Below are 51149 nucleotides of genomic sequence, written 5' to 3' on the forward strand. Positions count from 1 at the left end.
TCTCCCACGGTCCGTACTGGCTAGAGTCGGAATCGAGCTTTTAGTCCCGCCCACCCCTTCAAGTCTAAACATACAAGCGAGCTTGCTCGCGATGACGGCAGCACATCCAGCATGGATGCTGACTGACCCACCGCTATCGCGAGCAAGCTCGCTCCCACAGGAGGGCGTGCCGTGCCTGAAAGATTGAAGGCAGGCACAGCGCCTGGACAGTTTTTGTGGCGAACGTGAACCCTGGATTGTCTAGAACAAGCTTTGCACCTGTTCCAGCACCGCGCGGTTCATCTGGCCGGTGTGGGTGTGCAGGCTCACATAGCTTTGCAGCATGTCGAGCTTGGTATTGAGCAGGTCCCGGCGGGCCTGGAACAGCCGCTGCTGCGCATCAAGAATATCCACCGTGGAACGCACGCCACCCTGGAAGCCTTTTTCCGTCGACGCCAGTGCCCGCTGGTTGGACTCTACCGCCCGTTGCATGGCCTTGCTCTTGGTGAACCCGGCGACGACACCCAGGTAATCAGCCTCGATGTCCTCGGCCAGTTGCTGGCGCTGCACGTCGTAGTCGGACTGGGCACCCGCCAGTTGTGCTTCGGCCTTGGCCACCGAGGCGCGTACCGCCCCGCCGCGATACAGCGGAATGTCCAACTGCACGCCCACGTAATAGGTGTCCTGGCGCGGGTCGAGTTCCTGGTATTGACGGGTTTCCCGGCGGGTCAATTGAGTGGTCAACGACAGGGTTGGGTAATGCCCGGCGCGCTGACTGTCGGCCTGGGCTTCGGCGACTTTCACCGCCGCCAGCCGGGCGGCCAGCTCGGGGCTGGCCTGGCGGGCAATCGCCGTCCAGTACGGCAAGTCCTGCTCCGGCGGGATCGGGCTACCGGCGGCCAGTTCTTCGCGCATCGGCTGGATGTCATCGATGGGCACGCTGGCCCGCCCGGACAACGCTCGCAAGGCGGCCACGCGGCGCGCCTGGGCTTCAGCCTCCTGGGCTTGCACCAGGTCGAGCCGCGCCTGAGCCTCATCGATATCGGTAATCGCGCCCTGGCCACCCTCGTACAGTTTTTTGCTCTGGATGACCAAGCCATGGATGGCCGCCTTTTGCTGCTGGATCAGCTTGATCTCGTTCTCGGCCCGGGCGACGTCGAAATACCCCTTTGCCACCCGGTCATACAAGGTCTGGCCGGCCACGTCGAACACCTGGATACCCAGTTGCCCACGCGCCTTGCCTTCCTGGTACGCCGCCCAGCGGGCCTTGTCGTAGAGCGGCTGTTGCGCCGCCAGGGTGACGTTGTTCGCCTGGTAATCGTTGCTGTTGACGTAAGTGCTGTCGTCACCGCCGTCGGTTCGTCCACCGTAGCCGTAGCGCGAGGTCAGCGACACTTGCGGATAGAGGCCACCACGGCCGATGTCCTCTTCGTGGCGCGAAGCTTCAAAAGCATGGGCCGCCGACTGCACGGTCGGATCGTTGAGGCGCGAGGCATCGTAGGCGGCGGTGAGGCTCAGGCCCCCCTCGGCAGCCCATAGCGGATCGATCACCGCCCAACCGGTATACAGGCCCAGCAACACACGACAACGGTAGCGACAACGGTCGACCATGCTCATTCCTCCTTGAAGGCTGCCAGCAAGCGTTCGCGCAAAGGCTTCATCAGGTAATTCATCAAGGTGCGTTCGCCCGTCACCACCGTGACATCGGCGAGCATGCCGGGGCGCACCAGCAGGCCGGCGCTCTGCAACGCGACGACGGTATCGGCGGGAATCTCGACCTTGGCGGAGAAGTACGGTTGGTGCGTCTGCTCATTGATCAACTGATCCGCCGACACCGTCGTCACTGTGCCGGTGACCGTCGGTGTATCCACCCGTTGCAAGGCCGTGAAATGCACATGTACCGGCAGGCCTGGGCGCAGTTTGTTGGCCATCAGCGGCTCGAAACGAGCGGTGATCGCCATCGGCGCATCCAGCGGCACCACCTGCATCAGGGTCTGGCCGGCCTGCGCAACGCCGCCAACCGTATGAATGCTCACGTCCATGACCTGCCCGGCCACGGGCGCGCGGATCGCACCGTTGTCGACTTCAAACTGCAAGGCCCGGATCTGATCGGCATAACCGGCCGCCTCGGCCGAGACTTCGCTGAGCTGGGTTTCGGCATCGCGGCGGAACTCCTGCTGCGCCTGCAAGGCCTTGAGCCGGCTTTCGTTGATCGCCTGCCGGGTCCTGCCGACATCGCCCACCCCAGAAGCGATCTGCCCCGCCAACTGGGCCGCGTTGCGCTCGGCCTCGAACAGTTTGTTGCGCGGCACGTAGCCTTCCCGGGCCAGGTCACGCAGGCCTTCAAGCTCTTGCTGCTGGAAGCGCATCTGCGCGTCGTAGTTGCGCTTGACGCCTTCGTAGCCCAGCAGTTGCTGCTGCAATGCCGCGGCTTCGTGCTCGATGATCTGCAAGCGGCTGCCCAGCTCCGCACGGCGGGTGATGAACAACTGGCTCTGCAACGCCATGGCCGCCTTGACCCGTGGCTCGTCGGCACGCGCCAGCAGCTCCGCGGGCCATTGGATTTCGGCGCTGCCCAGGCGCTCGGCAATCAAGCGCGCCTCGACGCTGCGATCATTGAGCAGCTTGCCCAGGGTCACGTCCAGTTGCGACTGCGCCTGCACCGTGTTGAGTTGCACGAGCAATTGCCCCTGGGTAACGCGGTCGCCATCGCTGACCAGCAGCTTTTCCACCACCCCGCCGACCAGCGACTGCACCGCCTTGCGCTCCCCCGCCACCACCACGGTGCCGCTGCCCACCACGCCCTGGTCGAGTGGCGCCAGGCAAGCCCAAAGCAGGAAAGCACCCAGCGTCAGGACCAGGAACCCCACACCATAACGCGCCGCACGCCCGGCATCGGTCCTGGCGCTGGGCAGCGCCAGGGTGTTGCGCACGCTCAGCCCCTGCTCGCTGTAAGCGTGTGCCTCCGGGATCAGATCACGCATCTTTGCCAGCCTCCCTGACCGTGGCCGGTCGCGGCCCCGGCATCAATGCCTTGAGCACCCGGTCCCGAGGGCCGAACGCCTGTTGAGTCCCGTCCTTGAGCACCAGGATGTGATCGACCACCGCCAGCACACTGGGCCGGTGAGTGATCAACACCACGGTGCTGCCGGCCGCCTTGAGTGCACTAATCGCCTGGACCAGCGCCAACTCGCCGGCGTCATCGAGATTGGAGTTGGGCTCATCGAGCACGATCAGCGACGGCCGCCCATAGAGCGCGCGAGCCAGGCCCAGGCGTTGTTTTTGCCCACCGGATAAACCAAGTCCGCCGGGGCCCAGCGGCGTGTCGTAGCCCTTGGGAAACCTCAGGATCATTTCGTGGATGCCGGCATGCCGTCCGGCGGCGATGATTTTGTCGGCGTCCTGCTCACCGAAACGGGCGATGTTGTCGGCGACCGTGCCGTCGAATAACTCGATGTCCTGGGGCAAGTAGCCAAGGTGCGGCCCCAGGGCGTCGTGGGACCACTGGCTGATCTCGGCATCGTCCAGGCGCACCGACCCGCCCATGGCCGGCCAGACCCCGACCAGGGCCCGGGCCAGCGTCGATTTGCCACTGGCGCTGGGCCCGACCACGGCCAGCACGTCGCCCTTGGCGAGGCTGAAATTGATCCCGCGCAGGATCGGCTGCGAAGCACCCGGCGGGCCGACATACAACTGTTCCAGGCGCACCGCGCCGCTGGGCGGTGGCAACGGCATGCGCAGGCGTTCACGCGGGTGCTGGGCCAGCAATTGGCTCAGGCGCTGATAGCTCTGGCGCCCGGCGTTGAATTGCTTCCACGAGCCGATGGCGATTTCCACGGGCGCCAGGGCTCGCCCGAGCAGCAGCGACATCGCAATCATCATGCCCGCCGACAGTTGGCCTTCGAGCACCAGCAAGGCCCCCAGCCCCAAGGCCAGGGACTGCCCGGAGATCCGCACGAAACGCGTCGCCGAAGTGATGCGCGCGCCGCGGTCGCTGGCGTGGGCCTGGGCGGCAATGATGCGTTGCTGCAACAGGCTCCAGCGCTGGCGCAACGGCCCGAGCATGCCCAGGGCCTGGATGACTTCAGCGTTGTGCAGCGTGCTGTTGACATAGATCGACGACTGCACCCCCAAGCGATTGGCTTCGCCCAGGCGCGTGCGCGTGGCCAGTTCGCCCCACAGCGCCAAGCCGATCAGCACCAGGGCGAGCACCAGCGTCAGCACGCCGAACCAAGGATGAAAGATGAACGCCACCAACAGGAAGATCGGCAGCCAGGGGGCGTCGAGCAATGCGATCAGGCCCTGCCCAGTGATCAACTGGCGCAACGTCGCCAGGTCGCTGAGCACCTGCGCCGGGTTGGCGTTGTGTTCGCGCAGGCTGCGGGCGAAAGCCGCGTCGAAGACCCGCTCGCCCAAGGCATCGTCGAGCCCCGCGCTCATACGGATCATCACCTCACCGCGCACCCACTCGATCAAGGCACTGAACATGAACAGTCCCAGGGCCATCAAGGTGAGCATGAACAAGGTGGTTTCGTTGCGGCTGGTCAGGACCCGGTCGTAGACCTGCATCATGTACAGCGACGGCACCAGCACCAGCAGATTGATCACGCCACTGAACAACGCCAGCGCCCAGAACACCCGGCGGTAGCTCAGTAAGGCAGCATCGATGTCATGACGCGGATCGAGTAGAAACCCCATGGGAAATCGCCTGCAAAAGAAATTGTCGGTCTAGGACGCAATCCATCGCGAGGCTCTTTTCATCGAGAGAGCTCGAGAAAAAACTATCTAGCTGATGTGCCGATACCAGGGACGATCCTCATCCCTACAGGCGCCAATTACTGACAACGCGACCGCCGGTTAGTGCCGGTTCGCAAGGTTGGATTTGCAAGTGGGTGACAGGCGGAAGGGCCGCGCTTCAAGACTGAGGTTTTTGCGTCTTGAATGGGCTGAAAAGGCGGTTTTGTTGACGCCAGTAACGTGGCGTCAACAGGGCAAAAACGTGAGGCTAGCCGAGGGAAGCCACACGCTCAGGCTGGGGCGAATGCCGCGACGTCGCCAGACCGATGAAGGAAATGACCAGTGCCAGGCCCAAGGTCGTGCTGACCTCGCTGCGATGCTCGGGGGTGATCATCATGACCGCCAGCGCCGCCGAGATGAACACGATGACCAACCAGGTCAGCCAAGGGAACAGCCACATGCGAAAAGGCAGCTCGATGTTCTGCCGTTGCATCATTCGGCGCATGCGCAGTTGCGAGATGGCGATCACCAGGTACACCAGCAAGGCGATGGCGCCGGAGCTGGCGAGCAGGAACTGGAACAGGCCGGCGGGCATGAAATAGCTGAATAAAGTGACACCCGCGCCCAACACGGTGCTGGCAATCACCGCCGACCGTGGCACGCCGGCCGAGGACGTGACCTTCAAGGCCTTTGGCGCATCGCCACGGCGCCCCAGGGAATACAACATCCGCGAGGCGATGTAGATCGAAGAATTCATGCAACTGGCCACGGCGATCAGCACCACCACGTCCACCAGGAATTTGGCGTGGGGAATGTTCATCAGTTCCAGGGCCCGCTGGTAGGAACCGACTGAAGCCAGGAGCGGATCGTTCCAAGGCACCACGGAAATGACCACGAAGATCGACAGCAGGTAGAACACACCGATACGCCAGATCACCGAACGGGTGGCCTTGGCGATGTTCTGCGCAGGGTTATCGGATTCGGCGGCGGCGATCGTCACCGCCTCCGTACCGATGAAGCTGAACATGATGGTGATGAACGCACCCACCACCGCCGACAGGCCGTTGGGGGCGAACCCGCCATGCTCCTCCATCAACCGACTCAGGCCACTGGCTTCACGCTCGGGAATCCAGCCCATCAGCACCGCGAAACCCAGGGAGATGAAGCCGATGATCGCCACGACCTTGGCCATGGCGAACCAGAACTCGAACTCACCGTATTTCGACACGCTGAACAGATTCGTCACGGCCAGCAGCACGATCGACACCGAGGCAAACAGCCAGGCATCGACGGCGGGAAACCATTGGTTGAGTACATGACCGGCGGCCAACGCTTCGATGGGAATCACCAGCACCCAGAACCACCAGTAGAGCCAACCGATGGTGAAGCCTGCCCAGCGCCCGATGGCCTGATCGGCATAGGTGGAGAAGGAGCCGGTGTCCGGATTGGCGACCGCCATCTCACCCAGCATGCGCATGACCAGGACCACCAACAGCCCGGAAAACAGATAGGCCAGCATGACGGCCGGGCCGGCGGCGGCAATGGCGTGGCCCGATCCCACGAACAGACCCGCGCCGATGATTCCGGCGATGGACAGCATGGTGACGTGACGAGGCTTGAAGCCCTGTGCCAGATGGCCGTTCGAGTCCTTGAAGCTGGGGCTGGTCATTTTCTTATTCTCTTGTGATCGAACATTGAGACGCGCGCAGGGACAGTCGGTGTTGCTGGTTTCCCGCCCCTCCTGGAAGCGGCACCGGTTGGCTGTGTTGATCCACCTTGGGCGAACGTGCGCACTCGCGGTGAAAAGTCGCGCCACGTTACCCGCCTTCCCTCTCGAGTCAGTTACCTGAACGCGCCATCTCTGTGCCTGATTTCACCACGCGGAGACATGGCGTTTTGCCTCTTGCCAGGCGTCTGGACCGTGGCATTCAGCTAAGTCGCCGAAGAGCGGCAACGAAATAAACCCTTTAAAAACTTTACTGGGTTAAGTATTTTGCATGCCTATGCCCGGCCTGTCGCGAACCGCAAACCCACAGGATTGGTGTGCCAAGGCCTTCAACCTCTTCCTTACGACAAGGACCCTCCCGTGAGCGGACTGCGTGAACGTCAAAAAGCCGAACGCCGGCAAGCCATCAGCAAGGCGGCGGTCGAACTGTTCGAGCGCCAGGGTTTCCAGAACACCACCATCGAACAGATCGCCAGCCAGGCCGGCGTATCGGCTCCCACGGTGTTCAAGTACTTCGGCAACAAGCAGGAGATCATCCTGGAAATCCTGCACGACGCCGACCAGCGTGCGCTCACGGACACCCGCAGCCGGATGCCTGAAATCGAGGACCCGGTCCAAGCGCTGTGTTATCTGGAGCGGCTGTTGACCGGTTACGCGCTGGAGGTCATGCACCCGAGCCTGTGGCGCGAGTTGCTGCCGCTGATCCTGTTCGGTGGCGATAACGGGCTGCCCGAGGGGTATCGCGCCATGAACGATGCGCTCAGGGCCGAAATCAGTGGGCTGATCAGGGAATTGCAACAGGCCGGCAAATTACGCGCCGACCTGGACGTCGACCTCGCCGCGTTCCTGTTGAACGACTATTCGCACTTACAGCTGTTCAGGCTGGTCAACCAGGAACAACCGGATATCGAGGCACACTCCACCCAGGTCCGGCGGATCACCGAATTGCTCTTCCTGGGCATGCGCGCCTGAGGGCATCACCCACCGATACGGACCCGGCGCCGCAGCGCCGGGTCGCGCTGATCAGTGATGGGTCTTGATGCCGATCCAGGTGCGGGTGCGGATCCGCTCCACGGCGGCCGGCACCGGCTCCAGGGCGAACAGGGTCTTGCGTGCCTCGTCCGGCACATACATGGCGGGGTTGTTGCGAATGTCGGCATTGACCAACGCCGTGGCGTCCTTGTTCGGGTTGGGGTAACCGATCTTGTTGCTGATTCGTGCGATGACATCCGGACGCAAGATGTAATTGATGAACGCATAGGCTTCCTTGGCATGAGGGGCGTTGGCGGGGACCATCATCACGTCCGACCACATCGGCGCACCTTCCTTGGGCAGCGCCATCTCCACCTTGACCCCCTTCCCTGCGTCTTCGGCCAGTCGCTTGGCCAGGGCCACCCCTCCGGACCAACCCACCCCTACGCAGATCTCACCGTTGGCCAGGTCCATGCCATAGCGTGACGAATTGAAGTAGGTGATGTAAGGCCGGACCTTGAGCATGGCCGCCTGCGCCTTTGCGTAGTCCTCACGTTTCTGGCTGTTGGGGTCCAGCCCTTCGTAGTGCAAGGCAATGGGCACGATCTCGTTGGCGGCGTCCAGCAGACCGACGCCACAACTGGCCAGCTTGGCCATGTTCTCTTCCTTGAAAAGGATGTCCCAGGTGTTCATCTGCACATCGGCACCCAATACCTGGCGCACCTTGTCGACGTTGTAGCCGATCAGGGTCGTGCCCCACAGGTACGGCGCTGCATAGCGGTTGCCCGGATCGCCCACCGCCTCCAGGGACTTCATGAACTCGGGGTCCAGGTGCTGCCAGTTCGGCAACTGGCTGCGGTCCAGGGGTTCGACGGCGCCGGCGGCAATCAGGTGACTGACGTTGGTGCTGCTCGGGTAGACCACGTCATACCCGGAGTTGCCGGTCAGCAGCTTGGACTCCAATGTCTCGACACTGTCGAAGACGTCATAGATGGGACGGATGCCGGTTTCCTCTTCGAAACTCTTGAGGATTTCAGGCGGCAGGTACTCGATCCAGTTGTAGATCCGCACTGTCCGCTCTTCGGCCAGGCTCGCGCCACTGACCAGCATCGAAACGACAGCGCCCAGCAAGGTGTTGCGCAAAAGCATGTTCATGATCAAACACTCCAGCGCGGCCGCGAAGGCTCGCGGCACTTAATAGCGGTAGGTGAAGTAGAGTTCCAGCGCGCTGAATTTCCGGTCGTCGCCAAAGACCTGTTTGGCCGCCGCCATGGGCTTGACCCAATTATACGACAGCGAGGTGGACAACGATTTCGACGGCGCCCAATCCAGGAAGACGACACTCTCGTCGGCAAAACGCCGGTCGCTGACGGCGGTGCCCATGTAGTTTTTTTCGTCGAGCCAGAACTGGTAGTGGATCGCACCGAGGGTGAGGGTTTCATTGAGGTGGGTCTTGAGGGAGAACTGCTGGACGTTTTCGTTGCTGTTGAACATCAAGTAGTTGCCGACGACATCGCCGATCAGCCAGGTGCTCCAGTCGACGAAGCCCTTGCTCAACGGATCCCAGGCTTTCTGTCGGTTGTCGGTGAGGTTGTCGTCGCCGGAAAAACTCGCATAACGGTAGCCAATCACCGGGGTCAACGGCAGCGTGCCGAAGGTGTAGTCCGCCTGGCCGTACCAGGCATTGGCGTCGTAGTCCACGCCTTCGCCGCTCCCCCTTTCCAGGGCATATTCGGCATTGAGGGTCAGGTCCGGGATAGCCGGAAGCCTGGCGTTCAAGGCCCTGACGTTATACACCAACATGCCATCGCGGCGACGCGGCAAGGTACTGCCCTTGGGCCCCATGGCCTTGACCTTCAATGCGGTGGCGCCCAGCGTCACCTGGTCGTCGAGGTTGTAGTCCAGGTTCACGCCGCTCATGCGAAAGTCCCCCAGGTCGCTGTCCGTCCCCAGGCTGAAGCCTTGGACTTTCAATGCGTCATGGTCCCAGGCGACCACCGCCGAATCCTTGAAGGCGGTGCGCGGGGCGAGCCAATAGGCGCCGTCGTTCAACTGGTCGAGGTTGCCATCCATCACGATGAAACCGTTGCCGATCATGTAATTCTGGCGACCGCCCGTGACCGTCCACTCCCCGGCGCGGAAACCGCCATAGAACTCTTCGGTCGACACCTTGCCGTCGGAACGGCGGGTGAAGCCACCGGCATCGCCATCACCGAAGGTGGTCGCCCCGACCAGGGAGCCGCCGGCCAGCAGGCTGAAATCCGGCTGCACGGCATACTCCAACTTGACGCCCGGCTTGACGTAGAACTCCTGCCAGTCGATTTTCGTGCCGCGATTCTTGCCGCTGCGCATGTCCACCACGCCGCCGCCAAAGTTGACGTTGCGGGTGGACAGGACCGCGCCACCGGCCGTTAAGTTGACCTCGCCCTTGAGGTTGCCCTCCTCGAAGGAGTAGCCCGCCCAGGCAGCCTGGGCGGTCAGGGGTAACCCGAGCACGAGGAACGTTCGGGACAAACGCATCATGGAAACCATATGGAGCTCCTGTTGATTATTGTTGTTACAGGGCAGTGAATGGCGGCGCAAACCCGCGCCAACACCTGGCTGGGCCGGGTGAGCGGAACGAAACTCTTGTGTTTATCGGATGAAGTCAGGGCGTCAGTTGCGCCGCGATGGCACGCAGCATGCGCACGCTGTCGCCGTCGAAGGGGCTGACGGCTTCGTCCAGGGACGACTGCTTGACGATCACCACGCCGGACGGTTTGTCGATGAACAGGTATTGGCCATGGATGCCACCGGCCATGAGCGCCTGGCTGTGGTCGTTGAAGACATACCACTGGCTGCGGTAGGACGCGCCAGGGGTCCAGCTCGAAAAGTCGGCGCAGGCGGCATAGATGGCGGGGTCGGCTCCAGCGGCGATACCGGCGAGCGCCTCGGCCGAGAGCAGTTGTCGCCCCTGCTGGCGGCCATCGTTGGCCAGCAGGCGGCCGAAGCGCGCCATGTCACGCAAGGTCGCACTGAACCCGGCACCGGCCACGCTGCGGCCCCAGGGATCCGCCAGAAAGTAGCCATCACGTTCACAGCCCAACTGGCTCCAGACCTCCTGCAGCAACTGATGACAGGCCTTGCCAGACGCCCGCTCCATGACCCAGGCCAGCGCCTCGGTGGTGGCCGTCACGTAATGGAAAAAACCGCCGTGGTTGCCGCGCTTTCTCAATGACGGCAAGTACTGGTACAGGGATTCGAACGTCGTGTACTGCGCTGGCGCCGGCTGGAAACCGCAGGCGTAGCCGTATTGGGAACTCTCTGAATCCGGGTCCTCGTAGACCTCGCTGTAATCGACGGCCACGGCCATGTCGAACAGCTGGCGCACGGTCGCATCGCCGAACGCGCTGCCCGTCAGTTCCGGTACGTAATGGGCGGCCGTCAGCGTCGGATCCAGCAAGCCTTCGCAGACCAGTTGCTCGCCCAGGGCACCGATCAGCGACTTGGTCACCGAAAACATGATGTGCCGGTCCTGGGGGCACTGGCCGTTGAAGTAGCGCTCGAACAGCACGGTGTCGCCCTTGAGGACCAGGAACCCATCGGTCTGGCTGGCGATCAGGTGGTCGATCACGCTGATGCTCAAGCCACACTCGCTGTCGAAGTGCAGCTCATCCAGTGGCTGGAGCGCCTGCTTGAACGCGCTGACCGGTCCGGTGCCGGCCCGCACATCGATGGAAGGACGCAAGCGCGCCAGGTTGCGAAAGCCCCATTGGTTGTACGGCGGGCTCATCCAGTTGTGCCAGGTGACGCGGCGCTGGGGTTCGGCGGGGAAGCCTTGCATGAACGAAGGCGCCAGGCGTGCGTCGGAGGGCGATTCGTGAGTCTCGACGTAGAGACTGGCCAGTGAAGGCACGGTGTTCTGATTCATTGGGTTGCCCCTGCGAAATGACTCTGCGTGAAAGCAGATGCAGGAGAATAATTACTCGATGTAATTTTTTAGTCAATAAAACTTTTTACCGACATTCCTTGATGATCTGGATCCCGTGACCACCATGCTTGTGGAAGCAGGCTTGGTCCTTACCGTCGGCCCAGTCCTAAGCAAATAACTTAAAGTTATTTATTATCATTTTTTTAGATCATTTAGATTAAGCCTTAAGCCCAAAGGCTTCCCGCGGTGATGCCATCAAGGAACGTTGGCACTCACCCACCTTCCGTCACGGCAATCTCATTAGCGGGCCACCGTCATGCAGCTTCTTACGCTACCTCCCTCCCCCGGCCTGGCCACCTCGATTCGTGCCACGGCCCAGGTCTTCGAAGACCCCACCTCCCGCGCCTTGCTGGAACACCTGCAACAAGTAGCGCCCAGTGATGCCAGCGTATTGATCATCGGCCAGACCGGCACCGGCAAGGAACTGGTGGCGCGCCACGTGCACAACCTCAGCGCCCGTCGCCACAAGCCGTTCGTTGCGGTCAACTGCGGGGCGTTTTCCGAGACCCTGGTGGAGGCCGAGTTGTTCGGCCATGAAAAAGGCGCCTTTACCGGTGCGTTGACGGCCAAGGCCGGCTGGTTCGAGGAAGCCGATGGCGGCACCCTGTTCCTCGATGAAATCGGTGATTTGCCGCTGCCGATCCAGGTCAAGTTGCTCCGGGTATTGCAGGAGCGCGAAGTGGTTCGACTCGGTTCGCGCAAGAGCATCAAGATCGATGTGCGTGTATTGGCGGCCACCAACGTACAGCTGGAAAAGGCCATCAATGCCGGGCACTTTCGCGAAGACCTCTATTACCGCCTGAACGTGGTCAGTCTGGCGCTCAAGCCGCTGCGCGAACGTCCCGGCGACATCCTGCCGCTGATACGCCACTTCATCGCGCAGTACAGCCACAGGCTCGGTCACGGCGAGGTGACGCTGGATGCTCAGGCGCAACGCAAGTTGCTCGACTATTCCTGGCCGGGGAACATCCGCGAACTGGAAAACGTCATCCATCACACGCTGCTGATTTGCCGCAACAAAGTCATTGGTGTGCAGGACCTGCACCTGTCGAACTTTCGTATCGAGCGCCAGGACACCCCACCGCCAACAGCCCCTCAAAGTGCGGAGGCGCTCTTGCAGAAAGCCTTCGAGAAACTGCTCGAGCAGGAGCATGGCGATGTGTATGAAAAGGTCGAGGCCGAGTTGTTACGCACCGCCTACCGATACGCCAATTGCAATCAGGTCCATACCGCCAGCCTGCTGGGCCTGAGTCGCAACGTCACCCGCACGTTGTTGATCAGGATTGGCGAACTGGTGGTCAACAAACGCCGTCCCACGCTCAGTACGCGGGACGGCCAGGTGGTCAATCTTTCAACCTGAGCCCACACCTGCTTGCCCCCTCTGAGCTGTGTAGGAGCTGTCGAGCGAAGCGAGGCTGCGATCTTCCCCCAGACAATTGAATCTCAAACGAAAGATCAAAAGATCGCAGGCTTCGCCAGCTCCTACAGCCGAACGGGAACAAGCTCCGCTCGACAGCCCCTCGTCCGCGCGCCCAGGTAGAAGTCCTGGAGATCGCTGCGGGCCGCCAGTTCTTCGGCGCTGCCTTCGCTGACCACCCGACCGCTTTCCAACACATAGCCATGGTGGGCGTAACGCAGGGCGACATTGATGTTCTGCTCGGCGATCAAGAAGCTCACACCATCGCGCTGATTGAGTTGCCGGACGATCTCGAAGATTTCCTCGACGATCTGCGGCGCCAGGCCCATCGACGGTTCGTCCAGCAAGACCAGTTGCGGCCTGGCCATCAGCGCGCGGCCTATGGCGATCATCTGTTGCTCGCCGCCCGAGGTGTAGCCGGCCAGGCTTTTGCGCCGCAGTTTCAGGCGAGGGAAATGGCCATAGACCAATTCCAGGCCAGCCAGCAACTGGCGCCGCGGCACCTGGCGCGCCAGGGCACCGGCCAGAAGGTTTTCCTCCACGGTCAACTGGGCAAAGCAATGCCGACCTTCCAGCACTTGCACCAGGCCGCTCGTCGCCAAGGTGTGAGGGGCGCTGCGGGTCACGTCTTGCCCCTGGTAGACGATCCGCCCCCGTACCACCTCGCCCCGCTCGGCGCGCACCAGGTTGGAGGCCGCCTTCAGCGTGGTGCTTTTACCCGCGCCGTTGGCGCCCAGCAGCACCACGACCTGCCCTTTTTTCACCTCCAGCGACACACTGCGCACCGCCAGGATGGTCTGTTCGTAGAGCACTTCAATATCGTCGATCTGCAGGATCGGCACATTAGTCGCCATGCTGTTTCGCCTTTTCAGACAGCGACCGGACGCGTGCGCCCGGTTGCCGCGATGCCTCAGGATTCCTTGCTGCAATCACGCGGGGTAATGCCTTTTTCCCGGGCGTACTGGTGCGAAGACGCTTCGATGATCGGCCGCAACAGGGCGCGGTCGGCCTGCACCCAGTCACTGATCAGCTTCCACTGGGTACCGTCCCATTGCTGGAAGCGCACCGCACCACCGCCTTCATGGTCCGAGCAGGACAACTGCAACGGCTGCACCAGGCCCAACGCCCCCAGTTCCTTGAGCCGGGCGTCGTCGAGCTTGAGGTTCTCGAACCCCCAACGCACCTGCTCACCCGTCAGGGGTTGCTTGCCGAATTTCTGCTGGGCAATGCGCAGCGCTTCTACGTTGAGGATGCCGTTGACCACGCCGAGGTTGTAGTACACGGTGCCGAACCGCTTGGGGTCGGCCAGGTCGCCATGGCCGGCGTCGACCACTTGCTGCTTGATGCCCTGCAACACCGGGAAATCAGTACCTGAAGGGTGCGTGGTGATGGCGATGAAGCCCTTGGCCGCGGCACCGGCCGGCGCGGCGTCATCTTCGGAGTTGCTCCAGATGTTGCCGATGATGTGGTCGGCCGGGAAACCGACTTTCTGCGCGGTTTTCAGCGCCACCGGGTTCATCACCCCCCAACCGCGCAGGATCACCCAATCGGGTTTTTCCCGGCGGATATTCAGCCATTGCGACTGCTGCTCGTTGCCTGGGTGCGGCACCTCCAGCAAGGTCAGCGCCAAACCGTATTTGTCGGCCAGGGTTTGCAAGACTTCATTGGTTTCCTTGCCATAGGGCGAACCGTGATACAGGGTGACGATCTTCAAGCCCTTGAGCTTGTCCAACCCGCCGGCGCGCTGGCCGATGTAATTGATGATCGCCGAGACCTCGGAATACGGGTTCAACTGCAACGGGAAAACGTAGGGGAACACGCTGCCATCGGTGGAATCCGTACGCCCATGGTTGATGGTGATCAGCGGCAGTTTGTCGGCTGTCGAGCGCTCCAGCGTGGCGTAGGCGATGCCCACCGACAGCGGATTGGTGGCAGCCGCCGGCGTGCCGTTCAAGCCTTTCTTCAGGCGCTCGTAGCACTCCACGCCTTTCTCGACCACGTATTCGGTCTCGCACTCGCTCCAGGTCAGCTTGACGCCGTTCACGCCGCCATTGGCGTTGACGTACTTGAGATAATCGATGAAGCCGCCGAAAAAGCCGGTGCCGCCGGCGGCATAAGGGCCGACGCGGTAGCTTTGCAGCGGGAAGTATTGCTCGTTGTCCGCCTGGACGGTGAACGCCGCGACGGTGAGGCTCAGGGCCAGTGCCAGGCTGCTGGCGAATGATCGTTTGAACATCGAATTTTCCTTGTTATGAAGCCATGGATAAGCCAACAAAATGGAACTGCAAACCCGCGTTGTGCGGTTCGCTCAGTAGCGCAACGGCCACAGCCGTGCGCGCTGGCGAAATCTCTGCCAGAGGCGCGCAAGGCCCTCTGGCTCCTTGATCAGGAACAGGATGATCAGGGCGCCGAATATCATCTTCTGCAGGTTCTCCACCTGGCCGGCGTCCACCAGCCCGCCGGGCAGCAGCGACACCAGGTTCGAAAGCAACACCGGAAACAGCACGATGAAAGCCGCGCCGAGGAAGTTGCCCAGCAGGCTGCCGAGGCCGCCGATAATGATGATGAACAGGATCTGGAACGAGCGGTTCAGATCGAAGCCGTGGGGCTCCACGGTGCCCAGGTAAGCGAAGGCCCACAGGGCACCGGCCACTCCGAGGAAAAACCCACTGATGGCGAACGCCAGCAGCTTGGTCTTCGCCAGGGGAATACCGATGATCGCAGCGGCGGTGTCCATGTCGCGCACCGCCATCCAGTTGCGCCCCAACTCGCTGCGCACCAGGTTCTTGCCCAGCCAGAACAGCGCTACCACCACACTCAGGGTCAACAGATAGCGGCCGGCCGGCGCGTCGAGGTTCACCCCGAAGACTTCCAGGCGCGGCGCACTGATCACGCCCGAGGCGCTGTTGTTGGAAAACCAGCTGAACCGGGTCAACGCCCAGGTCACGAAGAACTGCGCCGCCAGGGTCGAGACCAGCAGGTAGAAGCCTTTGATGCGCAGGCTCGGCAGGCCGAACAGCACCGCCACCAGCGCCGCCGTCAACCCGCCCAGGGCGATACTGGCCAACAACGGCAAGCCGGCGACCCGTATTTCAAGGTTGTAGGTGGCGAAGGCTCCCACCGCCATGAACGCCGCCGAACCGAGGGACAGTTGCCCGGCATAACCGGTGAGCAAATTGAGCCCCAACCCGGCCAGGGACAGCACCAGGAACGGAATCAGGATCGCGCTGAACCAGTAGTCATTGCCCAGCCAGGGCACCACGACGAAGGCGAACAGCAGCAAGGCGGCCAGCCCGTGACGGTCCTGGCGCAGGGCGAAGACCCGGCGGTCCTGGGCATAGCGGGTGTTGAACTGGCCTGCTTCTCGATAAAACATGAGTGTTCTCCCTAAACCCGTTCGATGGCCCGTTCGCCAAACAACCCCGCCGGACGCACCAGCAGAAACAACAGCGCCAGCACGTAGGGGAACCAGTTCTCGATGCCACTGCCGATGAAGGGCCCGAGGTAAACCTCCGCCAGCTTCTCCGAAGCCCCGATGATCAGGCCACCGACAATCGCCCCGCTGATGGAGGTGAACCCACCGATGATCAGCACCGGCAAGGCCTTGAGCACCACCAGCGAGAGCGAGAACTGCACGCCCAGGCGAGCGCCCCAGAGCAGGCCGGCGACCAGCCCGACAAACCCCGCCACTGCCCACACCACCACCCAGACCCGCTGCAAACGAATGCCCACGGCCAACGCCGCCAGCGGGTCATCGGCCACCGCCCGCAACGACAATCCGAGCCGGGTCTTGTTGAACAGCCAGGACAACAGCAGCACCAGGAACGCCGCGGTCATTGCGGCAAAAATGTCGAACTGCGACAACAACATCCCACCCAACTCCAGCGGCTCATCGCTGATACCCAGTTCCAGGCCATGCACCTGGGCGCCCCACAGTGCCTGGGCGAAACCTTCGATGACGTAGGACAGCCCGAGGGTGGCCATGAACAGCGTGATCGGCGAACGGTTGACCAAGGGCCGCAGCACCACCCGCTCCACCGCCACCGCGATCAGCACCATGGCCGCCAGGCTGAAGACGAACGCCAGCCAGAACGGCACACCGCGCTCCACCAGGCTGACGAAGGTCAGCGCCGAGAACAGCACCATCGCACCCTGGGCAAAATTGAACACCCCGGAGGCCTTGTAGATCAGCACGAAACCGATGGCCACCAAGGCGTACATCACCCCCGCCAGCAACCCGCCAATCAATACTTCAAAGAAAAATTCCATCGCCGCTCCTATTCTGCGGACGCAACTTGCCTGCCCTCCCTGGCGGGAAGGCGTCGAATATCCGGTATCAGTGGCGAGTGCCCAGGTAGGCCGAAATGACCTCGGGGTTCTGCCGTACATCTTCAGGTGAGCCGTCGCCGATCTTGCGACCGTAATCGAGCACCACCACGTGGTCGCTGATGTCCATGACCACGCCGATATCGTGCTCGATCAACACCACCGTCGTGCCCAGCTCACGGTTGATGTCGACGATAAAGCGGCTCATCTGCTGCTTCTCGTCGGCGTTCATTCCGGCCATGGGCTCGTCCAGCAGCAACAGCCGAGGCTCCGCCGCCAGCGCGCGGGCCAGCTCCACCCGTTTCTGCAAGCCATAGGGCAGCGTGCCCACCAGGACGTCGCGCCAAGGCTGCAAATGCAGGAACGCGATGACACGCTCGGCCGCTTCGCGCTGACGGTCATCCTCGGCCCGGGCGCGACCGATGCGCAGCGCCTGTTCGATCCAGGTACTGCGGCGCTTGAGGTTGCGTCCGGTGAGCACGTTGTCGAGCACGCTCATGCCCTTGAACAGCGCGATGTTCTGGAATGTCCGGGCAATGCCGCGGACCGCCACGTCGTGGGGGCGCATCCGGCGCCGCTCCTGTCGATCAAAACGGATGTGCCCGTCCTGGGCCTGGTACACGCCGCTGATGACGTTCAGCAGCGAACTCTTGCCGGCGCCGTTGGGGCCGATCAAGGCGCAGATCTCACCGGCGGCGACGCGAAAGCTGATGTCCGTGACGGCTTTGACGCCTTTGAATGACAGCGAAATATGCTCCAGCTCCAGCAAATGCGTGATGGCCGTCTGGGTCATGGGGCGTCTCCTCTCAGGCCAGTTGCGACTGGAGACCCGTCCAGTCATCGGTGGTGTGCTGCACCAGGTTCGGCGGCGCTTGCCAGTGGGCCCCGTCGTCCCACTGGCGAACCGCGATCCCCAATGCCTGGAAAAATGCCTGGGTTTCGGGCGCCAAGGCATCGCCCACCAGCAGCGGCGCGCGGGTCCGGGAAAACCCCAACACGTCGCGCAACGGCCGGCGAACCAGCCAGTCCCCCAGGTGCCGTTGCAACAGCCCCGGCTGCGCTGCCAATGCCCAGTCCACCAGCCCGCGCGACCAACCGCCCGGTTCCGGCAAACGTTCCAGCGCATAGCGGTGCAAACGCTCGTAGGTTTCCCGCGTCCCGGCCACCAGCGTCGGGCCCAGCTCGCGACGGTCGCGATCACGGGTCGCCAGGTTCTCAGGGAAGTTCAGGCGAAAACCGGCCATCAGCCAGGGCGCCAGCAGATAGCGAGCTTGCCCGCCCGAGGCGAACGCCCGTGCGGCCAATGCCTCTTCCTGCCGGCCCAGCCCTTCGCGCGCCAACAACCGCTGCCCCTCATGCAACAGTTCGGCGTGGCTGACGCGTTGCTCCTCCATCGCCCGTCCACTTCCGCGATAAAAAATAAAGGCCGTCTGCAGCACTTGCCCTTGCGGGGCCAGGTCAACGATTGACCGCTCGGCAGCCAACGCGGCGTAATCCAGCGCTTGCGCAAATGGCGCCGAATCCGACAGGCCACGCTTATCGAGGTAGACCCACACCCCCACGGCCACCTGCGCCGCACGCAGACGCAGCATTTCTTCCACGCCTTCGACCAGGACGAAATCCGGCTGCAGCGTGGCGAGCCGTTGCACTTGTTCGGCCGCCGTCTCCAGCGGGTCGAACAGACTCGCCACGCCGCCCAGCCATTGCGCGGCCAAGGCGGCGAGCAACGCCTGCGGCCTGGGTCGACTGATGATCGTCAGGGTCGCGCCCGCCGCAAAACCGCGGGCTTGCAGGGCACTGGCGAAACGGCGCACCTCATCGGCTACGTGCGCCCAGGTCCGCTCCTGCCAGACACCCAGGTGCTTGTGGCGCAGCGCGACGTCCGTGCCATGCTCCAGCGCCTGGCGCTGCAACCACTGGGGCAAGCTGGCCGGGACCGCGTCGAGGGTGTCGGTGAACGTGCCCATGCTGCCTCCCGCGCCTAAGCGACCGCCGCTGTTTTGGCTGCCACTTTGCGCTGCTCAAGCTCACGCACCAGCGGCAGGACCTTACGACCGAAATACTCGACTTCTTCCTGGAAGTGCAGGAAACCGGCGAGCACCAGATCCACGCCTACCGCCTTGAGCGCGACGATGCGTTCGGCGATCTGCTGCGGCGTGCCGATCAGGTTGGTCTTGAAGCCATCGTTGTATTGCACCAGGTCCTCGAAGCTGGACTTGGCCCAGTTGCCCTCGCCTTCCGGGCTGGACTTGCCGGCCTGCTTCGCCGCATCGCCAAAGGCATTGACGGCCTCGGGATCGGCCTGGTCGATGATCTGGGCGAGGACCGCACGCGCCTCTTCTTCCGTGTCGCGGGCAATGACAAAGGCGTTAACGCCGACCTTGACCTTGTGGTTGTTGGCCGCGGCTTTCGCCTGGAGGTCATCGATCTGCGCCTTGACGCCTTCCACGGTATTGCCGTTGGTGAAGTACCAGTCCGATACCCGGGCGGCCATGTCCCGAGCCGCACGTGAGCTGCCGCCCTGGAAGATCTCCGGGTGCTGCTGCAGTGGCTTTGGCTTGAGGGTGTAGTCGTGGAAGCGGTAGAAATCACCGCGCAAGGTGAAATTGTCGGTGGTCCAGATGCCCTTGAGCGCGGTGATGAACTCTTCGGAACGGCGATAGCGCTCATCGTGCTCCAGCCACGGCTCGCCAATGGCGGTGAACTCGCCCTTGAACCAGCCCGACACGATGTTGACCGCCACACGGCCGCCCGTCAGGTGGTCGATGGTTGCGATCTGCTTGGCCAACACCGAGGGCGTCCACGGCCCCGGCAACACTGCGGCGATGACTTTCAGGCGCGTGGTGGCGGCCAGCAAGGCATGACTGAACGCGACGGACTCGTGCTGGTATTCAGCCCCATAGCCGGCGGTAAAGCGCACTTGCGACAGGGCGTAGTCGAAGCCGGCCGCTTCAGCGATCTGGGCCAGCTTGCGGTTGTAGTCGATGCCCCAGTCGGTGCGTTGTTCGATTTTGCTGACCACCAGACCGCCACTGACGTTGGGCACCCAGTAGGCAAATTTGATCGTGTCCTGGCTCATTGCATGTACTCCACGGCTCGTTTTGAAAGGAAAAAAGGATCAGGCAGCACTGGCGTCACGCCGGGCACTCGGGACCAGACTCAGCAACGCCGACTCGACGGCGCGCTCGATACGCTCCAGCACCTGCGCACTGGAGATCCGGTATTGGCTGAAATCGGTTTCGCTGGCATAGACCCCCACTGGCAGGCTGAGGGCCTGGAAGAAGCCGAACAGGGGCCGCAACTGGTGATCGATCATCAAGGCATGGCGATCCGAGCCGCCTGTCGCGGCCAACAGCACCGGTACGTTCTTGAGGGCTTCGTGATGAACGAAATCGAACAGGTGCTTGAACAGGCCGGTGTACGAGGCTCGGTACACCGGGCTGGCGGCGATCAACAGATCCGCCGATTCAATGGCATGCAGATCCTCCTGCACAGCAGCTGGCAACGCCTCGCGACGCAACACCCCAGCGAACTGTGGACCGACCTTGGCCAATTCGATCAAGCGCACCTCGATCGGCAGTTGCTGCCCGAGCCGGTCCACCAACGCCTGGAGCAGTGCCAGGGTGCGTGACGGGTGCTGCACGCTGCCTGACACCGCCACCACTTTGAATTGCTTGCTCATCGCTTACCCCATGCCTGGAGACGCCACCTCAGCGTCTGCACAAGGTGTAGAGCAGCAACCGTGCCAGTTGAATATTTCCTTATTAATCAAATAGTTAAACTAACAACCCAATCACTGCACTGTCGCCCGACGGACAAGCTGTTGTTCCACTGTTGCCTGGCGAACACCTGGCCCGTCGATGTCCGTTGCGGCAACTGTTGCCCGGCACACAGTTGCGCAACAGATTGTCCGCGGCCAGGACAGCCCTTTCGCTGATGAACGCCGTATGGACCCAGCATTTACGGGCGTTGGGCCTCGGGCATGGACTGTGCAATGGCTTTTGGCACCGGCAGATTTTTCCCCTGCCCACCGACTCGCCACCCATAAGGAATATCAACATGACCGCACAGCAACACCACCTGCCGCCGATCCTTTCCACAGGCACCGACTATGAGCCCCTGGCCGAACGCTTCCGGCCGATCTTTGCACGCATCCAGGCCGGCGCCCTGGAGCGTGAGCAGACACGCAGCCTGCCCTTTGAACAGGTGAAGTGGCTGAAGGAAGCCGGCTTTGGCGCCGTCCGCGTACCGGTCGAATATGGCGGCGCCGGGGCCTCACTGCCGCAGCTGTTGCAATTGCTGATCGAACTGGCTGAAGCCGACTCCAACCTGCCCCAGGCCTTGCGCGGGCACTTCGCATTCGTCGAGGACCGCCTCAACGCCCACGCCAGTAGCCCACAGGGCACCTGGTTCAAGCGCTTTGTCGAGGGGGAGTTGGTGGGCAATGCCTGGACGGAAGTCGGCGCGGTGAAAATCGGCGAAGTCGTCACCCGGGTTTCCCGCCAGGGTGATCAATGGGTCGTCAACGGCACCAAGTACTACAGCACCGGCAGTATCTTCGCCGACTGGATCGACGTGTATGCCCAGCGCGACGACAACGGCGCCGACGTGATTGCCGCCGTCCGTGTGCACCAGCCGGGCGTCAAGCAAAGCGATGACTGGGACGGCTTCGGCCAGCGCACCACCGGCAGCGGGACGTCGCTGTTCGAGAATGCATTGGTCGAGGCGGAAAACCTCATCGACTTCTCTACCCGTTTCAAATACCAGACCGCGTTTTATCAACTGGTGTTGCTGGCCGTGCTGACCGGCGCCGGCCGCGCGGCGGTTCATGACATCACCGAGCAAGTGCGTAAACGCACGCGGGTCTTCAGCACCGGCAATGCCAGCGAAGTGAGCCAGGACGTGCAGGTGCAGCAAGTGGTCGGCAGGGCATCGGCCCAGGTCTATGCCGCCGAAGCCACCACCCTGCGCGCCGCGAGCGCCTCCCAGCGTGCCTACGAAAGCCGCTTCAGCCAGGACGCCGAGACCGAGCACACCGCCAACATCGCCGCCGAACTGGAGTCGGCCCAGGCCCAGGTGGTGATTTCCGACTTGGTGCTGCGCGCCACCAGCGACCTGTTCAATGCCCTCGGTGCTTCGGCCACCAGTACCAGCAAGGCCCTCGACCGTCACTGGCGCAATGCCCGCACCGCGGCCTCGCATAATCCATTGATCTACAAGGAGCGCATTATTGGTGATTGGGAAATCAACGGTACGGAACCACCGTATGTCTGGCAGATTGGCGGGGGCTCGAAGCAGCTTTGAGCAGGCTTGCTCGCGATAGCGGCGGTTCAGCTACATGGATGTCGGGCTGGCGGGCCTCATCGCGAGCAAGCTCGCTCCCACAGGGGGTCTGGGTTGAACATGGGGTTCGTGTCCACTAGAGATCGAGTGTGGGAGCGAGCTGGCTCGCGATGGCGGTGGTTCAGCTGCATGGATGTTGGGCTGGCGGGCCTCATCGCGAGCAGGCTCGCTCCCACAGGGGGTCTGGGTTGAACATGGGGTTCGTGTCCACTGGAGATCGAGTGTGGGAGCGAGCTTGCTCGCGATGGCGGTGGTGCAGTTGCATGGATGCCTGTTCCTTACGCCACACGTTCGACTTAGTGAGATGCCAATTGCCTACCTCTCCACAAAGCCGATAGGAACTCATCCCAGACGATCAAAACACTGGCATCATGCCTTTTTCCTTGCACTCATGGAGTGACTGTGACGAATCTAAGTGCCGCCCCTGAGTTTGCACCCGCCGCCACTTTATCGCCCTACCGCTTCTTTCCCCGACTCGGGATGTTGGTGCTGGCCACTGTGGTCGTCTTCCTGGCCGCGATGCCCGAGGTCCTTTTCGTGCCTGCGGACATGCAGGCCTATCTGATGTTCACGACCACCTCGGGGCTCACCGCGCTCGTCCTCCTCGGCCTCTTCGCCCTGCAATACCGTGCCGATTCGCGCCCGCAGTGGCGCGGTCATGCCATTGGCAAACCCCTGCGGTGGGGGGCGATCGGCATTGTCGGGACCTACCTGCTTTTCGGCGTCGCCGTCTTCGTGCTCGGGTTGCCCCGTGAGGTGTTCATGGCCGAGCTTCTGGACGGGCTCAATCGTTGGCAGGCCACGATCAAGATTGCCTCGCTGATCGTGCTGCCGCCCATCGCCGAAGAGCTGTTTTTCCGCCATTACATGTTCCGGCTGTTTCCCTACGAGAACAGCCGTGCCTGGACATGGATCGCGATCATCGTGACGTCGGCCGTCTTCGCCGGCATGCACATCCAATACGGAAATTGGATGACGATCGTGCTGATCTTCGCCTGTGGAGGCGTGTTCGCCGTCGCCAGGGTGGCCAGCGGTGGCCTGCTGGTGCCGGTGCTCCTGCATTCGCTGACCGAGATCGTCGCACTGAGCGCTGACCGGTCTTTCTCGCTGATGGGGCTTTACGGGTGAGCCAGCAATCCAGGCCAGCGGCCATGAACCCCCACGCAGCATGCCTCGCGCTGCTTGCCTTGACGCTCCCCTTCCTGTGCGAGCCCGTCCAGGCCTCGACGTGGCAGATCTGCCAGATGGAGCTGCGGATCGTCGAGGTCCTGAAACAACCCTACCCGCAACTTCAGGCGCAGGTCGTGAAAGTCAGGTCCAAATCCGCCTCGGTGGAGTGTCCCGCGCAAGGCTCACTGTTGACCTTCACCCCGGAAACCCCGGACTACCAAGCCACGCTCCCCCGCCGGCAATGGCCCGGCAAAGGGCAGTCGGTACGGGTGGACTACCGCTACCTGGATGGTGTCTGTAAAGGCGACGGTAACTCGTATGCGTGTCGTATCAAGCACTACCCCCTGATGGGTCGGTAGTCGGGCAGCCGGAGAAGGCGGCATTTCTCGAATCAGTGAAGTCACTGATGGCCTCATCGCGAGCAAGCTCGCTCCCACAAAAGGGACTTGCGCAACGCCCTGTGGGAGCGAGCTTGCTCGCGATGACGTCGGCACATCCAACCTCGATGCAACTCAAGCCAGCAGCGCACTGATCCACCGAACCTGCCGTGCAATGTCCTGCAGCTTCTCTTCGGGCACGGCTTGCCGTGCCTTGGCGAAGCTGGCGAGGGTCTTTTGTTTCTGACGCAGCAGGCGTTGCCACTTGGCCAGGAAGGTCGGGGTTCGCGCTTGCATCTGCAGCGGGCCGAAGTACAGCTCCTCGGCGGTATACGTCACTGGCCCGGCGCGCTCGGCGACGATGATCTCGTAGTAGAAGCGGTTTTCCCGCAGCACTTCCTCGCAAAGGATGCGGTAGTCGTTTTCCATCAGCCATTGGCGCAGCGGTTGTTCGCCGCCGTTGGGTTGCAGAATCAGCCGCTCGTGCCCGCTCAGCCGTGCTTTGCCGCTGTCCAGGATGTCACGGATCGTCTCGCCGCCCATGCCGCAGACGCTGATCGCCGTAATCCCGTCTTCCGGCTCGATTGCCGCCAGGCCATTGGCCAGGCGCACGCTGACCAGCTGCTCCAGGCCATTCTCGCCCACGGTGCGTTCGGCGGCGCGCAAGGGTGTCAACGCCACCTCGCCGGCCACCGCCGTCGCAATGACGCCACGGCGCAACAAGGCCACCGGCAGGTACGCGTGATCCGAGCCTATATCGGCCAGGTGCGCCCCCGCCGGCATATGCGCCGCCACGCGCTCCAGGCGCATGGACAATGTCTGTTCGTTCAACTGCAGTTCCCTGGGTTAATCGTAGAACGGCTCGACCGCCGTCCGACTGCCGACAAAGAAGCTGTCCGCGACCAACCGCAGTGGCTGCAGGTCCATGTCGCTGGCCTTGTCGTTGATCAGTTGCTGAAAATGTCGATACACCGCCGCGTACTCGCCCTCCTCGGAGACGGCCTGGCGCACGCCGTCGATGCTCAACAGCGCACCGCCGTTGTCCAGGCGCAGGACGCCTTCGGCGCAGCGAATCTCGATGCTCCAGAGCTCGTCATGGCCATGGTCGAAATCGAACTCCGCCCGGATATCGAGGTGGCGCGCGTCGGCCATCTTGATGCTGGCGGCAATCGGCGACTGGCAGTTGTCCGGCACGCGCAACTCGGCGGCCTCCACGAACAACGGCAGCGCCAACAGATGAGTCGCAATCGACAACGCGTTGATGCCGGGATCGAAGACTCCCAGGCCGCCGGGTTGCCAGATCCACGCCTGGCCGGGGTGCCACTTGCGCACGTCTTCTTTCCAATCGATCTGCACACTGCGCAAGGTGCGACTGGCCAGCCAGTCACGGGCGGCTGCGATGCCAGGGGCGTAACGGGAATGCCAGGCGAACAGGCCGCTGACACCTTGCTCGCGAACCTGCTCCACCAAGGCCATGGCTTCACCCAACGTGGCGCACGGCGGCTTTTCCACCAGAACGTGTTTACCGGCCGCCAGCGCCTGTTGCACCAGGGCGAATCGACCTTGCGGCGGCGTGCAAAACGCAATCGCATCGACATGCGGGCCGTTTTCGAGCAACTCGCCCAGGGATCGGAAGTTCTCCACCCCGGCGCAGGGCTGTCCTTGCGTGGCGACCGCCACCAGTTGGAACGCGGGGTTGGCGTGGATGGCTGGAACGTGTTGATCCTGGGCAATCTTGCCGTAGCCCACCAGGCCGAGACGAATCGGTTGCATCGATGACTCCTGATTTTTTGTACTTGTGATCGGCCAGCAAACTAGACGCAAATCGCCTGGCGGACAATGGGGGGCGCGCAGTATCTACCCGATTGCCCTGCCCTGCGCCGCAAAGGCATCAGCTACGCCGCTGCTCACGGACACCCGTCACGACGTTGGTCACCCGGCCGTAGAAGGGCTCCAGCCGCTCACGTGGCGCATCGTGCTCCACCACCAGGGCGGCGACCTCCTCACAAGAAACCACCTGATAATGCGCAACGCTGGACAGCTTTTCATTGGTCACCGCGGTAATCACTTGCCCACTCGCCGCCACCACTGCGCGCTTGAACTCTGCATCCTCCAGGCCGAATGCCGTGACCCCGTTGTCTGGATCGATGGCACAGGCCCCCAGAAAACACACGTCAAAACTGAACTGGCGCAATTGCTCCACCGCCGTCAGCCCGATCACACCACCGGCGATGGGATTCAAGCGCCCCCCCAAGAGAATGACTTCGGCACGGGGCAGTTTCATCAGCTGAACCGCAATCAACGGCGAATTGGTGGAGAGGGTCAACTGAAGGCTCGGATCGATGGCGCCAGCAATCGCCAGGTTGGTCGACCCGGCATCGATGAACACGTGCTGGCCCGCGCGCAGCAATGCAGCGGCCGCTTGGCCAAGGCTGCCCTTGCGTACCGGGTCCTTACGCACGCGTACATCCAGCGACCCTTCGGCAGCCGGCACAAGTATCGCGCCGCCATAAACACGCTTGCATAACCCCGCCGCTGCCAATACCCCCAGGTCACGCCGGATCGAGTGTTCGGACACATTGAATTCACTGGCCAGGTCAGCCGCGATCACCCGGCCATACCGGGCGAGACGCTGGCTGATCAATTGCTGGCGTTCGCCGGGGAACGCTTCGTGGGGAGAAGTCATGACGTACAACCTGCATAAACGAGCACTAATGATCAAAAACGAGCAAATAGTGCCGGTTATGCAGCGAAGCGTCAAACCCGCTCATCCCAGCGAGCGCCTGCACGACAAACGGTCAAGCGCTCCCTGGAACATTGGTGCCCATGCCCAATGGCAGGAAGGGTCGAATCTCCTCGATCTCCCCGGCACTGAGGCGCAACTGCGCGCCGGCGATCAGCCCATCGACCTGCCCGCGGCGACGGGCTCCGACGATGGCGCCGGTCACCACCGGCTTGCGCAGCACCCAGGCGATGGCGACTGCCGCCGCACTGACCCCGTGCCGTTCGCCGATACCCGCCAAGACCTCGACCAACGCCAGGTTCGCGCTCAAGCGAGGCTCCTGGAAGTCGGCGCTTCGCGCCTTGCGCCAATCGTCGTCGGGCAATTGGGCGATGCGTCCGCGCGTCATGCTGCCGGAAAGCAGCCCCGATTGAAGAGTGGAATAGGCCAAGACACCCATTCCCGCCTGCTCGCAAAATGGCAGGACATCTTGCTCGATGTCCCGCATCAAGGCGGAATAAGGCGGCTGGAGTGAAACGACCTCGGTCACCGCCTGGGCCCGTTTGAGTTGCGCGACATCGAAATTGGAGACGCCGATGGCGCGAATTTTCCCCTGGTCGCGGGCGGTGGCCAACGCCGCAAGCGCGTTCTCGAGCCCTTCGCTGCTGCCGTCGGCAGGAAAGGCCGGCCAGTGAATCTGATAAAGGTCGATGGTTTCGACTTGCAGTCGGCGCAAGCTTGCCTCGACCTCGGAGAGCAACGATCGAGGCGCCAGCGAGTGTGAGATCGCCTTGGTGACCGGGTCCCAGACCAGACTGCCCTTGGTGAACACCAACGGGCGCTGCGAAGCTGGCAGCCGGCGCAACAGCTGCCCGACCAGTTGCTCGGCATGGCCCAAGCCATAAACCGCCGCCGTATCGATCCAGTTCGCCCCGCATTCAACGGCATATTCAAGAGCACCGAGGCTGTCCTCGTCGTCCTGCGCGCCCCAGCTGTATTCCCAACCGGTGCCAGCAATGGCCCAGGTTCCCAGGCCAATGGGCGAAATCAGCAAATCCGATGATCCAAGACGATTCTTTTGCATAGCGAGTTCTCCACAGATGATGCGGGGCAGTATCGGCGAGCGATCTCATGACGATAAGATGGGTAATCGTATTTGAACTACTGAACCGCACTCATGAGTCAGCACCCCGACCTTTCCGAACTGGATGCCTTTGCCGCCGTCGCTCGCCATCGCAGCTTTCGCAAGGCCGCCGACGAGCGTGGCGTTTCGGCCTCGGCATTGAGCCACGCCATGCGAGCCCTGGAAGCACGCCTGGGTGTCAGGCTGCTCAACCGCACCACGCGCAGCGTTACCCCGACCGAGGCCGGCCACCAGCTATTGGCAACGCTGGCCCCGACCCTGCAGCAGGTTGCCGAAGCCTTGACCCAATTGACCTCGCTGCAGGACGTGCCCGCCGGCAAGCTTCGCCTCAACGTGGCGCGTCCGGCGGCGCGTGCGGTATTTGCGAAGGTGCTCGCGCCGTTCGTGGCCAGGTATCCACGCATTCAACTGGACCTGGTCACCGATGATGGCTTGACCGATATCGTCAACGGCGGCTTTGACGCCGGCGTGCGCTTTGGCGAAAGCCTGGCCGGCGACATGATCGCCGTCCCTGTCGGCCCCCCTCAATCGTTCGTGACCGTAGCCGCGCCAGCCTACCTGGCCACGAAGGGAATCGCCCAGGCTCCACGGGACTTGCTCGACCATGCCTGCATCGCCCGGCGTTTTCCCAGCGGCAAACTCTACGCCTGGGAATATCAGGCAGAGGGACAACCGATCCGATTGTCCGTCACCGGTCCGCTCATTCTCGAAGACGATGCGCTGATGATCCAGGCGGCGAAAGATGGCGCCGGGATTGCCTACGTCTACGAGGAGCTGGCGCGCGACGACCTCCGCAATGGGCATCTCACGGAACTGCTTGCGCAATGGAAAGCGCCGCCAAGCCGGTTTTTTCTCTATTACCCCAGCCGACGCCATGTGCCACCGGCCCTGAAAGCGCTCATCGAGTTCATCCGGGCGGACGATTGGCGAACCTGAACCGGCAGGCAAAAAAAAGCCCCGCGACCGAGGACGGTGCGGGGCAAGGGAAATTGGTTGGTTGCGGCCAACCAAAGGAGCACGGTGAAAAGCGTTTACGGGCCGGTCAGATGCATTCCTGTGCGGCGCGTTCGAAACTCGAAGGCAGGAGGTTGGAGGCCAGCAAGTGCCGCTCGTAGATGAACACCTTGCCGCCGTCGCCGGCCTTGTAGGCTTCCAGCACGTTGTCCGCCGACACTTTGCTCGGCACCACGATGCGGTAGCTGCGCTGGGTCTGCGAGACCACCGGGTTCAAGGCGTTGCCCTGCAATTTCGGTACGACGCATTCGGCGTATTGGGCCGGCGTCTTGCTGGTTTGCAAGGTCAGGGTCGGATCGTTCGGTGCCGAGGCACAACCGGCCAGCAACAATGGGGAAAACGCCAGGGGCAGCAAGAATAAACGGCGCATGGTCAGGGTCCTGAAAATAAAAATACGGGGCTGCGTGTTCGATGGCGCTGATTTTCCAATGATTGCCGGCAAAGCAGAACTTGCATTTGGTAATGGTCACTATTACTCCTAGCAATAGTTGCAAGCCGAGAAAGATTGATGAGGCCTATCCATGAGAACGTTTTATCTGATTCGCGACGCGGTATTGCCCGACTTCCGTGAGCGGGTGGCTGACTACCTGATCCAGTACGAAAGCGTGCTGTTGAGCGACACAGAACCCGACCCGGAGCTCAAGCGAGCCACGGCCAACCAACTGCGCGGTTATCTGCGCGGATTGAATACCACCCGGGTATTGGGCATGGCGGATTGGGAGGAACTGGATCGGCGGGTGGTGGACACCTGGCTTCAGTGACCGGCCGGACATTCCGGGAATGTGTTCAATTCAGGGTGGCGTGGGCGATTGCTCCCGCCGCGCTGGGCTGCGATCTCTCGCCGGCTGCGGCCCGACACTGGCTTGGGCCCTGTCCACCAGCCGTTGCACCCAGGCGGCGTCCTGGTCATTGACCACCCCATAGCGGTTCGGCGGTAAAAATCTCCAGTGATGGGCGGCCTCCTCCAGACGCTTGAGTTCATCGGCAGACATCCAGTACGGCGTATCCACCAATGGCATCGGCGCACCGTCGAAACGCCGGCCCAGCTGCAGGTTCGTGCCGGGGGCGAAAGCAATCGCCAGGTGCTGCCGGGGTTGCAGCAGCTTGTCCGGTGCGGGCATTTGCCCTACCCGTGCGTAGCTGAAGTTGCCCGGATATTGCTCCTTGAGCACCAGCCAATGTCCCGCAGCGGTCCGGGCCAGGATCCATTGCGACACGCCGCTGTCCTGCACGCATTTCAGCTTGCCGTCGGTCCATTGCATGAGGGTGTTGCAGTCCGGATCATAGTCGTTGGACCACAGGCTGATGCCGCAGATGAGGGTGTGGTGTTCGAGTTCGACCAGCCCTCGATCGGGCATCGATTGCCAATAACGCTTGGTCGGGTCGCGCTTATCGCGCAAGTAGTTATGCAGGCCCCAGGCAGCCATGAACAGCAAGGTGACGAGCACAAGCCAGCCAAGGGAATCCCCCACGATCCGGTCAAGGTCGACGCCTGGGGCGGATAACCCCTGGTAGACCAACAGCCCCAGCAAAAACGCGATGCCCGGCAACACCGGGCCCAGGCACAACGGCGGCACCAGCACCATGATCCAGCTGAAGCGATGCATGGTCGCACGCTCACGCGCCCAGGCCTGCTCCTGAGCAAGCATCGGCGCCCGCTCCCGTGGGCCGACCTCAGGATCGGGCGTCTGGAAACGCATGTACAGGGTGTAGGTGTCATCGCTCATGGATCGGATCATGCTCTTGAAGTCATCGTGTTAGACACACATTCATCCCCATCGCCCAAACTCGCCCCCTTGCTCAGCCAGGCGAGACAATGGTCCCGGTGCAACGGATCGATATTTAGACCAGGAGTCGCTCGACCCACTGCTGTGGCGTCATCTTCGTCACCATGATCAGCACAATGACAAACATCCCCAAAAAGCCCAGAACCCCCATCCAGAACCACTTCCGATACACGGTTGAGTATCGATCTTCGAGCGTGTGTCCATCCCCCGCCGCGCTCGACGCCATCACGTACAAGCGCTTCTGGAACACCAGCACAGGCAGCCACAACGCCCCCACGCACAGGAAAATGATCAACGACGTCATGATCCATTCGGTGGTCAGGGGAAGTCCGGCCAGTCTCGTTAGCAGGTAACCCGTCACTATCTGAATGAAACCCGCCGGCGTGGTAATCCAGGTATCGAACCGGACGACCGTCCTGGCCACATGGGCAATGACCTGCGGATTGGCGGTGCGGCTGGCGGCGATCAGGTAGAGGTAGGATCCCATGCCGAAGCCGAACAGGAAAATGGCAGCGATCACATGGATGTACTTCAAGCACAGATACAGCATGGTCAACCCTGCCCGTCAGAGAAATGCACGGACAGGCTGAGGTTTTGCGGATCGTTGATGGCGGCCATGTATTCGTCGACGGTGATTTCACCCACACAGGCCCGAGCGCCGGGTTCGGGCAGATACCCCTGGGCGATTTTCGCCGCCAAGGCAACGGCTGCACAGCTGGGAATTTCCGGCCCTTTGTCGTTCATGGCGGTGAGCTGCACGTTCAACGACAGCGGCTCGCCGTCGGCACCGATGCCATGGACGTCGATGTACATTGCACTTTTGCCATCGCCAAATCGTTCGAACCAGAGCCCCCACCGATGAAGCCTGGCCGCCCAGGGGAGATGGTCGCGCACCAGCCCCATCCTCATTGCCTGGGCCAGCAGGTAGTTGGCAATACCGCCGAGCTTCAGGCCTGCGCCGGCCTTGAAGCTCAGGTTCTGGGCACCATAGCGGCTGGCGAAGATATCCATGTCCGGCACGTCGACATTGGCCAGTACCCGGGTGCCCATGTAGCGCATTCTGCGAAGCGTCAGATCCTGCCATCCCAGAACCTCATGCACCCGGCCATTCCTGAGTTGCCTGATCGGCTTACCCGCATAGGCGAGAACGCCTTCGACGGTGGACAACCCCGGCATTTTGGCCGAAGAGGAAATACCATGCTCGATCGTGTCGATGCGTTTAAAGCGATGCCGCTGCTGATCGATGAGGGCGGCCGAGAGCGTCGGCACTGAGCTGCAACCACTGAGGATCGCCACGCCTGCCTGTTTTGCCCGCGTGTCGAGTGCGCCAATGCCGGTGACGAAGGCTCTGCTGTCCGACAAGTCGCAGTAATTCACGCCGGCGTCGATGCAGCTCTCGGCGACGGCATAGGATTGCCCTTGAAAGGGGCCGCCGGTATGAATGACCCATTGGATGTTCATCAAGCCAAGGGCAGATTTGAAGCCTGGGCCCATGGCGTCGCCGCACCAACTTTCACATACCGTGCCCGAACGGGCGTTCAATTCATCGACTTTGCGCTGCAGTTTTTGGGCATCGCGCCCCGAAATCACCAGCTGTACGCCTGGCATCACCACCAGGTGCCTGGAAACGATACTGCCGAAATTTCCATACCCACCGACCACCATGACCCTGAGCGTCATTCCATCCGTCCCTAAATATTCGATGAAGCCCGCAACCTTGCCACAAGGACGACGCGGTGGTGTACTCCTTGTGGCAGGTCATTGAGTTCCCGCACTTGCCCCCTGCTGATACTCCCGAGGCGTGCAGCCGAATTCGCGGCGAAACACCGTGTGCAGGTATTGCGCCGATTTGAAACCGCAACTCTGGGCGATGTCGGCAATCGGTGCGTCGGTGTTTTCCAGCCCGTTGGCGGCAGCGGTCAGTTTGAAGCGCAGGATTTCATCGTGGACGCTGCAGCCCCGCTCCTTGCGAAAATGCGCTTCCAGCGATGAGCGCGATATCCCTACATAAGCCGCCACCTGGGCCGTCTTGATGCCCTGGCAGGCATATTGGCGGATGAAAAGCCGTGCCTGCATGACATAAGGGTTGCCCAACGGTTGATGCAGGCTCGACACCTGCACATTGACCGCATCAGGTGGAATCAGAATCTGTGTGCCCGTGGACGGCATGCCGTGCAGCATTTGGTGGAGCAGGCGTGCGGCGGTGCGGCCCATGGTCTCGGTGCCCTGGATCACCGAGCTCAACGGCACCCGCGTCAGGCTGCGGGTCAGCGGGTCGTTGTCGATGCCGATCAACGCCACTTGCTCCGGCACGGCGATCCCGGCGGTCAGGCAGGCTTGCAGCAGTTGCCGGGCGCGGGCGTCGCTGACGGCGATGATGCCGATGGGCTTGGGCAGGCTTTGCAGCCAGGCGATCTGCTGTTCGACGGCGCTGTCCCAGAGCGGTGCGCTGGTGCCCATGCCGCGATAGACCTCGGCCTTCAGGCCGTCGCGCTGCACCAGCCGGCGAAAGGCTTTCTCCCGTTCCTGGGCCCAGCGATTGGCTTGAGCTTCAGGCAGGCTGAAACAGGCGAAGCGGGTCAGCCCGGCCTCGATCAGGTGCTCGTAGGCCAACCTCATCAACGCGTCGTTGTCGGTGGCGACATAGGGGATGCCCTTCGGGTAGGCGCGTTCATCCTGATAGGAACCGCCCACCGCCACCACCGGCAGCTTGATCCCGGCCAGCGCCTCGCCGATCAGCGGGTCGTCGAAGTCGGCAATGATCCCGTCGCCCTGCCAGCGCTCGATGCCTTTGAGGCGGCAGAGAAAATCCTCCTCGAGGAACAAGTCCCAGGACGCACGCGTGCTGCTCAAGTAGTTGCCGATACCGCTGATGATGCCGCGGTCGTAGATCTTGCTGCCGTTGAACAACAGCGCGATGCGGTGAACGGGCGGGACGGTTTTCATTGGCTTAACCCTGTGCCGGTGGACACAGACTAGGCGCGCGGCCGACGAATCTCAATACTCAAAATCGAACTGCCCGTTGGTGATTTTCATAATCAGCAGCCTCGGGGCCGGCGTTAGTATCGAGACACCGCCAAGAATAAAAAGGAAACCCGCACATGCCGTACTTCCCCGGTGTCGACAAGATTCGCTACGAGGGCCCCGCCAGCGATTCGCCGCTTGCCTTCCGTCACTACGACGCCAACAGACTGGTGCTCGGCAAACCCATGCGCGAACACCTGCGCATGGCGGTCTGCTATTGGCATACCTTCGTCTGGCCGGGCTCGGATGTGTTCGGTGCCGGCACGTTCAAGCGCCCGTGGCAGCACGCCGGGGATCCGATGGAAGTGGCCATCGGCAAGGCCGAAGCGGCCTTCGAGTTCTTCTCCAAGCTGGGCATCGACTACTACTGCTTCCACGACACCGATGTCGCCCCGGAAGGTAGCTCGCTCAGGGAGTACCGCAACCACTTCGCCCAGATGATCGACCACCTGGAACGCCACCAGGAGCAGACCGGAATCAAGCTGCTGTGGGGCACCGCCAACTGCTTCAGCAACCCGCGCTTTGCCGCAGGCGCGGCCAGCAACCCAGATCCGGAAGTGTTCGCCTGCGCCGCCGCCCAGGTGTTCAGCGCCATGAACGCCACCCAGCGTCTCAAAGGCGCCAACTACGTATTGTGGGGCGGTCGCGAAGGCTACGAAACCCTGCTCAATACCGATTTGAAACACGAGCGCGAGCAACTGGGCCGGTTCATGCGCATGGTGGTCGAGCACAAGCACAAGATCGGCTTCAAAGGCGACCTGCTGATCGAACCCAAGCCCCAGGAGCCGACCAAGCACCAGTACGATTACGACAGCGCCACAGTGTTCGGCTTCCTGCAGCAGTTCGGCCTGGAAAACGAGATCAAGGTCAACATCGAAGCCAACCACGCCACCCTCGCTGGGCACAGCTTCCACCACGAGATCGCCACAGCCGTCTCCCTGGGAATCTTCGGCAGCATCGACGCCAACCGCGGCGATCCGCAAAACGGCTGGGACACCGACCAGTTCCCCAACAGCGTCGAAGAAATGACCCTGGCCACCTACGAAATCCTCAAGGCTGGCGGGTTCGGCAATGGCGGGTTCAACTTCGATTCCAAGGTCCGGCGCCAGAGCCTGGACGATATCGACCTGTTCCACGGCCATGTCGCCGCCATGGACGTCCTCGCCCTCGCCCTGGAGCGCGCGGCAGCCATGGTCCAGAACGATCAGTTGCAACAGTTCAAGGACCAGCGCTACGCAGGCTGGCACAAACCGTTTGGCAAGGCGGTGCTGGCCGGCGACTTCAGCCTTGAATCGTTGGCCGAGCACGCCTTTACCAACGAGCTGAATCCCCAGGCTGTCAGCGGTCGCCAGGAGATGCTCGAGAACGTGGTCAATCGGTTTATCTACCCCTGACAAATGTGGCGAGGGGATTTATCCCCGCCGGGCTGCGAAGCGGCCCTCCCGGAAGAACAAACTGATTTGTCTGCCCCACCAAAGAGGCCGTTACATTCTCGCGACAAATCTGTGCCCACAGCGTCCTGCAACGCTCTACAGTTCTACCCGGTATCACGCTCATCGTCAGGCAGTGTCTTTCAAACAACAATAAAAGGACGCACTACATGAAAACATTCAAACGTACCCTGCTCGCCGGCGCCCTCGCCCTGCTCTCGCTTCCGGTCATGGCCGATGCGGCCCATCCGAAAATCGGTTTCTCCATCGATGACCTGCGCCTGGAACGCTGGTCGCGGGACCGTGACTACTTCGTCGCGGCGGCGGAAAAACTCGACGCCAAGGTCTTCGTCCAGTCCGCCGATGCCAACGAGCAGAAGCAGATCTCGCAGATCGAAAACCTGATCTCCCGTGGCGTCGATGTGATCGTCATCGTGCCGTTCAACGCCACCGTGCTGACCAATGCCGTCGCCGAAGCCAAGAAGGCCGGGATCAAGGTCGTGTCCTACGATCGACTGATCCTCAATGCCGATATCGACGCCTACATTTCATTCGATAACGAAAAGGTCGGCGAGATGCAGGCCAGCGGCGTGCTGAAAGCCGCGCCCAAGGGCAATTACTTCCTGCTCGGTGGCGCGCCCACGGACAACAACGCCAAGGTCCTGCGCGAAGGCCAGATGAAAGTGCTGCAACCGGCCATCGACAAGGGTGATATCAAGATTGTCGGCCAGCAGTGGGTGAAGGAATGGAACCCCACCGAAGCCTTGAGCATTGTGGAAAACGCCCTGACCCGGAACAACAACAAGATCGATGGCATCGTCGCCTCCAACGACGCCACCGCCGGCGGCGCCATCCAGGCCCTGGCCGCGCAGAAAATGGCCGGCAAGGTGCCGATCTCGGGCCAGGACGCCGACCTCGCGGCGGTCAAGCGCGTGATCGATGGCACCCAGACCATGACCGTCTACAAGCCACTGAAACTGATTGCCTCCGAAGCCGCCAAGCTCTCGGTGCAACTGGCGCGCAACGAGAAGCCCACCTTCAGCTCGCAATACGACAATGGCAGCAAGAAAGTCGACACCATCCTGCTCACCCCTACGCCGTTGACCAAGGACAACATCGACCTGCTGGAAAAGGACGGGTTCTATACCAAGGCGCAGATCGCCGGGCAGTGACACAGCGCTTGGTTAAACACAGTTCCTGTGGGAGCGAGCCTGCTCGCGATGGCGGCACCAGATCCAATACTGATGCAAGCCGAGCCACCGCTTTCGCGAGCAGGCTCGCTCCCACAGGGGGCTGACTGACACCAGGAAATACTTGCCCCCTGCGTATGTGTGAGCCCTTTTCCATGAGTCCTGCCATGTCCGACTACCTGCTGCAAATGAACGGCATCGTCAAAACCTTTGGCGGTGTCAAAGCCCTGAACGGCATCGATATCAAGGTCAGGCCCGGGGAATGCGTCGGCCTGTGCGGTGAAAACGGCGCGGGCAAATCCACGCTGATGAAAGTGTTGTCGGCGGTCTATCCCCACGGCACCTGGGAAGGCGAGATCATTTGGGACGGCCAGCCGCTCAAGGCGCAGTCCATCAGCGAAACCGAAGCCGCCGGGATCGTCATCATTCACCAGGAACTGACCCTGGTTCCCGACCTGTCGGTGGCGGAAAACATCTTCATGGGCCACGAACTGACGCTGCCCGGCGGGCGCATGAACTACCCGGCGATGATCCACCGCGCCGAAGCCCTGATGCGTGAACTCAAGGTCCCGGACATGAACGTGTCGCTGCCGGTTTCCCAGTACGGCGGTGGCTACCAGCAATTGGTGGAAATCGCCAAGGCACTGAACAAGCAAGCCCGACTGCTGATCCTCGACGAGCCCTCCTCGGCCCTGACCCGCTCGGAAATCGAGGTGCTGCTGGACATCATCCGCGACCTCAAGGCCAAGGGCGTTGCCTGCGTGTATATCTCCCACAAACTCGATGAAGTGGCCGCCGTGTGCGACACCATTTCGGTGATTCGCGACGGCAAACACATCGCCACCACCGCCATGGCCGACATGGACATTCCGAAGATCATCACCCAGATGGTCGGACGGGAAATGAACAACCTCTACCCCACCGAACCCCATGACATCGGCGAGGTGATTTTCGAGGCGCGCCACGTCACCTGCTACGACGTCGACAACCCCAAGCGCAAACGGGTCGACGATATTTCCTTCGTCCTCAAGCGCGGGGAGATCCTTGGCATCGCCGGACTGGTCGGCGCCGGGCGTACGGAACTGGTCTCGGCGCTGTTCGGCGCCTACCCCGGCCACTACGAAGGCGAAGTCTGGCTCAACGGCCAGCTAATCGACACGCGCACGCCGCTCAAGTCGATCCGCGCCGGGCTGTGCATGGTCCCCGAAGACCGCAAGCGCCAAGGCATCATCCCGGACCTGGGGGTGGGCCAGAACATCACTCTGGCGGTGCTGGACAACTACTCGAAACTGACCCGCATCGACGCCGAAGCCGAACTAGGCAGCATCGACAAGGAAATCGCGCGCATGCATCTCAAGACCGCGAGCCCATTCCTGCCGATCACCAGCCTCTCCGGCGGCAACCAGCAAAAAGCCGTATTGGCGAAAATGCTCCTGACCAAGCCCCGCGTGCTGATTCTCGATGAGCCCACTCGCGGAGTGGACGTCGGCGCCAAGTATGAAATCTACAAGTTGATGGGCGCCCTGGCGGCCGAAGGCGTGTCGATCATCATGGTCTCCTCGGAGCTGGCCGAGGTGCTGGGGGTCTCCGACCGCGTCCTGGTGATCGGCGACGGCCAGTTGCGCGGCGACTTCATCAACCACGAACTCACCCAGGAACAAGTGCTCGCCGCCGCACTCAGCCATCCCGACGGCCATAACAATAATGATCGGAAGTCCGCGTAGATGAATCAGGTCAAACAGCTGTTTTCCCGCTACAAAATGCTTGCGCTGGTGATCGCCGTGGCGCTGATCTGGCTGTTCTTCAGTTGGCAGACCGAGGGTGGGTTCGTAACCCCGCGCAACCTCTCCAACCTGCTGCGGCAGATGTCCATCACCGGGATTCTTGCCTGTGGCATGGTGCTGGTGATCATCAGCGGCGAGATCGACCTGTCGGTGGGCTCGCTGCTTGGGCTGCTGGGGGGCCTGGCGGCGATCCTCGATGTGGTTTATCACATCCCGCTGCTGGCGAACCTGAGCCTGGTGGCCTTGTGCGGCTTGGTGATCGGCTTGGGCAACGGCTACATGACCGCGTACTTGCGCATTCCGTCGTTCATTGTCGGGCTGGGTGGCATGCTCGCGTTTCGCGGCGTCCTGCTGGGGGTGACCGGCGGCACCACCATTGCCCCGGTGTCACCGGAACTGGTCTACGTCGGCCAAGGTTACTTGCCGCACACGGTCGGGACCGGGCTTGGCATCCTGCTGTTCGCCCTGACCTTGTTCCTGACCTGGAAACAGCGGCGCAACCGCGCCCTCCATGGCCTGGCGGCTCACTCCTTGGTGCGTGACGTGTTGCGCGTGGTGGTGATCGGCGCGGTGCTGGCCGGGTTCGTCTATACCCTCAACAGCTACGACGGCATCCCGGTACCGGTGCTGCTCCTGCTGATCCTGCTGGGGGTGTTCAGCTACGTCACCAGCCAGACCGTGTTCGGCCGACGCGTCTACTCGGTGGGCAGCAACATGGAAGCCACGCGCCTGTCCGGCATCAACGTACAGGCGGTGAAGCTGTGGATCTTCGGCATCATGGGCGTGATGTGCGCCCTCGCCGGCGTGGTCAACACCGCACGCCTGGCCGCCGGCTCACCCTCGGCCGGCAACATGGGCGAACTCGACGCCATCGCCGCCTGCTTCATCGGCGGCACCTCCATGCGCGGCGGCTCCGGCACGGTCTACGGCGCCCTTCTCGGTGCGCTGGTGATCACCAGCCTGGACAACGGCATGTCGATGCTCGACGTCGACAGTTATTGGCAGATGATCGTCAAAGGCAGCATCCTGGTGCTGGCGGTGTGGGTGGATGTGAGTACGCGGACGGGGCGGCGTTGAGGGGGCCTTCAATTTCTGGCAAACGCCATCAATGCACCGAAGTCTCAACCGCTTTCGGATCAGCGACCTCAATCCAACCCTTGCGCAAGTAATCCTGCGCGACAATCTTGCGGATCATGAAACAGTAAACGACATGCAGCAGCACCGTAGCCCCAGCCATCCATGGCGGTCCCGCCACAAGCCCGATCGCCACGATGCCGAGCCAGATAGACAAGTGTCGCCAGAGCCCTGCGAAAAACAGATAGATCACGCCCAAGAACAGAATCGCCAACACCTGGAACGCGTCCACCTCTTCAACTTGATCACTGTCCGGGCTCTTGAAATAGCGTGCCATGTACCACTCCTTCGTTAGAAACTTCCGTTTTCAAGTGCTGTACCCACCCAGCGTCAAGCACGGCCATCGCGGCTACACTAGCTGCGCGCGGGCCATGCCGGCAACTGATTCGCCATGCAATGGAAGTCATTTTGACAATAGGACGGAACATGTTCGTCGAACCTTTCGTTACCAACATCCCGGAACACGCCCTTGAAGACCTGCGACACCGCCTGAAGCACACCCGGCTACCAGAACCGCTGGCCGGGCAAGGTTGGCGCGAAGGCATGGACATGGAGGTGCTGCGGGAACTGCTCGCCTATTGGTCGGACACGTTCGATTGGCGCGCCCAGGAAACAGCGCTGAACCGCTTGCCGCAATTTGTCGCCGACATCGGTGGGCAAAGGGTGCACTTCATTCATCAACGTGGCGTCGGGCCGAGTCCGAGACCGTTGATCCTTACCCACGGCTGGCCTGGCTCGTTTATCGAGATGCAACGTATCATCCCGCTGCTGACGGACCCGGCCCGCCATGGCGGCGATCCTGCGGACGCCTTCGATGTGGTGGTGCCGTCGCTGCCCGGCTACACCTTTTCCGCACCGTTCCAGCAATCCGGCATGGGCCCCTATGAAGTGGCGGGCTTGTGGAGTGAGTTGATGAGCGGGCTGGGTTACGAGCGGTTCGGCGCCCAGGGTGGGGACATTGGCGCGGGTGTGTCGACCTGGCTTGGCGTGCGGTTTCCCGAGCGAGTCACGGGTATTCACCTCAATTACATCCCGGGCTCCTATCGCCCTCCACTTGGCGAAAACGAGCCAGCGCTGACCGAGGCAGAAACGGCCTTCCTGCAACGCGCGGCGGCATTTGCCGATGCCGAAGGCGCCTATGGGCACATTCAGCGAACCAAGCCGCAGAGCCTGGCGGTGGGCCTGAATGACTCACCTGCAGGGCTATTGGCGTGGATGGGGGAAAAGATCCTGTCCTGGTGTGATGACAGCCCCGCTATTGACCGAGAATGGTTACTGACCAATGTGACGCTGTACTGGCTGACGCACTGTATCGGCTCGTCGTTTCGCCAATACGTGGAGGGCAGCAAGCGGCCGTTGCAGTTCAACAGCGGCGAACGTTTGAAGCCGCCGGTTGGGGTGGCGCTGTTTCCTAGGGAACTGCCCATGCCACCAAGGAGCTGGGTGGAGCGTTGCTGCGAGGTGAAGCGCTGGACCGAGATGCCTCGGGGTGGTCACTTTGCTGCGTTGGAACAGCCGGAGTTGTTGGCGGAGGATATCAGGGCGTTTTTTCGGGATTACCGCTGAATCTCGCCATAGAGATCAGGTGCAGGATGTGTCTAGCATGATATGGCGCTGAGCCAATGTGGGAGCGAGCTTGCTCGCGATGGCGGCGGCACAGTCAATATCCTTGCAGGCTGAAATACCGCTTCGCGAGCAAGCTCGCTCCCACAGGAGACTTGAGTCAGCAGGGAAGCGGGTTATAGGGGCGTTTTGTAGCGTGGCCAATAGCGATCCGAAAATCTCGTAGGAATTTACACCCTGTGGCGAGGGAGCTTGCTCCCGCTGGGCTGCGAAGCGGCCCCAAACCGGCCGCCGCGTTTCGCCAGACAGACCGCCGGCACCGGTTTTACGGCGGCTGCGCCACCGAGCGGGAGCAAGCTCCCTCGCCACGGGGGGCGGGGGCGTCCTACAGGCCGGTTGTGGGTACCGGGATCGACTTCTATAGTTGGGTTCGTCGCTGGCTTTGGTCAGTGGCTGGGTTTCGCAGCCCGACAGATACGGTAGCAACCAAGCATCATAAAAGTGACAATGAGCGCCTTTGGCGTTCGACGTCATTTTATGGTGGCTGTGTGTGGGAGATCTTCGGGTCTGCCGGGTTCCTTCGTATCCTCGGTCTGCGAACCCACGCGCAGCTACCACCCATTCGTTTCGCAGCGGATCGAAGTAGCTTTTTCTTGATACGAAGAATGAGTAACTATTGCCATGAATCAACGCGATCAACGCTTCACACCTCTCACCCAAACCGCCACCACCCACCCCGTCCTGCTGATCGACACCCACGCCCCACTGCCCGAACTCCACGCCTGTGCCAGCGAACGCTTGCACGCCACGCTCGATTACCTGACCTTGGTGGCCTGCAGCAGCCTGCGTGATTCGGCAACGAGCGACATCAACACCATCACCAATGTCGCCCGGATCCTGGTGCAGGATGTGGCGGATGTGTTCGGCGTGATCGAGCGGCGCGGGCTCGAAGGCTGAGCCATTGTGGGAGCGAGCTTGCTCGCGATGGCGGCGGCACAGTCAATAGCCTTGCAGGCTGAAATACCGCTTCGCGAGCAAGCTCGCTCCCACAGGGGAAATGCGTTTAGCCCCGATAATCCCGCAGGAATTTACCTCCCTCACCACGGGGCTCCTAAGCCACACAGGGAGTGCCTAGCCCAGTTGTCGGCGCACGGCCAGTTCCACGCCGCGGATTTCCGCCAGGCCCTTGAGGCGACCGATCAGTGAGTAGCCGGGATTGCTCTTGCGGTGCTGATCGTCCAGCAGTTGATGCCCATGGTCTGGACGCAGCGGCAAGCGCGGGCCGCCTTCGCGTTCACGTCGGCGCTCTTCAGCCACCAAGGCGCCGATGACCCCGACCATGTCGACGTCGCCGTCCAGGTGATGGGCTTCATGGAAGCTGCGTGGGTCGGTTTCCCGGCGGGTTGAACGCAAGTGAGTGAAGTAGATGAACGGCGCAAAGTGCTTGGCCATCGCCACCAGGTCGTTGTCTTCGCGCACGCCATAGGAACCGGTGCAGAACGTCAGGCCATTGGCCGGGCTTGGCGCGGCATCCAGCAGCCATTGGGCGTCTTCGGCGGTGGACAGGATGCGTGGCAAGCCGAGCAGTGCCCGGGGCGGATCGTCCGGGTGGATTGCCATGCGCACACCCACCGCCTCGGCAACCGGGATCACCGCACGCAGGAAATACCCCAGGTGTTCGCGCAACTTGGCCTCGTCGATGTCGGCGTAGGTGCGCAGCAAGTCACGGAAGTTGTCCAGGCTGTAGTGTTCCTCGGCACCGGGCAAGCCAGCAATCAGGGTATTGACCAGGGTTTCGCGCCGGGCCGGCGTCAGTTGTTCGAAGTAGGCCTTGGCCTGCCGGATGTCCTCGGCGCTGTATTCAGCCTGCGCTCCCGGGCGCTGGAGGATGAACAGGTCGAAGGCGGCAAACGCGGTTTGATCGAAACGCAAGGCCCAGCCGCCATCCGCCAGCTCGAAAGACAAATCGGTTCGGGTCCAGTCCAGCACCGGCATAAAGTTGTAGCAGACGATATCGATGCCGCAGCTCGCCAGGTTACGCACGCTTTGCTGGTAGTTGGCGATGTACTCGTCGCGCCGCCCGCAGCCGCGCTTGATGTCTTCGTGCACCGGAATGCTTTCCACCACCGACCAGCTCAGGCCGGCCGCTTCGATCAGCTGTTTGCGCGCCGCGATGGCGTCCACCGGCCACACCTGGCCATTGGGAATTTCGTGCAACGCCGTGACGATACCGGTCGCACCGGTCTGGCGGATGTCCGCCAGGGAGATCGGGTCTTTGGGGCCGAACCAGCGCCATGTCTGTTCCATGTTCTTCTCCTTGTGATCAGTTGGGTGCGGTAAACGTGAGTAAAAAGCTGCCGATGCCATCGTGGGCCAGGGCGTCATAGGCGCCTTGCACTGCATCGCGAAACGCCGCGCGAGCCGACAACTCAGCCGGGAAGACTTCATCCAGATCCAGAAACGCCTCCACCAGCGACGGGCCTTCGAATCGTCCCGCAAGATCGGCGAAGGTGGCGCTCAACGGGTCATCGATCACCTGCGCCGAACCGCCGGACAACGGCTGCGTGCAGTAGCGAATCCAGGCGGCGATGCCCAAGGCGGTGCAGGCGATGTCACGTCCCTGATCAAGCAGTCGCTGCGCACCCAGCAACCAGCGTTGCGGCAGCTTCTGCGAACCGTCCATGGCGATCTGGCGCAGGCGATGTTGCAGGCTGTCATTGGCGAACCGCGCCTTGAGATCGTGGGCATAGACCGAAAGATCGATACCCGCTGGCATGTCCAGCGTGGGTGCCGCCTCGTCGGCCATGTAGCGTCCGATCAGGTGCAGCAGGTTCGCGTCACTGACGGCCTCGAACACCGTTTCGTGACCGACCAGCAGTCCCACATAGGCCAGCAACGAATGGCTGCCATTGAGCATGCGCAACTTCATCGTTTCGAACGGGCCCACGTCGTCCACCATCTGTACGCCCTCCACTTCCCAGTCCGGGCGGCCAAGGGGAAAGTGATCCTCGATCACCCACTGGCTGAAACTTTCACAGACCACTGCCGCCGGGTCGTGACAGTCCAGTTGCTCCAGCCGGCGGAAGGACTCGCCGTCCATCGCTGGCACGATGCGGTCGACCATGCAACTGGGAAACGCCACCTGTTGCTCGACCCACTGCGCCAGTGCCTCATCCTGCAACGCCGCCAGCGCGCTGACTGCCTGGCGGGTGCGTTGGCCGTTGTCGGGCATGTTGTCACAGCACAACACTGTGAAGGCCGGGACGCCTGCGGCGCGGCGCCGGCGCAGGGCTTCCAGGACGATCCCGGGGGCCGAGCGCGGCGCTTGCGGATGGGCGAGGTCATGGGCAATCGCCGGGTCTTCGCTGCGCAGTTGCCCCGAAGACGGGCTCAGGCAATACCCCTTTTCAGTGACCGTGAGCGTGACGATCCGCGTCTGCGGCGCGGCCATGCGCTGCAACAACTGCTCCAGGTCGGGACCGCCCTCGCCCACATACAAGGCCTGGCGCAGCACCTCGATCTCGCGCAGCGTCACTTGCTCGCGGTCGCGGTATTCGGCCACATGGTAGCGACCGTCCTGCTCGCGCAATTGCTCGACCAAGGTGCGATTGGAGCGCAGGTTGGCGCTGCACATGCCCCAGTCGCTTTCACCATGGCGATTGAGATGGCGTTGCAGGTAGACCGCCTGGTGCGCGCGATGAAACGCGCCCAGGCCCAGGTGCACGATACCGATCTGCGTTGCACTGCCGGTGCAAGGTACACGTTTCACAACAGGCATCGACTCACTCCTTCTGTTCAGGAACGGCCCAGGGCCGAAACGGGCTGCGGGCTTTGTGCCGCCGCGCTGCCGGTATCCGTCACCGACAGCGGTTTAACGTAGCGCGCCACACACACGGCACCGATCACGGTCAACAGCCCCGCCAGCAGGAACGCACTGGTGAACGAACCGGTGAACTGCACCAAAAAGCCCGTCAGGGTCGGACCGACAATGCCCGAGGTGTTCGCCAGAAAGTGCATGAAACCACTGACGCCGCCCACCCGCGCCGCCGGAACGGTGTCCTGGATGATCGCCCAATAGATGGCACCGGTGAGGTAAAGGAAGAACACCGCCAAGGCGACGAGAATCACCGCTGGATACAAGGTAGTCACCATCCCGGCACAGGCGATGCAGGCGGCGCAGGCCAGCAGGCACGTCACCAGCACCACTTTGCGGGAGAACATCATCCGCCCGGTTTTCTTGAACACGAAGTCGGAGATGAAGCCGCCCAGGGCCAGGCCGAGGAAACCCAGGACCCAGGGAATGACCGTGGCGATGCTCATGTCCTTGACGTTCAAGCCGTGGGCCATGGTCAGGTAGCTGGGGAACCAGGTCAGGAAGAAGAACAAGGTGTAGTTATAGGAAAAGAACGCCAGGGAGGTGAACAGCACCGTCGGCTGCTTGAGGTAGAACCGCAAAGGGAACACCTGTTGTGCCGCCAGCTCGCCCTGCCCCTCGGCTCGGAGAATATCCTCGGCGCCCTCGCCTTCGGGCCGTTCCTTGACGAACTTGAACCACACCGCCGCCCAGACCAGGCCGATTAGCATGATGATAAGAAACGAGATCTTCCAGCCGTAGGTGACGGCGATAAAGCCCACCACCGGACCGGAAATCGCCCCACCCAGCGGCGTACCGGACATGGATGCGCCAAGCGCCCGCGCCCTGCGCTTGGGGGTGTACCAGTTGTTCACCATCTTGCTGGTGGTGACGCTCAGCGGTCCTTCGCCCATGCCGAACAGGATGCGGATGAGCACCAGCGAAGCGAAGCCCACCGTCAGCACCGTGAGGCCGCTGAACAATGACCACAAGACCATGGCCAGCAGCAAGGTGGTCTTGGCGCCGTAACGGTCGGCGGCCCAGCCACCGATGAAGTTGAAGGCCGCATAGCCGACGAAAAAACTGCTGAAGATCATGCCCATCTCACCCGTACTCAGACCGTAGTCCTTCTGGATGAAAGGTGCTGCCACAGACAATGCCGACCGGTCGAGGTAATTGATGACCCCGGCCAGGAACAGCATGATGATGATTAAGCTACGTCCTTGACCAAACATGGTGGAACCTCCCGCTTGTTGTGTTTATTCGGTGAGGGTGCCCATGACAGGCACGGTGAAACCGGTGGTGCCGACGGCTCAGTGATGGGCGTTCGTCAGCTCCACCAGCACTTTTCGGGTTTGCTCGGGGTGCTTTTCGATCAGGTCGATGGCGCCGGGCATTTCGTCGAAGGTGACGCGATGACTGATCAGGTCCTGGACTTGCAACTTGCCGCTGGCGATCAATTCGATCACCCGGGGGAACTTGCGGTTGTTGAGCCGCGACCCCACCAGGGTCAGTTCCTTCTTGATCATTTCCAGCTGCACCAGATCACTGGGCGTGGCATTGAAGCCCAGCAACCCGATACGCCCGGCCGGCGAGGCCAGGCGCACCATCTGCGGCATCAGTGCCGGAATGCAGGCGGCATCGACAATCAACGGCACGCCCTCGCCTTGGGTCAGCTCGCGCATGACGGCTTCGACATCCACTTGCTGGCCGTTGAGGGTCCGGCTGGCGCCCAGCGCCCGTGCCGTCTCCAGGCGGCTGTCGATGACATCGGTGACGGTAATGTCGGTCAATCCCAACGCCCGGGCCATTTGCACCAGGGTCAGGCCGATCACCCCGGCGCCGTAGATCAACACGCTGTCGCCAGGGTGCGGCTGCATGCGATCGAGTACGTTCAGGGCAATGGAATAAGGCTCGACCAGGGCGCCGTGGCTGAGGGACATCGCATCGGGCAGGCGGTGGGCGTTTTCGGCCGGTACGCAGACCTGCTCGCTGAAGCCTCCGTCGCGGTGCACGCCAATCACTTGCAGCCGCGTGCAGACATTGGGGCGGCCAATGCGGCAGGGATAACAGGTGCCGCAACTGATCACCGGATCGATGCACACCCGGTCGCCCACCTGCAGGTGCTCGACGCCTTCACCGACTTGCCGGATCACCCCGGAGAACTCATGGCCGGTGACACGGGGAAAACGCACGAATGCGTTCTGCCCATGAATGATGTGCATGTCCGAGCCGCAGATGCCGGCATACGCCACATCGACCTGGACCTCGCCGTGGGCGACTTGGGGTTGGTCGACCTGGGCCAGCCCGAACTCGAAGGGTGCTCTTACCTGGAACGCTTTCATCAGTCACTCCTGACGGGGCGTTCGCCCCGTTTGCTCAAAGGGTTGAAGCCGCTTCACCAATGCCAGAGCGTGCCGTCTTCGAGACGGTTGACCGGCAGGCTGGCACGCTTGTAGGGGTACTGGCGGGCAAGGTCTTCATCGATGTCGACGCCATGCCCTGGGGTTTCGCCCGGTGTGAAGTGGCCGTCCTCGAAGCGGTAGGCATGGGGGAAGACTTCATCGATGCGGTCTTCGTGAGGCATGTGTTCCTGGATGCCGAAGTTGGGCACCCACGTATCGAAATGCAGGGCCGCGCCCATGCACACCGGCGACAGGTCGGTGGCGCCGTGAAAGCCCGTGCGCACCTGGAACAGCGCGGCGAAATCGGCAATGCGCCGCACATGGGTAATGCCGCCGGCATGCACCAGCGTCGTGCGGATGTAGTCGATCAACTGTTCCTGGATCAACTCGCGGCAGTCATGGATGGAGTTGAACACCTCGCCCACGGCCAACGGCGTGGTGGTGTGCTGGCGAATCAGGCGGAAGCTCTGCTGGTTCTCGGCCGGCGTGCAGTCTTCCAGCCAGAACAGGTTGTACGGTTCCACGGCCTTGCCCAGGCGCCCGGCTTCGATGGGCGTCAGGCGGTGGTGCACGTCGTGGAGGATATGCAGGTCATCACCAAAACGTTCGCGCACGGCGGCGAACAGCTTGGGGACGTAGTTGAGGTATTTGGCGGTGTCCCAGACGTGTTCGGCGGGTAGGTCGCTGTCGGCCGGTTCATAGCGCTCGCCGCTGCGCTTGGCGACACCGTAGGTGGTGGCAATGCCGGGCACGCCGCATTGCACACGCACGGCTTTATAGCCCAGCTCGACGTGACGGGCGACTTCGTCCAGGCACCCTTCGATGTCCTTGCCGGTGGCATGCCCATAGACCATCACCCGCTCGCGGCTCTTGCCGCCGAGCAATTGGTACAAGGGCATGTTCGCGGCCTTGGCCTTGATGTCCCAGAGCGCCACATCGACGGCGGCGATGGCCGTCATGGTCACCGGTCCCCGACGCCAGTACGCACCGCGATACAGGTATTGCCAGATGTCCTCGATGCGGTGGGCATCGCGGCCGATCAGCGCGGGCAGGACGTGTTCCTCCAGATAGGCGACGACCGCCAGTTCGCGGCCATTCAAGGTTGCATCGCCGATGCCGTAGAGGCCTTCATCGGTGACGATTTTCAACGTGACCAGGTTGCGCCCCGGGCAGGTGACGATGACGCGCGCTTCAACGATTTTCATAAAATCAGACCTGTGCAACAGAAGGAAGTGAGGATGCGCCCATGTCCGGCATGGCCGCCTGGGCAATCAGTGCGCCCCGGTATCGAACGACCTGGGCCGCCAGGCGATGCCCCCAGCGGGCGGCCTGCTGTGGATCGCCGCCGCGCAGGCGACAGGCCAGGTAGGCGGCACTGAACGAATCACCGGCAGCGGTTGTGTCGACGACATCGGAAACGGTTTGCGCGGGCACCTCGAAACGCCCTGTCGGACATTGGATCAAGCAACTGGCGGCGCCACGCTTGAGGGCGACTTCGCGTACGCCCGCCTGGGCGTAGGCACTGAACAAGGCGTCCGGGTCGCGATAGCCGAACAGGCTCGCGTCATCTTCCCAGGTGACCAGCGCCAGGTCGGTCAGGTGCAACAGGTCGCGGTAGGCCTGCCGGGCCGATTCAGGATCGGGCCAGAGGTGGGGGCGGTAATTGTTGTCGAAGACGATGCGCGTGCCCGCGCCACGAGCCCTGGGCAGGGCCCGGATCAAGCGTTGGCGCCCTTCCGGTGTGAGGATCGCCAGGCTGATGCCGCTCAGGTAGACGTAATCGTAATCGGCCAGTGCAGCGAGCATGGCGTCGGCCTCGGGGCCCTCGAACATGCGCCGCGCCGCCGCTTCCCCGCGCCAGTAGAGGAAGCGCCGCTCGCCGTGGGGGTCGGTCTGGATGAAATACAGCCCCGGCAGCGCGCCTTCGATCACGCGGACATGAGCATCACCGATCCCCTCGTCCAGCCAGGACCGGCGCATGGCGACGCTGAACGCATCGCTGCCCACGGCCGTCATGTAGTCCACGGCCACTGCGCCATGGGGATTCAATCGGGCCAGGTAGACCGCGGTGTTGAGCGTATCGCCACCGAAGGTCTGCGTGATCGCGGCACCCGGCTCACCGCGCATCTCGATCATGCACTCCCCCACCAACGCCACTTTCAGCGGGCGGGCGAAGCGGGCCTGCGGGCCATGGTTGAGCGATAAATCCATCATCAACGCGCCTTTCTTGTTTTTAAAACGGCGTTTCATTTTTATCTCAAGGCCCGAGTCTAGTCAGATTTCCGGCCTCGTCAAGCAAAAATGAAACAGCGTTTTGTTCTGCTTGCGTATATCCTTGGGTTTTACTTTCACGTTGGAGCCTTCATGGACAACAGCGTCATTCCCAATAACGATCTGGTGTCGGCGGTGGGCCGGACCATGGCCGTGCTCGAGGCATTGGCCGAACATCCGGAAGAAAGCGGCGTGTCGGAAATCGCCACCAAACTGGACATGTCCAAGGCCACGGTTTATCGCTTCCTGCAGTCGCTCAAGGCCCGTGGGTATGTGGTGCAGGACGCCGAGGATCGCTATCGCCTCAGCGTCCGGCTGTTCGAACTGGGCGCCCAGGCCCTGCCCCACCTGGACATCGTCCGGGAAGCGGAGCCCGGGATGCGCAGGATCAACGAGCTGACCGGCGAGACCGTCCACCTGGGGATTCTCGACGAAGGCAGCATCGTCTACGTGCACAAGATCGACTCCAAGTACAACCTGCGCATGTACTCGCGGATCGGCCGACGGGCACCGTTGTACTGCACCGGCATCGGCAAGGTGCTGATGGCCTGGCTCGAAGAAGACGAGTTGCTCGCCCACCTGGCCCAGGAAAGCTTCGAGCGTCGCACGGCCAATACCCTGACCAGCGCCGAGGCGTATCTGCAGGAACTGGAGACCGTTCGACAGCAAGGCTATGCCGAGGACCATGAAGAGTTCGAAGACAACATGCGTTGCCTGGCGGCACCGATCCGCGACCGTTTTGGCCATGTGATCGGCGGGATGAGTGTTTCATTCCCGTGCTTTCGCTTCAGGGAAGAGTTGAAGCAGGACTACGTCAAGCAACTGATGCACGCCACCCAGCAGATCTCAAGCCAGTTGGGCTGGCGTACACGTTAATCGCAAGAGCCGTGGACGAACCTGTGGGAGCGAGCCAGCTCGCGATGACGTCAACACATCCCACATCACTGCAAACTGATCCTCCGCTATCGCGAGCAAGCTCGCTCCCACAGAGGATGGGTGGTGACTGCGAAGTCTGTGAACGCCCGGCAAAACTGTGGGAGCGAACTTGCTCGCGATGACGTCAACACATCCCACATCGCTGCAAACTGATCCTCCGCTATCGCGAGCAAGCTCGCTCCCACAGAGGGTGGGTGGTGACTGCGAAGTCTGTGAACGCCCGGCAAAACTGTGGGAGCGAGCTTGCTCGCGATGGCGGTGTGTCAGTCAACGTCAATCCCGACTGACCCGACGCCATCGCGAGCAAGCTCGCTCCCACATGAATTCGCGGGTGTTCACAGCATCTGCACACGACACAAAAATCTGTGGGAGCGAGCTCGCTCGTGATGAGGCCAGCAAGCCCAACATCCCTGCGACTGAACCACCGCTATCGCGAGCAAGCTGAACTGGCCTAATGATTTTGGACACTTCAATCGGGCGCTATGATGGCGCCCAAATCTGAGGTGTTTTTGGTTATGCGTAAATCTTACTCCAGTGAGTTCAAACTCAAGGCCGCCAGCATGGTGCTGGACGAGGGCCAGTCAGTTCCCGATGTTTGTGCCAGTTTGGATATTGGCCCTACGGCCTTGCGCCGCTGGGTCGACCAGGTTCGCAAGGAACGCTTGGGTTCGACCCCGGTGGGGGCCAAGGCAATCACCGCCGATCAGCGGGAAATTCAGCAGCTCAAAGCGTTGCTCAGGCAAAAAGACCTGGACATTGAAATCCTAAAAAAGGCCAGTGCTCTCCTGCTTTTGGACTCCAAAGATCATTCTCGTTGATCAATGAGCTGGACGAGCAGTACGGCGTTAACAATTGCTGTCGGGCGTTTGGAGTCA

The 51149-nt window shown here is 62.1% G+C and carries 46 protein-coding genes; 15 read left to right on the forward strand and 31 right to left on the reverse strand.

Going from position 1 to position 51149, the window contains the following annotated elements:
• Positions 1 to 240 precede the first annotated feature (240 nt).
• From BLQ55_RS29320 to gabP, 4 genes are all read right to left on the reverse strand, one after another.
• Positions 241 to 1590: a TolC family outer membrane protein gene (locus tag BLQ55_RS29320; RefSeq protein WP_092258966.1), complete on the reverse strand. Its 1350-nt coding sequence runs from the start codon at positions 1588 to 1590 to the stop codon at positions 241 to 243.
• A gap of 2 nt (positions 1591 to 1592) precedes the next feature.
• The gene (locus BLQ55_RS29325; RefSeq protein ID WP_092258969.1) at positions 1593 to 2963 is read right to left on the reverse strand and encodes an HlyD family type I secretion periplasmic adaptor subunit; all 1371 of its coding nucleotides are present in this window, start codon (positions 2961 to 2963) and stop codon (positions 1593 to 1595) included.
• A complete protein-coding gene (locus BLQ55_RS29330) occupies positions 2956 to 4677 on the reverse strand; it encodes a type I secretion system permease/ATPase (RefSeq protein ID WP_092258972.1) in 1722 nt (573 codons plus the stop codon). The genes BLQ55_RS29325 and BLQ55_RS29330 overlap by 8 nt, the downstream gene beginning before the upstream one ends.
• Before the next feature lie 307 nt (positions 4678 to 4984).
• Positions 4985 to 6385 carry a GABA permease gene (gene gabP / locus BLQ55_RS29335; RefSeq protein WP_092258975.1) on the reverse strand — a complete coding sequence of 467 codons (1401 nt, stop codon included), beginning with the start codon at positions 6383 to 6385 and terminating at the stop codon, positions 4985 to 4987.
• Between the two features lie 417 nt (positions 6386 to 6802).
• Between gabP and BLQ55_RS29340 the strand changes: the two genes are divergently transcribed.
• On the forward strand, positions 6803 to 7414 hold the full coding sequence (locus BLQ55_RS29340) for a TetR/AcrR family transcriptional regulator (protein ID WP_072410139.1): 612 nt from the start codon (positions 6803 to 6805) through the stop codon (positions 7412 to 7414).
• A gap of 51 nt (positions 7415 to 7465) precedes the next feature.
• Here BLQ55_RS29340 and BLQ55_RS29345 read toward each other — a convergent pair whose 3' ends face one another.
• The 3 genes from BLQ55_RS29345 to BLQ55_RS29355 all read right to left on the reverse strand — a co-directional run bounded on the left by BLQ55_RS29345 (position 7466) and on the right by BLQ55_RS29355 (position 11324).
• Positions 7466 to 8569, reverse strand: a complete 1104-nt coding sequence (locus BLQ55_RS29345) for a polyamine ABC transporter substrate-binding protein (protein ID WP_092258978.1) — start codon at positions 8567 to 8569, stop codon at positions 7466 to 7468.
• Between the two features lie 39 nt (positions 8570 to 8608).
• Entirely contained in the window at positions 8609 to 9946 is a 1338-nt protein-coding gene (locus BLQ55_RS29350; protein ID WP_092258981.1) for an alginate export family protein, read from the reverse strand.
• A 115-nt stretch (positions 9947 to 10061) separates the two neighbouring features.
• Positions 10062 to 11324 (reverse strand): serine hydrolase domain-containing protein, encoded by a 1263-nt coding sequence (locus BLQ55_RS29355; RefSeq protein ID WP_092258984.1) that lies wholly within the window; start codon positions 11322 to 11324, stop codon positions 10062 to 10064.
• A gap of 316 nt (positions 11325 to 11640) precedes the next feature.
• Between BLQ55_RS29355 and BLQ55_RS29360 the strand changes: the two genes are divergently transcribed.
• Positions 11641 to 12744, forward strand: coding sequence for a sigma-54 interaction domain-containing protein (locus BLQ55_RS29360; RefSeq protein ID WP_092258987.1), 1104 nt, complete (start codon positions 11641 to 11643; stop codon positions 12742 to 12744).
• Positions 12745 to 12866: 122 nt separating this feature from the next.
• Here the strand turns inward: BLQ55_RS29360 and BLQ55_RS29365 are convergent, their stop codons facing one another.
• The 8 genes from BLQ55_RS29365 to msuE form a co-directional block, all read right to left on the reverse strand.
• Positions 12867 to 13655 (reverse strand): ABC transporter ATP-binding protein, encoded by a 789-nt coding sequence (locus BLQ55_RS29365; protein ID WP_092258990.1) that lies wholly within the window; start codon positions 13653 to 13655, stop codon positions 12867 to 12869.
• 56 nt (positions 13656 to 13711) lie between these two features.
• Positions 13712 to 15037 carry an ABC transporter substrate-binding protein gene (locus BLQ55_RS29370; RefSeq protein WP_092258993.1) on the reverse strand — a complete coding sequence of 442 codons (1326 nt, stop codon included), beginning with the start codon at positions 15035 to 15037 and terminating at the stop codon, positions 13712 to 13714.
• A 72-nt stretch (positions 15038 to 15109) separates the two neighbouring features.
• On the reverse strand, positions 15110 to 16177 hold the full coding sequence (locus BLQ55_RS29375; protein WP_092258996.1) for a branched-chain amino acid ABC transporter permease: 1068 nt from the start codon (positions 16175 to 16177) through the stop codon (positions 15110 to 15112).
• Positions 16178 to 16188: 11 nt separating this feature from the next.
• Entirely contained in the window at positions 16189 to 17070 is an 882-nt protein-coding gene (locus tag BLQ55_RS29380; protein ID WP_092258999.1) for a branched-chain amino acid ABC transporter permease, read from the reverse strand.
• A 67-nt stretch (positions 17071 to 17137) separates the two neighbouring features.
• Complete coding sequence (locus tag BLQ55_RS29385; protein WP_092259002.1) at positions 17138 to 17920, reverse strand: ABC transporter ATP-binding protein; 783 nt, start codon at positions 17918 to 17920, stop codon at positions 17138 to 17140.
• 13 nt (positions 17921 to 17933) lie between these two features.
• Positions 17934 to 19094, reverse strand: coding sequence for an AMP-binding protein (locus tag BLQ55_RS29390; protein ID WP_092259005.1), 1161 nt, complete (start codon positions 19092 to 19094; stop codon positions 17934 to 17936).
• A 14-nt stretch (positions 19095 to 19108) separates the two neighbouring features.
• On the reverse strand, positions 19109 to 20206 hold the full coding sequence (gene sfnG, locus BLQ55_RS29395; RefSeq protein WP_027911753.1) for a dimethylsulfone monooxygenase SfnG: 1098 nt from the start codon (positions 20204 to 20206) through the stop codon (positions 19109 to 19111).
• 39 nt (positions 20207 to 20245) lie between these two features.
• Positions 20246 to 20809, reverse strand: coding sequence for an FMN reductase (gene msuE, locus BLQ55_RS29400; protein ID WP_092259008.1), 564 nt, complete (start codon positions 20807 to 20809; stop codon positions 20246 to 20248).
• A 377-nt stretch (positions 20810 to 21186) separates the two neighbouring features.
• Between msuE and BLQ55_RS29405 the strand changes: the two genes are divergently transcribed.
• The 3 genes from BLQ55_RS29405 to BLQ55_RS29415 all read left to right on the forward strand — a co-directional run bounded on the left by BLQ55_RS29405 (position 21187) and on the right by BLQ55_RS29415 (position 23999).
• The gene (locus tag BLQ55_RS29405) at positions 21187 to 22431 is read left to right on the forward strand and encodes an acyl-CoA dehydrogenase family protein (protein WP_092204581.1); all 1245 of its coding nucleotides are present in this window, start codon (positions 21187 to 21189) and stop codon (positions 22429 to 22431) included.
• 441 nt (positions 22432 to 22872) lie between these two features.
• Positions 22873 to 23598 carry a CPBP family intramembrane glutamic endopeptidase gene (locus BLQ55_RS29410; protein WP_256326663.1) on the forward strand — a complete coding sequence of 242 codons (726 nt, stop codon included), beginning with the start codon at positions 22873 to 22875 and terminating at the stop codon, positions 23596 to 23598.
• A 23-nt stretch (positions 23599 to 23621) separates the two neighbouring features.
• Positions 23622 to 23999, forward strand: coding sequence for a hypothetical protein (locus BLQ55_RS29415; RefSeq protein WP_092204579.1), 378 nt, complete (start codon positions 23622 to 23624; stop codon positions 23997 to 23999).
• Positions 24000 to 24152: 153 nt separating this feature from the next.
• Here the strand turns inward: BLQ55_RS29415 and BLQ55_RS29420 are convergent, their stop codons facing one another.
• From BLQ55_RS29420 to BLQ55_RS29435, 4 genes are all read right to left on the reverse strand, one after another.
• Positions 24153 to 24848 carry a tRNA (adenine(22)-N(1))-methyltransferase gene (locus BLQ55_RS29420; RefSeq protein ID WP_092259014.1) on the reverse strand — a complete coding sequence of 232 codons (696 nt, stop codon included), beginning with the start codon at positions 24846 to 24848 and terminating at the stop codon, positions 24153 to 24155.
• Positions 24849 to 24863: 15 nt separating this feature from the next.
• Positions 24864 to 25790 carry a Gfo/Idh/MocA family protein gene (locus BLQ55_RS29425; protein WP_092204577.1) on the reverse strand — a complete coding sequence of 309 codons (927 nt, stop codon included), beginning with the start codon at positions 25788 to 25790 and terminating at the stop codon, positions 24864 to 24866.
• 118 nt (positions 25791 to 25908) lie between these two features.
• On the reverse strand, positions 25909 to 26703 hold the full coding sequence (locus BLQ55_RS29430; protein WP_092204576.1) for a DeoR/GlpR family DNA-binding transcription regulator: 795 nt from the start codon (positions 26701 to 26703) through the stop codon (positions 25909 to 25911).
• A 112-nt stretch (positions 26704 to 26815) separates the two neighbouring features.
• Entirely contained in the window at positions 26816 to 27823 is a 1008-nt protein-coding gene (locus BLQ55_RS29435; protein ID WP_092259017.1) for an aldo/keto reductase, read from the reverse strand.
• Between the two features lie 93 nt (positions 27824 to 27916).
• Here BLQ55_RS29435 and BLQ55_RS29440 point away from each other — a divergent pair, with 93 nt between their 5' ends.
• A complete protein-coding gene (locus BLQ55_RS29440; protein ID WP_092259020.1) occupies positions 27917 to 28819 on the forward strand; it encodes a LysR family transcriptional regulator in 903 nt (300 codons plus the stop codon).
• A 106-nt stretch (positions 28820 to 28925) separates the two neighbouring features.
• Here BLQ55_RS29440 and BLQ55_RS29445 read toward each other — a convergent pair whose 3' ends face one another.
• Positions 28926 to 29267 carry a YajG family lipoprotein gene (locus BLQ55_RS29445; RefSeq protein WP_092204573.1) on the reverse strand — a complete coding sequence of 114 codons (342 nt, stop codon included), beginning with the start codon at positions 29265 to 29267 and terminating at the stop codon, positions 28926 to 28928.
• A gap of 151 nt (positions 29268 to 29418) precedes the next feature.
• Between BLQ55_RS29445 and BLQ55_RS29450 the strand changes: the two genes are divergently transcribed.
• Positions 29419 to 29658 (forward strand): hypothetical protein, encoded by a 240-nt coding sequence (locus BLQ55_RS29450; RefSeq protein ID WP_092259023.1) that lies wholly within the window; start codon positions 29419 to 29421, stop codon positions 29656 to 29658.
• Between the two features lie 30 nt (positions 29659 to 29688).
• Here the strand turns inward: BLQ55_RS29450 and BLQ55_RS29455 are convergent, their stop codons facing one another.
• The 4 genes from BLQ55_RS29455 to BLQ55_RS29470 all read right to left on the reverse strand — a co-directional run bounded on the left by BLQ55_RS29455 (position 29689) and on the right by BLQ55_RS29470 (position 33630).
• Entirely contained in the window at positions 29689 to 30624 is a 936-nt protein-coding gene (locus BLQ55_RS29455; protein WP_092259026.1) for a hypothetical protein, read from the reverse strand.
• A gap of 115 nt (positions 30625 to 30739) precedes the next feature.
• Positions 30740 to 31234: a DUF2269 family protein gene (locus BLQ55_RS29460; RefSeq protein ID WP_092259029.1), complete on the reverse strand. Its 495-nt coding sequence runs from the start codon at positions 31232 to 31234 to the stop codon at positions 30740 to 30742.
• A 2-nt stretch (positions 31235 to 31236) separates the two neighbouring features.
• A complete protein-coding gene (locus BLQ55_RS29465) occupies positions 31237 to 32364 on the reverse strand; it encodes a saccharopine dehydrogenase family protein (RefSeq protein ID WP_092259032.1) in 1128 nt (375 codons plus the stop codon).
• 78 nt (positions 32365 to 32442) lie between these two features.
• Complete coding sequence (locus BLQ55_RS29470; RefSeq protein ID WP_092204568.1) at positions 32443 to 33630, reverse strand: XylR family transcriptional regulator; 1188 nt, start codon at positions 33628 to 33630, stop codon at positions 32443 to 32445.
• A gap of 155 nt (positions 33631 to 33785) precedes the next feature.
• On the opposite strand from BLQ55_RS29470, the gene xylA reads away from it, so the two are divergent.
• From xylA to BLQ55_RS29490, 4 genes are all read left to right on the forward strand, one after another.
• Entirely contained in the window at positions 33786 to 35102 is a 1317-nt protein-coding gene (gene xylA, locus BLQ55_RS29475) for a xylose isomerase (RefSeq protein WP_092259035.1), read from the forward strand.
• 206 nt (positions 35103 to 35308) lie between these two features.
• Entirely contained in the window at positions 35309 to 36310 is a 1002-nt protein-coding gene (gene xylF / locus BLQ55_RS29480) for a D-xylose ABC transporter substrate-binding protein (protein WP_025213958.1), read from the forward strand.
• Between the two features lie 185 nt (positions 36311 to 36495).
• A complete protein-coding gene (gene xylG, locus BLQ55_RS29485) occupies positions 36496 to 38052 on the forward strand; it encodes a D-xylose ABC transporter ATP-binding protein (protein ID WP_092259038.1) in 1557 nt (518 codons plus the stop codon).
• Positions 38053 to 39189, forward strand: a complete 1137-nt coding sequence (locus tag BLQ55_RS29490) for a sugar ABC transporter permease (RefSeq protein WP_003201312.1) — start codon at positions 38053 to 38055, stop codon at positions 39187 to 39189.
• A 28-nt stretch (positions 39190 to 39217) separates the two neighbouring features.
• Here BLQ55_RS29490 and BLQ55_RS29495 read toward each other — a convergent pair whose 3' ends face one another.
• The gene (locus BLQ55_RS29495; RefSeq protein ID WP_092259041.1) at positions 39218 to 39523 is read right to left on the reverse strand and encodes a hypothetical protein; all 306 of its coding nucleotides are present in this window, start codon (positions 39521 to 39523) and stop codon (positions 39218 to 39220) included.
• Between the two features lie 149 nt (positions 39524 to 39672).
• Here BLQ55_RS29495 and BLQ55_RS29500 point away from each other — a divergent pair, with 149 nt between their 5' ends.
• Positions 39673 to 40812: an epoxide hydrolase family protein gene (locus BLQ55_RS29500; RefSeq protein WP_092259044.1), complete on the forward strand. Its 1140-nt coding sequence runs from the start codon at positions 39673 to 39675 to the stop codon at positions 40810 to 40812.
• Positions 40813 to 41490: 678 nt separating this feature from the next.
• On the forward strand, positions 41491 to 41766 hold the full coding sequence (locus BLQ55_RS29505) for a fructose-bisphosphate aldolase (RefSeq protein ID WP_092259048.1): 276 nt from the start codon (positions 41491 to 41493) through the stop codon (positions 41764 to 41766).
• 174 nt (positions 41767 to 41940) lie between these two features.
• Here the strand turns inward: BLQ55_RS29505 and uxuA are convergent, their stop codons facing one another.
• From uxuA to BLQ55_RS29535, 6 genes are all read right to left on the reverse strand, one after another.
• Positions 41941 to 43116 carry a mannonate dehydratase gene (gene uxuA, locus BLQ55_RS29510; protein WP_092259051.1) on the reverse strand — a complete coding sequence of 392 codons (1176 nt, stop codon included), beginning with the start codon at positions 43114 to 43116 and terminating at the stop codon, positions 41941 to 41943.
• 16 nt (positions 43117 to 43132) lie between these two features.
• Positions 43133 to 44587 (reverse strand): mannitol dehydrogenase family protein, encoded by a 1455-nt coding sequence (locus BLQ55_RS29515; RefSeq protein ID WP_092259054.1) that lies wholly within the window; start codon positions 44585 to 44587, stop codon positions 43133 to 43135.
• A 17-nt stretch (positions 44588 to 44604) separates the two neighbouring features.
• Positions 44605 to 45897: an MFS transporter gene (locus tag BLQ55_RS29520; protein ID WP_092204561.1), complete on the reverse strand. Its 1293-nt coding sequence runs from the start codon at positions 45895 to 45897 to the stop codon at positions 44605 to 44607.
• Between the two features lie 78 nt (positions 45898 to 45975).
• Positions 45976 to 47007, reverse strand: coding sequence for a Zn-dependent oxidoreductase (locus BLQ55_RS29525; protein ID WP_072410057.1), 1032 nt, complete (start codon positions 47005 to 47007; stop codon positions 45976 to 45978).
• Positions 47008 to 47060: 53 nt separating this feature from the next.
• Positions 47061 to 48272 carry a D-mannonate dehydratase ManD gene (manD, locus tag BLQ55_RS29530; protein WP_060742694.1) on the reverse strand — a complete coding sequence of 404 codons (1212 nt, stop codon included), beginning with the start codon at positions 48270 to 48272 and terminating at the stop codon, positions 47061 to 47063.
• Between the two features lie 4 nt (positions 48273 to 48276).
• The gene (locus BLQ55_RS29535) at positions 48277 to 49278 is read right to left on the reverse strand and encodes a sugar kinase (protein ID WP_092204604.1); all 1002 of its coding nucleotides are present in this window, start codon (positions 49276 to 49278) and stop codon (positions 48277 to 48279) included.
• Between the two features lie 153 nt (positions 49279 to 49431).
• On the opposite strand from BLQ55_RS29535, the gene kdgR reads away from it, so the two are divergent.
• Positions 49432 to 50214, forward strand: coding sequence for a DNA-binding transcriptional regulator KdgR (gene kdgR / locus BLQ55_RS29540; protein WP_092204559.1), 783 nt, complete (start codon positions 49432 to 49434; stop codon positions 50212 to 50214).
• Between the two features lie 575 nt (positions 50215 to 50789).
• Positions 50790 to 51092 (forward strand): transposase, encoded by a 303-nt coding sequence (locus BLQ55_RS29545; protein WP_256326664.1) that lies wholly within the window; start codon positions 50790 to 50792, stop codon positions 51090 to 51092.
• Positions 51093 to 51149 lie beyond the last annotated feature (57 nt).

Origin of the sequence: Pseudomonas sp. NFACC13-1, from assembly GCF_900104425.1 — a bacterium.
Taxonomy (GTDB): domain Bacteria; phylum Pseudomonadota; class Gammaproteobacteria; order Pseudomonadales; family Pseudomonadaceae; genus Aquipseudomonas; species Aquipseudomonas fluorescens_AA.

Bases quoted from the DNA above. Each gene is read 5' to 3' on its own strand.
- BLQ55_RS29545 (WP_256326664.1), top strand. From the start codon at position 50,790: ATGCGTAAATCTTACTCCAGTGAGTTCAAACTCAAGGCCGCCAGCATG.
- BLQ55_RS29350 (WP_092258981.1), bottom strand. From the start codon at position 9,946: ATGGTTTCCATGATGCGTTTGTCCCGAACGTTCCTCGTGCTCGGGTTA.
- BLQ55_RS29325 (WP_092258969.1), bottom strand. From the start codon at position 2,963: ATGCGTGATCTGATCCCGGAGGCACACGCTTACAGCGAGCAGGGGCTG.
- BLQ55_RS29320 (WP_092258966.1), bottom strand. From the start codon at position 1,590: ATGGTCGACCGTTGTCGCTACCGTTGTCGTGTGTTGCTGGGCCTGTAT.
- BLQ55_RS29505 (WP_092259048.1), top strand. From the start codon at position 41,491: ATGAATCAACGCGATCAACGCTTCACACCTCTCACCCAAACCGCCACC.
- kdgR (WP_092204559.1), top strand. From the start codon at position 49,432: ATGGACAACAGCGTCATTCCCAATAACGATCTGGTGTCGGCGGTGGGC.
- BLQ55_RS29370 (WP_092258993.1), bottom strand. From the start codon at position 15,037: ATGTTCAAACGATCATTCGCCAGCAGCCTGGCACTGGCCCTGAGCCTC.
- BLQ55_RS29535 (WP_092204604.1), bottom strand. From the start codon at position 49,278: ATGGATTTATCGCTCAACCATGGCCCGCAGGCCCGCTTCGCCCGCCCG.
- BLQ55_RS29435 (WP_092259017.1), bottom strand. From the start codon at position 27,823: ATGCAAAAGAATCGTCTTGGATCATCGGATTTGCTGATTTCGCCCATT.
- sfnG (WP_027911753.1), bottom strand. From the start codon at position 20,206: ATGAGCCAGGACACGATCAAATTTGCCTACTGGGTGCCCAACGTCAGT.
- xylG (WP_092259038.1), top strand. From the start codon at position 36,496: ATGTCCGACTACCTGCTGCAAATGAACGGCATCGTCAAAACCTTTGGC.
- BLQ55_RS29460 (WP_092259029.1), bottom strand. From the start codon at position 31,234: ATGCTGTATCTGTGCTTGAAGTACATCCATGTGATCGCTGCCATTTTC.
- xylA (WP_092259035.1), top strand. From the start codon at position 33,786: ATGCCGTACTTCCCCGGTGTCGACAAGATTCGCTACGAGGGCCCCGCC.
- manD (WP_060742694.1), bottom strand. From the start codon at position 48,272: ATGAAAATCGTTGAAGCGCGCGTCATCGTCACCTGCCCGGGGCGCAAC.
- BLQ55_RS29365 (WP_092258990.1), bottom strand. From the start codon at position 13,655: ATGGCGACTAATGTGCCGATCCTGCAGATCGACGATATTGAAGTGCTC.
- BLQ55_RS29495 (WP_092259041.1), bottom strand. From the start codon at position 39,523: ATGGCACGCTATTTCAAGAGCCCGGACAGTGATCAAGTTGAAGAGGTG.
- BLQ55_RS29360 (WP_092258987.1), top strand. From the start codon at position 11,641: ATGCAGCTTCTTACGCTACCTCCCTCCCCCGGCCTGGCCACCTCGATT.
- BLQ55_RS29405 (WP_092204581.1), top strand. From the start codon at position 21,187: ATGACCGCACAGCAACACCACCTGCCGCCGATCCTTTCCACAGGCACC.
- BLQ55_RS29355 (WP_092258984.1), bottom strand. From the start codon at position 11,324: ATGAATCAGAACACCGTGCCTTCACTGGCCAGTCTCTACGTCGAGACT.
- gabP (WP_092258975.1), bottom strand. From the start codon at position 6,385: ATGACCAGCCCCAGCTTCAAGGACTCGAACGGCCATCTGGCACAGGGC.
- xylF (WP_025213958.1), top strand. From the start codon at position 35,309: ATGAAAACATTCAAACGTACCCTGCTCGCCGGCGCCCTCGCCCTGCTC.
- BLQ55_RS29450 (WP_092259023.1), top strand. From the start codon at position 29,419: ATGAGAACGTTTTATCTGATTCGCGACGCGGTATTGCCCGACTTCCGT.
- uxuA (WP_092259051.1), bottom strand. From the start codon at position 43,116: ATGGAACAGACATGGCGCTGGTTCGGCCCCAAAGACCCGATCTCCCTG.
- BLQ55_RS29330 (WP_092258972.1), bottom strand. From the start codon at position 4,677: ATGGGGTTTCTACTCGATCCGCGTCATGACATCGATGCTGCCTTACTG.
- BLQ55_RS29490 (WP_003201312.1), top strand. From the start codon at position 38,053: ATGAATCAGGTCAAACAGCTGTTTTCCCGCTACAAAATGCTTGCGCTG.
- BLQ55_RS29415 (WP_092204579.1), top strand. From the start codon at position 23,622: ATGAACCCCCACGCAGCATGCCTCGCGCTGCTTGCCTTGACGCTCCCC.
- BLQ55_RS29455 (WP_092259026.1), bottom strand. From the start codon at position 30,624: ATGAGCGATGACACCTACACCCTGTACATGCGTTTCCAGACGCCCGAT.
- BLQ55_RS29390 (WP_092259005.1), bottom strand. From the start codon at position 19,094: ATGGGCACGTTCACCGACACCCTCGACGCGGTCCCGGCCAGCTTGCCC.
- BLQ55_RS29380 (WP_092258999.1), bottom strand. From the start codon at position 17,070: ATGGAATTTTTCTTTGAAGTATTGATTGGCGGGTTGCTGGCGGGGGTG.
- BLQ55_RS29445 (WP_092204573.1), bottom strand. From the start codon at position 29,267: ATGCGCCGTTTATTCTTGCTGCCCCTGGCGTTTTCCCCATTGTTGCTG.
- BLQ55_RS29345 (WP_092258978.1), bottom strand. From the start codon at position 8,569: ATGAACATGCTTTTGCGCAACACCTTGCTGGGCGCTGTCGTTTCGATG.
- BLQ55_RS29440 (WP_092259020.1), top strand. From the start codon at position 27,917: ATGAGTCAGCACCCCGACCTTTCCGAACTGGATGCCTTTGCCGCCGTC.
- BLQ55_RS29520 (WP_092204561.1), bottom strand. From the start codon at position 45,897: ATGTTTGGTCAAGGACGTAGCTTAATCATCATCATGCTGTTCCTGGCC.
- BLQ55_RS29425 (WP_092204577.1), bottom strand. From the start codon at position 25,790: ATGCAACCGATTCGTCTCGGCCTGGTGGGCTACGGCAAGATTGCCCAG.
- BLQ55_RS29470 (WP_092204568.1), bottom strand. From the start codon at position 33,630: ATGAAAACCGTCCCGCCCGTTCACCGCATCGCGCTGTTGTTCAACGGC.
- BLQ55_RS29465 (WP_092259032.1), bottom strand. From the start codon at position 32,364: ATGACGCTCAGGGTCATGGTGGTCGGTGGGTATGGAAATTTCGGCAGT.
- BLQ55_RS29500 (WP_092259044.1), top strand. From the start codon at position 39,673: ATGTTCGTCGAACCTTTCGTTACCAACATCCCGGAACACGCCCTTGAA.
- BLQ55_RS29525 (WP_072410057.1), bottom strand. From the start codon at position 47,007: ATGAAAGCGTTCCAGGTAAGAGCACCCTTCGAGTTCGGGCTGGCCCAG.
- msuE (WP_092259008.1), bottom strand. From the start codon at position 20,809: ATGAGCAAGCAATTCAAAGTGGTGGCGGTGTCAGGCAGCGTGCAGCAC.
- BLQ55_RS29515 (WP_092259054.1), bottom strand. From the start codon at position 44,587: ATGCCTGTTGTGAAACGTGTACCTTGCACCGGCAGTGCAACGCAGATC.
- BLQ55_RS29385 (WP_092259002.1), bottom strand. From the start codon at position 17,920: ATGACCCAGACGGCCATCACGCATTTGCTGGAGCTGGAGCATATTTCG.
- BLQ55_RS29430 (WP_092204576.1), bottom strand. From the start codon at position 26,703: ATGACTTCTCCCCACGAAGCGTTCCCCGGCGAACGCCAGCAATTGATC.
- BLQ55_RS29375 (WP_092258996.1), bottom strand. From the start codon at position 16,177: ATGTTTTATCGAGAAGCAGGCCAGTTCAACACCCGCTATGCCCAGGAC.